At 70.7% G+C, this 57,671-nt stretch carries 39 protein-coding genes (2 of these 39 running past the window's edge); 22 read left to right on the top strand and 17 right to left on the bottom strand.

Annotation, left to right across the window (positions count from 1 at the left end; all coding sequences use genetic code 11):
- Window positions 1–3,020, top strand: partial view of a DUF4062 domain-containing protein gene (locus ACIHIX_RS26205; protein WP_399960139.1) — the 3' portion only. The gene continues 1,777 nt to the left of window position 1, outside the view; 3,020 of the gene's 4,797 nt are visible here — the last part of the coding sequence; its start codon lies beyond the left edge, outside the window; the stop codon is at window positions 3,018–3,020.
- 29 nt (window positions 3,021–3,049) lie between these two features.
- Here the strand turns inward: ACIHIX_RS26205 and ACIHIX_RS26200 are convergent, their stop codons facing one another.
- Window positions 3,050–4,693: an ADP-ribosylglycohydrolase family protein gene (locus ACIHIX_RS26200; RefSeq protein WP_399960220.1), complete on the bottom strand. Its 1,644-nt coding sequence runs from the start codon at window positions 4,691–4,693 to the stop codon at window positions 3,050–3,052.
- A 75-nt stretch (window positions 4,694–4,768) separates the two neighbouring features.
- Between ACIHIX_RS26200 and ACIHIX_RS26195 the strand changes: the two genes are divergently transcribed.
- Window positions 4,769–5,509, top strand: coding sequence for an SDR family oxidoreductase (locus tag ACIHIX_RS26195; protein ID WP_399960137.1), 741 nt, complete (start codon window positions 4,769–4,771; stop codon window positions 5,507–5,509).
- Window positions 5,510–5,556: 47 nt separating this feature from the next.
- Here the strand turns inward: ACIHIX_RS26195 and ACIHIX_RS26190 are convergent, their stop codons facing one another.
- Window positions 5,557–6,657, bottom strand: a complete 1,101-nt coding sequence (locus ACIHIX_RS26190; protein ID WP_399960135.1) for a bifunctional class I SAM-dependent methyltransferase/NUDIX hydrolase — start codon at window positions 6,655–6,657, stop codon at window positions 5,557–5,559.
- Window positions 6,658–6,734: 77 nt separating this feature from the next.
- Complete coding sequence (locus tag ACIHIX_RS26185; RefSeq protein ID WP_399960133.1) at window positions 6,735–7,586, bottom strand: LysR family transcriptional regulator; 852 nt, start codon at window positions 7,584–7,586, stop codon at window positions 6,735–6,737.
- A gap of 81 nt (window positions 7,587–7,667) precedes the next feature.
- Between ACIHIX_RS26185 and ACIHIX_RS26180 the strand changes: the two genes are divergently transcribed.
- Window positions 7,668–8,162 carry a cupin domain-containing protein gene (locus tag ACIHIX_RS26180; RefSeq protein WP_399960131.1) on the top strand — a complete coding sequence of 165 codons (495 nt, stop codon included), beginning with the start codon at window positions 7,668–7,670 and terminating at the stop codon, window positions 8,160–8,162.
- Between the two features lie 42 nt (window positions 8,163–8,204).
- On the top strand, window positions 8,205–8,564 hold the full coding sequence (locus tag ACIHIX_RS26175) for a DoxX family protein (protein ID WP_399960129.1): 360 nt from the start codon (window positions 8,205–8,207) through the stop codon (window positions 8,562–8,564).
- On the opposite strand, the gene ACIHIX_RS26170 is transcribed toward ACIHIX_RS26175, so the two are convergent.
- The gene (locus tag ACIHIX_RS26170; protein WP_399960127.1) at window positions 8,554–10,662 is read right to left on the bottom strand and encodes a hypothetical protein; all 2,109 of its coding nucleotides are present in this window, start codon (window positions 10,660–10,662) and stop codon (window positions 8,554–8,556) included. The two genes, ACIHIX_RS26175 and ACIHIX_RS26170, sit on opposite strands and share 11 nt — an antisense overlap.
- Before the next feature lie 163 nt (window positions 10,663–10,825).
- Window positions 10,826–11,485 (bottom strand): glyoxalase, encoded by a 660-nt coding sequence (locus tag ACIHIX_RS26165; protein ID WP_399960125.1) that lies wholly within the window; start codon window positions 11,483–11,485, stop codon window positions 10,826–10,828.
- A gap of 156 nt (window positions 11,486–11,641) precedes the next feature.
- Here ACIHIX_RS26165 and ACIHIX_RS26160 point away from each other — a divergent pair, with 156 nt between their 5' ends.
- Complete coding sequence (locus ACIHIX_RS26160) at window positions 11,642–12,220, top strand: DinB family protein (RefSeq protein ID WP_399960123.1); 579 nt, start codon at window positions 11,642–11,644, stop codon at window positions 12,218–12,220.
- Window positions 12,221–12,253: 33 nt separating this feature from the next.
- Here the strand turns inward: ACIHIX_RS26160 and ACIHIX_RS26155 are convergent, their stop codons facing one another.
- Together ACIHIX_RS26155 and ACIHIX_RS26150 are read right to left on the bottom strand one after the other, a co-directional pair.
- A complete protein-coding gene (locus tag ACIHIX_RS26155; RefSeq protein WP_399960121.1) occupies window positions 12,254–13,399 on the bottom strand; it encodes a fatty acid desaturase family protein in 1,146 nt (381 codons plus the stop codon).
- A gap of 7 nt (window positions 13,400–13,406) precedes the next feature.
- Window positions 13,407–14,462, bottom strand: coding sequence for a ferredoxin reductase (locus tag ACIHIX_RS26150; RefSeq protein ID WP_399960119.1), 1,056 nt, complete (start codon window positions 14,460–14,462; stop codon window positions 13,407–13,409).
- Between the two features lie 87 nt (window positions 14,463–14,549).
- Between ACIHIX_RS26150 and ACIHIX_RS26145 the strand changes: the two genes are divergently transcribed.
- Window positions 14,550–15,689, top strand: coding sequence for a helix-turn-helix domain-containing protein (locus ACIHIX_RS26145; RefSeq protein WP_399960117.1), 1,140 nt, complete (start codon window positions 14,550–14,552; stop codon window positions 15,687–15,689).
- 93 nt (window positions 15,690–15,782) lie between these two features.
- Window positions 15,783–16,121, top strand: coding sequence for a thioredoxin family protein (locus ACIHIX_RS26140; RefSeq protein WP_399960115.1), 339 nt, complete (start codon window positions 15,783–15,785; stop codon window positions 16,119–16,121).
- A 9-nt stretch (window positions 16,122–16,130) separates the two neighbouring features.
- On the opposite strand, the gene ACIHIX_RS26135 is transcribed toward ACIHIX_RS26140, so the two are convergent.
- Together ACIHIX_RS26135 and ACIHIX_RS26130 are read right to left on the bottom strand one after the other, a co-directional pair.
- On the bottom strand, window positions 16,131–20,087 hold the full coding sequence (locus ACIHIX_RS26135; RefSeq protein ID WP_399960114.1) for a helix-turn-helix domain-containing protein: 3,957 nt from the start codon (window positions 20,085–20,087) through the stop codon (window positions 16,131–16,133).
- 3 nt (window positions 20,088–20,090) lie between these two features.
- Window positions 20,091–21,173: a hypothetical protein gene (locus ACIHIX_RS26130; protein ID WP_399960112.1), complete on the bottom strand. Its 1,083-nt coding sequence runs from the start codon at window positions 21,171–21,173 to the stop codon at window positions 20,091–20,093.
- Window positions 21,174–21,543: 370 nt separating this feature from the next.
- On the opposite strand from ACIHIX_RS26130, the gene ACIHIX_RS26125 reads away from it, so the two are divergent.
- The 4 genes from ACIHIX_RS26125 (at window position 21,544) to ACIHIX_RS26110 (ending at window position 24,904) form a co-directional block, all read left to right on the top strand.
- Window positions 21,544–21,957 carry a hypothetical protein gene (locus tag ACIHIX_RS26125; RefSeq protein ID WP_399960110.1) on the top strand — a complete coding sequence of 138 codons (414 nt, stop codon included), beginning with the start codon at window positions 21,544–21,546 and terminating at the stop codon, window positions 21,955–21,957.
- Window positions 21,958–22,108: 151 nt separating this feature from the next.
- A complete protein-coding gene (locus ACIHIX_RS26120; protein WP_399960108.1) occupies window positions 22,109–22,660 on the top strand; it encodes a Pycsar system effector family protein in 552 nt (183 codons plus the stop codon).
- A 206-nt stretch (window positions 22,661–22,866) separates the two neighbouring features.
- On the top strand, window positions 22,867–23,250 hold the full coding sequence (locus ACIHIX_RS26115) for a CATRA system-associated protein (protein ID WP_399960106.1): 384 nt from the start codon (window positions 22,867–22,869) through the stop codon (window positions 23,248–23,250).
- Window positions 23,222–24,904: a CATRA conflict system CASPASE/TPR repeat-associated protein gene (locus ACIHIX_RS26110; protein ID WP_399960104.1), complete on the top strand. Its 1,683-nt coding sequence runs from the start codon at window positions 23,222–23,224 to the stop codon at window positions 24,902–24,904. Before ACIHIX_RS26115 ends, ACIHIX_RS26110 begins: the two co-directional genes overlap by 29 nt.
- Before the next feature lie 21 nt (window positions 24,905–24,925).
- Here ACIHIX_RS26110 and ACIHIX_RS26105 read toward each other — a convergent pair whose 3' ends face one another.
- The 6 genes from ACIHIX_RS26105 to ACIHIX_RS26080 form a co-directional block, all read right to left on the bottom strand.
- Window positions 24,926–28,054 carry a CHAT domain-containing protein gene (locus tag ACIHIX_RS26105; RefSeq protein ID WP_399960102.1) on the bottom strand — a complete coding sequence of 1,043 codons (3,129 nt, stop codon included), beginning with the start codon at window positions 28,052–28,054 and terminating at the stop codon, window positions 24,926–24,928.
- Window positions 28,055–28,084: 30 nt separating this feature from the next.
- Window positions 28,085–31,843 carry a CHAT domain-containing protein gene (locus ACIHIX_RS26100; RefSeq protein ID WP_399960100.1) on the bottom strand — a complete coding sequence of 1,253 codons (3,759 nt, stop codon included), beginning with the start codon at window positions 31,841–31,843 and terminating at the stop codon, window positions 28,085–28,087.
- 125 nt (window positions 31,844–31,968) lie between these two features.
- Window positions 31,969–32,529, bottom strand: coding sequence for a hypothetical protein (locus tag ACIHIX_RS26095; protein ID WP_399960218.1), 561 nt, complete (start codon window positions 32,527–32,529; stop codon window positions 31,969–31,971).
- 178 nt (window positions 32,530–32,707) lie between these two features.
- Window positions 32,708–33,748 (bottom strand): LacI family DNA-binding transcriptional regulator, encoded by a 1,041-nt coding sequence (locus tag ACIHIX_RS26090; RefSeq protein ID WP_399960098.1) that lies wholly within the window; start codon window positions 33,746–33,748, stop codon window positions 32,708–32,710.
- An 85-nt stretch (window positions 33,749–33,833) separates the two neighbouring features.
- Complete coding sequence (locus ACIHIX_RS26085) at window positions 33,834–35,594, bottom strand: discoidin domain-containing protein (protein WP_399960096.1); 1,761 nt, start codon at window positions 35,592–35,594, stop codon at window positions 33,834–33,836.
- 12 nt (window positions 35,595–35,606) lie between these two features.
- Entirely contained in the window at window positions 35,607–36,701 is a 1,095-nt protein-coding gene (locus tag ACIHIX_RS26080; protein ID WP_399960095.1) for a DUF1996 domain-containing protein, read from the bottom strand.
- Window positions 36,702–37,021: 320 nt separating this feature from the next.
- Here ACIHIX_RS26080 and ACIHIX_RS26075 point away from each other — a divergent pair, with 320 nt between their 5' ends.
- Window positions 37,022–39,559 (top strand): discoidin domain-containing protein, encoded by a 2,538-nt coding sequence (locus ACIHIX_RS26075; RefSeq protein WP_399960093.1) that lies wholly within the window; start codon window positions 37,022–37,024, stop codon window positions 39,557–39,559.
- A gap of 128 nt (window positions 39,560–39,687) precedes the next feature.
- Here the strand turns inward: ACIHIX_RS26075 and ACIHIX_RS26070 are convergent, their stop codons facing one another.
- Window positions 39,688–40,518: a toll/interleukin-1 receptor domain-containing protein gene (locus tag ACIHIX_RS26070; RefSeq protein ID WP_399960091.1), complete on the bottom strand. Its 831-nt coding sequence runs from the start codon at window positions 40,516–40,518 to the stop codon at window positions 39,688–39,690.
- Window positions 40,519–40,840: 322 nt separating this feature from the next.
- Between ACIHIX_RS26070 and ACIHIX_RS26065 the strand changes: the two genes are divergently transcribed.
- Window positions 40,841–41,590 carry a dienelactone hydrolase family protein gene (locus ACIHIX_RS26065; RefSeq protein ID WP_399960089.1) on the top strand — a complete coding sequence of 250 codons (750 nt, stop codon included), beginning with the start codon at window positions 40,841–40,843 and terminating at the stop codon, window positions 41,588–41,590.
- Window positions 41,591–41,758: 168 nt separating this feature from the next.
- Here ACIHIX_RS26065 and ACIHIX_RS26060 read toward each other — a convergent pair whose 3' ends face one another.
- Window positions 41,759–42,070, bottom strand: coding sequence for a hypothetical protein (locus ACIHIX_RS26060; RefSeq protein ID WP_399960087.1), 312 nt, complete (start codon window positions 42,068–42,070; stop codon window positions 41,759–41,761).
- A gap of 205 nt (window positions 42,071–42,275) precedes the next feature.
- On the opposite strand from ACIHIX_RS26060, the gene ACIHIX_RS26055 reads away from it, so the two are divergent.
- The 9 genes from ACIHIX_RS26055 to ACIHIX_RS26015 form a co-directional block, all read left to right on the top strand.
- Entirely contained in the window at window positions 42,276–43,127 is an 852-nt protein-coding gene (locus ACIHIX_RS26055) for a MarR family transcriptional regulator (protein WP_399960085.1), read from the top strand.
- Between the two features lie 398 nt (window positions 43,128–43,525).
- Complete coding sequence (locus ACIHIX_RS26050; protein WP_399960083.1) at window positions 43,526–44,938, top strand: ABC transporter substrate-binding protein; 1,413 nt, start codon at window positions 43,526–43,528, stop codon at window positions 44,936–44,938.
- Window positions 44,939–45,063: 125 nt separating this feature from the next.
- The gene (locus ACIHIX_RS26045) at window positions 45,064–46,023 is read left to right on the top strand and encodes a carbohydrate ABC transporter permease (RefSeq protein WP_399960081.1); all 960 of its coding nucleotides are present in this window, start codon (window positions 45,064–45,066) and stop codon (window positions 46,021–46,023) included.
- Between the two features lie 17 nt (window positions 46,024–46,040).
- On the top strand, window positions 46,041–46,916 hold the full coding sequence (locus ACIHIX_RS26040; protein ID WP_399960079.1) for a carbohydrate ABC transporter permease: 876 nt from the start codon (window positions 46,041–46,043) through the stop codon (window positions 46,914–46,916).
- A 111-nt stretch (window positions 46,917–47,027) separates the two neighbouring features.
- Window positions 47,028–48,644 (top strand): glycoside hydrolase family 13 protein, encoded by a 1,617-nt coding sequence (locus ACIHIX_RS26035; protein ID WP_399960077.1) that lies wholly within the window; start codon window positions 47,028–47,030, stop codon window positions 48,642–48,644.
- A gap of 196 nt (window positions 48,645–48,840) precedes the next feature.
- Window positions 48,841–50,874 (top strand): glycosyl hydrolase family 28-related protein, encoded by a 2,034-nt coding sequence (locus ACIHIX_RS26030; RefSeq protein WP_399960075.1) that lies wholly within the window; start codon window positions 48,841–48,843, stop codon window positions 50,872–50,874.
- Window positions 50,875–50,967: 93 nt separating this feature from the next.
- Entirely contained in the window at window positions 50,968–51,978 is a 1,011-nt protein-coding gene (locus ACIHIX_RS26025; RefSeq protein ID WP_399960073.1) for a LacI family DNA-binding transcriptional regulator, read from the top strand.
- 348 nt (window positions 51,979–52,326) lie between these two features.
- On the top strand, window positions 52,327–55,698 hold the full coding sequence (locus ACIHIX_RS26020; protein ID WP_399960071.1) for a CARDB domain-containing protein: 3,372 nt from the start codon (window positions 52,327–52,329) through the stop codon (window positions 55,696–55,698).
- A gap of 263 nt (window positions 55,699–55,961) precedes the next feature.
- Window positions 55,962–57,671, top strand: the beginning of a protein-coding gene (locus tag ACIHIX_RS26015; RefSeq protein ID WP_399960069.1) for a discoidin domain-containing protein. It continues 2,580 nt past the right edge of the window; the window shows 1,710 of its 4,290 coding nt (coding positions 1–1,710); its start codon is at window positions 55,962–55,964; its stop codon lies beyond the right edge, outside the window.

Raw genomic sequence — 57,671 nt, 5'->3', positions numbered from 1 at the left:
ACCTGCCCGAAGCAGGTGCGGCCGATGAGTTCGAGGAACTCTGCCGTCACCTGGGCTACTTGACCGAGAAGCTCAAGGTGCTCGGACCGGTCGCCGTCGAGGAGGATCTGGCCCGGGCGACTTCGCCCGAAGCACGAGCGCTGCACCGGGCGATCGGCCGCAGCGCGCACCTGCTGACCGGCACCCGACCCGAACACGCCCTCACCTCTGTCTTCCTCAGCCGCCTGGAGCGAACCTCGGATATCGAACCGAGCATCTCCGCCTTCGAGTCGGGCCTGACCGCGCCTCGGCTGCGTCCGGCGTGGCCGCCCGCCGACCTCCCGCACGCCGCCCTGCGGCGCACACTGACCGGCCACACGTCGGGGGTCTGGGCCTGCGCCGCGAGCCGGGACGGACAGCTGCTGGCCAGTACCGGCGGAGACGGCGTCGTACGGATCTGGGAGGTACGCACCGGCCACGTCCAGCATGTCTTCGCCGACGGGGCCGGAAAGGGCATGAACTGGGCCTGCCCCGTCGACCCGTTGGGCCGCTGGGTGGCCAGCGCCGGCGACGACGCCACCATCACCGTCCGGTCGCTGCGCGGGGAGGGAGACGTCACCAGGACGATGACCGGCCACACCGGGGCCGTGCGAGCCGCCGCGGTCAGTCCGCGCGGCGACTGGCTGGCCAGCGCCGGGGCAGACCGCCTCATCCGCCTGTGGGACGTCAAGTCGGGCACCGTACGCCTGACGCTGACCGGCCACACCGGGTGGATCAGGGCCTGTGCCGCGGGGCCGGACGGATCGTGGCTTGCGACCGGCGGCGACGACGGCACCGTCCGGCTGTGGCACGCCGGGGACGGTGTGCTGCTCAGGACGCTCCGCGGACACTCCGGCCCGGTGCGTGCCCTCGCCGTCGATCCGCGGGGGCGATGGCTGGCGAGCGGGGGCGCTGACGGCAGCGCCCGCGTGTGGGACGTCGAGACCGGGGAGATGCGCCTGCTCCTCAACGGCCACACCGGGTGGATCCGCGCCTGCGCCGCGGCCGCCGACGGAACCTGGCTCGCGACGGCCGGCGACGACCGGACTGTACGGGTGTGGGGCGTTGACGGCGAAGACACCGGGCTGCGGGCGGAGCTGCTCGGGCACCGGGGCGCGATCTGGGCGAGCGCGGCGGGCAGCGACGGCGAAGAAGCCTGGCTCGCCACCGCGGATGTCGACGGCACCATCCTGCTCTGGGATCCCGCCAGGTTCGACCAGCCGCCGCCCGAGTCGGGCGGGCCGAGCGGCGCCGTCAAGGCATGTGCGGTCGAACCCGGTGGCCAGTGGATGGCCGGGGCGGGCGAGGACCGGCGGACGCGGCTCTGGGACCTGGCCACCGGGGCCTTTCTCGGTGCGCTTCCCGCCGAGCGCGCAACCGTGCGCGCCTGCGCCGTGAGCCCGGATGGCCGACTCATCGCGACCGCGGACGACCGTCACCTCGTACAGATCTGGGACGCCACCCACCGCACGGCCCTCGCCACCCTGGCCGGCCACGCCGCGCCGGTGCGCACCTGCGCGTTCAGCCCCGACTCCACACGCCTTATCAGCGGCAGCGACGACCACACCGTCAAGATCTGGGACGTGCCGACCGGGGTACCGCTGATGACGCTCACCGGACACACCGGAGCCGTCCGGACCTGTGTCCACGGCCCCGACGGGCAGTGGATCGCGTCCGCGGGCGGCGATCGCACGGTACGGGTGTGGAACGCGGCCGACGGATCCGAGCGCGCCGTCCTGCGGGGGCACAGCGGGTACGTCCGCGCGCTGTGCCCCGGCCCGGGCGACCACACCCTGGTCAGCGTCGGTGACGACCGGTTGGTGCGGATCTGGGACCTACGGACGGGCACACAGTCCGCCGTACTCGAAGGGCACACGGGCGCGATCTGGGCCTGCGCCCTCGACCGCGACAGCGGCCTGATCTCGACGGCGGGGGATGACCCGGAGGTACGTCTGTGGGATCCCGCCGCAGGAGCACTGCCGACGGTGCTGGGCCGCCATCCGTCAGGGGTGCGCACGATGGCGACCGGTTCCGCCGGCCTGCTGGTGACCTCGGGGGGCGACGAGAGCGTACGCGTGTGGGACATCGGGCGGCGACGACTGCGCGCCGTCATCGAGACGGACGTGTCCCACTGGCGTGACTGCGCCGTCTCTGCCGACGGTCGGCGTATCGCCGCGGCGAGTTCCAACGGGTCGATTCGTCTGCAGTCCGCGGCCGGTGACACCGTACGCCTGATCGACGCCCATGACGGAGCGACCACGTCCGTCGTCGTCGACGCCTCCGGAAACTGGCTGTTGAGCAGCGGAGACGACGGCCGCATCCGACGCTGGGACGCGCACAGCGGCGCGCTCCTCGCCGACCTCCCCGGCCAGGCACGGCGCAGCGTTCTCTCGACAGCTCTTTCCCTCGACGGCTCATGGATCGCCGCCGCCTCCAGCGACGGGCGGGTCACCGTCCTCGACCTGGAAGGCCGACTCCTCCATGACGCCCACTGCCATGAGGGATGGGCCCGGACCTGCGCGTTCTCGCCCGACGGCCGTTGGGTCGTCAGCACCGGCGACGACGGGATGCTGTGCTTCACCGAACCGCACGGCGAATCGAGGAGGAAGGCGAGCGCGGAATCGAGGAGGTATCCGTCGCGGCACACCGGCTGGGTCACCGCCTGCGACGTGGCACGGACAGGCGGTCTCCTCGCCACCGGCGGGCAGGACAGGGTCATCCGTCTGTGGCGCGGTGAGCCGCCCACCGTCGTGGCCGACCTGACGGGACACACGGGAACGGTCCGATCAGTCGCCTTCGACGCCACCGGCAACCTGCTCGCGAGCGTCGACGAGGCCGGGGAACTACGCGTGTGGGACGTACACGAGGGCGTCTGCCTGACCATGATCCGCGTGGCGCACCCGCTCCGAGCCTGCGCCTGGTTCACGAACGAGCGGCGCGTCTGTGCCGCGGGCCATGGCGGCGTCTTCACCTTCGATCTCCTGCACGGCAAGGCGCGGTGAGGTGATCGACCGGGCCCGGCGCCCGGCCGTCAGGAACCAGCGTTGATCGTTTCGGTACGGACGGTATCCACCATCCGCGCCTCCACGGCCAGATTGCGGCCGGTCCTCGCCTCGATCCTGGACACCCACTTCGCGGGGACCTCGGCCGGTCGCACGGCCCCCGCGAGCGCCAGGTAGAGCGCGGCCGTCGAGTCGAGATCCCAGCTTCCGCGCCGACGCAGCAGCAGCCCCGTCGTGGCCGCCATGGGACAGTCGGCCACCGCGAGCGCGATGGCCGCGATCACCGACGACCTGGCCTCCACAGCCATTCCGAACTCGTCCTCGACGCGGTCCACCACGTCGGCGGGTTGCCGGTCACCCGGTACGACCGCCGCCGCACGCAGCGCCTCCAGTACGGCGTCGCCGCCCGGCACGAGGCGCCTGAGGGTCTGCGCCACGCGAAACGGCAACTCGACCGCGACATCAGGGGGTTCACCGCGAAGCAAGCCCGACAGGAGCAGGGTGAACACCAAAGCGGCCATCATCGAGTCCGGGGAAAGGTGAGTCACCGACACCAGCTTGTGGACCTCGAAGACCAGATCGCCGCAGGATTCCGGTCCGTACAGATACGCCAGCGGTACGCATCGCGAGATGCAGCCGTTGGTCACCCCGTCCTCGGCGACGCTGAACAGGTCCCGCCGTGCCCGGAGCTTGTAGATCTGCCGTCCGCCCAGCGGGTTGATCCGGCGCAGCACCGCCTCGAACGCGTCCCGGGACATGCGCCGTTGCGCGCGAAGGACGTCGAGCGATGCGAACAGCAGCGCCGTCTCGTCGGTGACCCGTCCGGTGAAACCCGCCGGCGGCTCCCGTCCCGAGGTCAGGTCGGCCAGAAGCTCCTCGGTCTCCCGATCGAGTCGCGGCGCCGGCCGCTTGTCGACGAGCTTGCCCACGCTGTCACCGAGGGCCAGTCCCGCCATACTTCCCCACAGCCGCTCGCGCTGCGGCGCGGTCGCCCCGCGCGGGCCCCTCTCGCTGTCGTGCAGCGAATCCAGAGCTGCCGGCAGACTCATGAACCGTGGCTGTACCAGCGCCACGCCGGGCACCGGCTCGACCAGGTACGACGAGAACTTGTTCGCGACCGCCAGGCACCGTGCCCCGTGCTCATGGAACAGCTCGATGAGCCAAGGGGATCCGCTGACCAAGGTGACCGGACTGGGCCGGCGGATGTCCGTGCCCTGTCGTCCCGGTGCCATCGCGAGCACCTCGTCCAAGTCGCTCGCCACGGCCAACTCGCCCCAACCGAGCCGGTGCAGGCTCTCCTCGACCAGGGCGGGGCAGGTGACGCTGAAGGCGACGCAGCGCATCCCGATCCGCGCGGCCTGGTGCAGCCACTCCCGTACGCCGTCCTGAGCCGTGCCCTGGCGGATCAGCGGTTCCCATGCCGTCGCCGCGACGGCGTCCAGCTCCTCCCTGTCGGGTAAGTCGCTGCCGCGGCACCCGCCGCGGGAACTCAGGAGGTCCCTTGTCACCCCACCCACCGACGACCCCGAGGACATCGACCGCGCCAGCACCCCAGCCCAGTCGTCACTGGTCAGCAGCTTGCCCCGGGCCGCGAACACCGACCGCCAGATCCGGTACCCCGCAGACACGGCGTCAACGACCGCCGTCTCCAGCTCCAACGCCAGCACGTCCATGGAGATCACCCCCCGGACATTGGAACATGGGACGACGGCACGACGACCGCGCACGACGACGGGACGGAACTGACCTTGCGTACACGCACGTTGAACGGAAGACGCGTTCTGGTCACGGGGGCGTCGGCCGGCATCGGACTGGCCATCGCGGAGGCGCTCTCGGCCGCCGGAGCCGTGCCGCTCCTGCTCGCTCGCCCCGGCGCGCGGCTGGCGGACGCCGTGGCCCGCACGGGCGGGCTGCCCGTGCCGGCGGATCTGCGTTCCGCGTCCGCGACCGCCGAGGCGATCAGCCGAATCGGCGCCCGGACAGGCGCCTTCGACGCTCTGGTCAACAACGCCGGCATCGTTCGTCTGGACACCGTCGCGGACGGTGAACGCGAACAATGGCAGGAACTCCTCGACGTCAACGTACTCGGGCTGCTCGACGTCACCAGAGCCGCGCTGCCGTTCCTCACCCGCGGTGAGGCCGGCCAGATCATCAACATCAGCTCGCTGGCGGGCCAACGGGTCCGGCACCCGGCACAGTCGGTCTACGCCGCCTCCAAGGCGGCGGTCGACAGAATCAGTGCCGGACTGCGCCTCGAACTGGCGGCGGCCGGCGTGCGCGTCACCACCGTCTCTCCCGGATTCACCCTCACCAACGAAGGCGCCGGCATCACCCGACCGGAACTCCGCAAGCGCATGGCCGACGGGCAGCGGCAGAAGGGGCTGTTGGCGGCGGATGTCGCGGACCAGGTGGTGCAGGTGCTGGTCGCACCGGCCCACGTCCACATCCTCGAAATCTCTCTCCAGTCGATCAACCAGGAGTACACCTGACGCCGGCCGCTGTCGGTAGCCGTCGTAGATCACCGTTCGGGCATCGCCTACTGCAACTCGTCGGCTCCTGCGGCCTGTTCGGTGGGCGCAGGGGCTGCGGCGGCGGTGATCGGATAGCGGTGGACGGGCGGCAGGTCGGGCAGCAGGCCGGGCCGGACGGTGTTGACGACGTGCGCGCTCGGTGTGAACAGCGGCTGGGCAAGGTGGGGCAGGTCGGCGGGCTCCATCCACTCCCACCGCCGGATCAAGTCCGGTTCGCGCACGGCCGGTTCGCCACTGAAGGCGGATACGTGGACGGCGGCCGTCAGCCGGGGGATGCCATGGACGGAGTCCATCAGCAGGGCCAGCAGCCGCGCATCCTCCGGGTCGGCGACCAGCCCGGTCTCTTCCTCCAGCTCCCGCACGGCCGCGGCGACGAAGTCCTCATCGGCGTCGTTCTTTCCCCCGGGAAGTTCCCACACCTCGCGACGGGCGGACCAGCCGAACAGGATCCGGCCCCGTGCGTCGGTGACGACGACGCCGGCCCCGGTCAGGGCATGCGGGGACGGCCGCCCCTTGGCGGCGCACCGGACCGGCTGTGTGATCGGCTCGCGCAGCACGAGGAACGCCAGGCCGTCGGCGTCGTGGCGGTCGGCGACCTTCCAGCCTGCGGACAGCAGACCGATCTCCTCCTCGTCGAGGGCGATTCCGCGCTTGTCGTCGGGGACGGCGGAGGCGACGGGCGTGATGACGCACAGGGTGCCGCCGGGGCGCAGGCGTTCGCGCAGCCGGTTCGTCACGCGGGTGCGGTCATGGATGAACGCCCAGCTCAGACGGCAGGTGATCAGGTCGTACGCGGGGTGGGGCAGTCCGCGGGTGTCGTCGTGTTCGATGTCGTGCAGCAGGTAGGTGACGGGTGTGTCGGGGGCGGTGTCGGCGTGGGCACGGGCGAGGGCGGTGCCGGAGTGGTCCACGGCATCGACGGTGTATCCGGCGGCGGCCAGATGACGGGCCAACTCCCCGAGCCCGCAGCCGACATCCAGGGCGAGGGCGCCGTCCGGTGCGGGGGCGTGCTGGGCGAGCAGGTGTCGTTCCGCGTCACCGAGCGGACGGAACGCGCCGCCGTCGGCGTAGTACGTGTTCCATGTGTCGGGTGTCGTGTGGGCCACCGGGAGGGCTCCTTGCCGGACGGACGAGTGGGGAGTCGTGCGAGGAACGTGTGGGTGCGCGGGCAGTGTGCCCGTGCTCAGTCGCGGTACGCGGCTGTCGCGATGTCGACGAAGGACCGGATCAACGGGTTGGTGTCATCCGCGTTCCACGCCGCCACCACCCGGCTCGGGGCCATGTCGATCAGCGGTACCACGGCCAGCTCCGGGGGCAGGTCGTGCCCGAGCGGGGCCAGGCCGACCGTGCCGTTCCACAGCACGGCCTGGAGGCATTCCTGGACGGCGCGCACGATCGGGCCCTCGCGCGGCTTGCCGCCGTTCCAGTACGCCTGCCAGGCGGGGTCGGTGCCTTGCGGGAACTGGAACCAGCGGCGGTCGGCCAGCTCGGCCAGCCGCAGGCGGTCGTGACGGGCCAGCGGATCGTCGGCGCGCAGGACCACGCCGACCGGATCGGCTCGCAGTGCACGCACCGTCAGGGCGGTCTCGTCGAACGGCGCCCGGGTCAGGGCGACGTCGACCAGCCCGGCGCGCAGTCCGCACGTCGGATCGGTCAGGTCGGTGTCGCGGACGACGACGTCGACGCCGGGGTGCTTGCGGCGGTAGGCCGCGGCCAGCCTGGACGCACCCGGGTCGGTGCCGTCGCCCAGGATGCCGACGGTGATGGTCGCGACGCCGGCCGCCGCGCTGACGCGTACACGAACGCGCTCGGCATGGTCGAGCAGGGCGCGCGCCTCGTCGAGCAGCACCGTGCCCACCGGCGTGAGCGTGACGCCGGTCGGCGAGCGGGCGAAGAGCAGGGCCCCGACGTCGGCCTCCAACTGCTTGATCGCCCGGCTCAGCGGCGGCTGGCTCATGTGCAGTCGGGTGGCGGCCCGGCCGAAGTGGAGTTCCTCGGCGACCGCCACGAAATAGCGCAAGGTCCGTAGCTCCACGCTGCCACGATACCCACGGGGTATCGGCGCCGCGGGATGGGTCTTGGACACGGGCGTGCTCCCGGCGGTGCACTCGTGAGCATGACCGAAGAAGCGAAGAGCAGTGAGCCGGTAGCGGGCCCCGGCCTGTCGGTGGTGGGTCCCGGTGACGGCGAGACGATCGTTCTGGGCACCACGCGCATGCGTGTTCTGGAGGACGGCAGCCACACCGGGCACCGGCTCGCGGTCGCCGAGTCCGTGCTCGCCCCCCGCACCCAGGGGCCGCCGCAGCACCGGCACGCCCGACACGACGAGGGGTTCTACGTCCTGTCCGGCACCGTGCGGTTCACCGTCGGAAACGATGACCACGACGCCACGGCAGGCACGCTCGTGATGGTGCCGCCAGGTACCCCGCACACCTTCGCCAACGTGACCGACCAGCCCGCCGTCCTGCTCAGCACCTTCACGCCCGACCTGTACGTGCAGTACTTCCGAGACCTCCAGGCAGCGTTCGCCGACGACCGGCCGCTGACACGACAGGCCACCATCGACGCGATGAGCCGCTACGCCACCGAACCCGCCGCCCACCTCGCCTGAACCCCACGCGACGGAACAGCGCCTCCACGGAGAACGGAAACGATGAACACCGCCTACTGGCTCCTCGCGGGCCTGCTCGCCCTCTTCTACTGCTACGCGGGCACGCTGAAGGTGGTCCGCAGCCGCGATCAGCTCCGTCCGATGATGGCCTGGGTCGACCGCATCCCGTTGCCCGCCCTCAGGACGCTGGGGACGGTCGAGATACTCGGCGCGCTCGGCCTGGTCCTGCCACCGCTGACCGGCATCGCGCCCGCGCTGGCGCCGGCCGCGGCCATCGGCTTCGTCCTCCTTCAGGCCGGTGCGATCGCCCTGCACCTGACCGATGGAGACCGCCGGATCGCGCTCAACATCGGACTCATCGCCACCGCTGCCGTGACCGTCTGGCCGGCCATCAGGCTGTGACCACACCCCCTCGCGAGGCCTTCCGTTCGTCCCTCGGCGGCGTCGGCGCCGCCCACCTGGACGCTACGGCGCGCTCCTGCTCCCGCGCCTGCAACCACAACAGCAGATGCCAGTCCTGGTCGTTGGCGAGTGGGTCGGCGGTGTGGGCCGCTCTGCCGTCGACCGTCGAGGGCATGACGAAGGCGCAGGTGGCAGAGCCGTCTTCGGAGTAGTTCGCCATGTTGGCGCGCAGGACGCCTTCGGCGACGCGGTCGGTCGCGGCGGTGCGCAGCGTGGCCGGCAGACGCAGCAGGGTCACGGCTGTCAGCGTGCTCCAGTAGTGGGGGAAGACGTCGCCCCACAGCCGGTTGGCGCCGAACCAGTAGCCGTCCCAGTGCCGGATGGCGATGCCGTGCAGCCGGGCGTGGGGCTGAGGACCGCCGAAGGCCAGGAGCCACGGCAGCCGTTCGGCGATCGCGTCATGGAAGAGCGGGTCGCCGGTCAGGGTGTGGGCATCGGTCAGGAGGTCGAGGAGCGGCGCCACGATGGACTGTTCGTACGCGACCTCGTGGGCGGGCAGTTGGCGGCCCGCCGCCACGAACGTCCGCGCGCTGCCGATGAGTCGGTCACGCAGATTGTCGGCGCGGTCGGGCTGGGCGTCCGTCTCCAGAGCGGCGCACACCGCGAGCGTCGTGGGGGAGAGGCCGATCGACAGATGGCCGGCGCCACCGAGTTCGAAGCTGCGCTCCAGGATCCGGGCGGCAAGGTCGAGGTCGTCCGATCGGCCGTGGAACCGGTGCCGGTCGTGGAAGAAGCGGGCCAGCCACGGGGTGTCGTAGAGCCGGGGCCCGGTGTGCCAGGTCTGGGAGCCGCGGCGCGGGGCGGCGGTGTCGTCGAGCAGATGGCGCCGGGCGAAGGCGGCCCAGCCCTCCAGCAAGGGGTCGATCTCCGCCACGTCCGCGAGCCCGCGGGCGACGGCGGCCTGGAGCAGCAGCGGCATCGCGATCCGTTCGGAACCGTCCGTCCAGTCCGCCCAGCCGTTGCTCGCCTGGGTCAGGCCGGTTCGGGTGTCCACCGGGACGAATCCGTGGCGCAGCAGCCCGGGCCGTTCGCGGGCCCGCTGGTGGCGCGTGATGTACGCGACCCGGCGCCGCACGACCTCGTCCAGCGGCAGATGGAACAGCACCTCCGTGCGGGCGCCGTCGGCGAGGTCCAGGCGGTAGCTGCCGTGCCGGGAGGCTCCCACGCGGTAACGGCCCTGCGCCGCGCGCTCCACGGTCACCTCCGGATCCGGGCTGCTCACCGAGGACGCCTCGACCAGGATCGGCTCCCCGAGCTCGGCGGCGTACGCGGACAGCACGGCCGGCGGGCGGGTCGCGGCGGTGAAGTCCTCGACGGAGTCGTACCAGCCCAGTTCCCACGCCAGGGTCGTCGACTCGCCGGGGCCGAGGCGGAGCACCGGCTGTCCGCCGAACGCCTCCGGGTTGCGCGCCTGGTCGGTGGCGAGCAGCACCAGATGACCGCGGACATTGGACAGAGAGTTCTGGTTGCGCGACTCCACCGAGTAGGCGTGCACGGCCCCCTCCCGCACGATCAGACCCAGGCACTGGCCTTCCCCGGACATCGGCTGCGCGAGCGCCCATGCCCACGTCCCGCCGGTGAACAGATGTGCGTGCACGGCCTGTTCAAGGGAGGCCTCGGCTCCGTCGTACAGATCGGCGAAGGGCGTCTGAACGCCCAGGCCGGTGATGGTGAGCGGTTCCTCGGCCGTGTTCACGACGGTGTACCGCTCGCACAGCACGCCCTCGCGCACGTGCCGGTGTATCTCCACGCGAAGCCCGGGCAGCGGTGTGTGCACCGCTTCGACCGCCCCGTCTTTGGTTGTACGCAGTTCGGCGGGCGTGTGCCAGCGAGCGCCGCCCCGGTCGGTGACCAGGTGCCCCGACCCCCACTGGTGCTCCACCGAATGCCAGGGGGTGGCAACGTCGTTGAGGAGGAACAGACGGGCGGGGGCCGCTTCGTCGACGAACTGGACGGGGGCGCCCGTCAGGGGATCGAGTATCGCGTGCCCGGAAGCGAAGGTGAGGATGCTCGGGGCGGTACCGCCGAGGTGCTGCACTGGAGTCGACCCTTCCGCCGGCCCGGTCACAAACGGCGCCATTGAACAGGGCCATTGCGGCGCCGCCAACCCCTCGTGTCCCTTTTGGGGTGAGTGTGGAACTGTCGAAATCTTTCGGCGTCGAGGGGAGGTCGGATGACCGGGCACATCCCTCAGGCACCGCTCACGGCTTGGCGGCGGTCGGCGCGGCCTCCCACACGAAGCCGTCCAGGTCGGTGAAGCCGTCGCCGGCGCCGCCGAGGACGACACGATGCGAGCCGGTGCCGTCGGCCGCGACGCCGAGATCCTTGGCCAGGGCGGTGCGCTTGTACAGCGCCAGCTTCACGAGGCTGTGTCGACCGGGGGTGAACTCGACGTACTTGCCGCCGAAGCTCTTGGCCACGCTCAGGCCCTGCCCGACGTAGCACTGCTTGGTGGCCTTCACGTCCTCGACGCCGAGGAGGAGGACCACCTCGTCGACCGTGCGGGTCGCGGGGCCGGTGTCCTTCTTCGCCGAGGTCGCGATCTTCCAGATCGTGCCGTCCGGCGCCTGGACGACGCCGGCGTAGCCCCAGAAGGACTTCGAGGGGGACTTGAGCACGGTGGCGCCGGCGTCCACGGCGGCGCTGACGAAGCCGTCGACGGTGCCCGGCTGGGAGACCGTGAGCGCGACCGTGAAGCCGCGGAACCCGGTGGAAGGAGCGTCGGACGCCTGGAGGTGCACGTATGCGTCCACGCCGAACGCGCGGTAGAAGGCGTCGGCGGCGTCGAGGTCGGTCACCTCCAGGGTGACGGAGGTGAGGGAGATGTCGGCCGCGGTGGAAGTCTTGGTTGCCATGACCATCACGCTAGGACAGGCACGGCCTCCGAGGCTTCTCCGATCCTGACCGGTCCTGACCGACGACGTCTCGGCGCAGGCACACGACGGGACGGGGCCCGGGCCAACAGGCACCGCATACGATCTTGAGACCACGATCAGCCCATGGCAGGCTCATGCCCCATGATCGATGAGTTCGCGAAAAGCAACCTGCACAACAGACTGCGCCGGGACCGCGAGGCGCTCCTCTGGAAACTCGACGGTCTGTCCGAGTACGACGCCCGCCGACCTCTGACGGCGACCGGGACCAACCTCCTCGGCCTGGTCAAGCACGTGGCCACCGTCGAGGCCAGGTACTTCGGCGAGGTCTTCGACCGCCCTTCACCGGAACCGCTGCCCCGGTGGCAGGACTACGACGGAGACGATCTGTGGGCGGCCGAGGACGAGACACGCGATCAGATCATAGGGTTCTACCGCCGCACGTGGGAACACTCGGACGCGACGATCAAAGAACTTCCCCTCGACGCTCCCGGCCATGTGCCGTGGTGGTCGGAGCCTCACCCCAACACGAACCTGTTCGCCGTCATGGTCCATGTCCTCGGCGAGTCCATCCGGCATGCCGGGCACGCCGACATCCTGCGCGAGAGCCTCGACGGCCGCACCGGGCTGCGCCCCGAGTACGAGCAGCGGATCGACGAGGAAGCCCGCGCGTCGTACCGCGCGAAAATCGAGCAGGCCGCCAGGGCGGCCGCACCGAGCTAGGGCTGGGGCCGGCCTGGCAGTCCTTGTCCTGAATCAGGCGACGACGAGCTCCTGCTCGCGTTCCGCCGTTTCGACCATGGGCTCGTTGTTCGCCTTGTTGGTCTTGTTCGTCTTGTTCGGCAGCGAGAGCCGGACGACCTTGCGCCACGCGGAGAAGACCTGCTTGGGCAGCGGGCCGGTCACGTACTCCAGCTCGTACTTCTCGAAGAGCGCGCGCACCTTCACCGCGACCTCGGCGTACCGGTTGCTCGGCAGGTCCGGGAAGAGGTGGTGCTCGATCTGGTGGGACAGGTTGCCGGTCATGAAGTGCATGGCCTTGCTGCCGCTGATGTTCGCCGAGCCCATCATCTGGCGCAGGTACCACTGGCCGCGCGTCTCGCCCTTGATGGACCGGCGTTCGAATACCTGTACGCCCTCGGGGAAGTGCCCGCACATGATCACCGAGTGGGACCAGAGGTTACGGACCAGGTTCGCGGTGAACGTGGCGCCGAGCGTGGGGAGGAACGACGGGCCCGACAGCAGCGGATGGATCACGTAGTCCTTGAGCACCTGCTTGCGGATCTTGCGGCCCACGGCCTTGGCCCGCGCGCGGAACTCCGGGTTCTTGCGGCGGCGCTTGTTCAGGTTCTTGCCGAGTTCCAGGTCGTACGCCGCGATGCCGTACTCGAAGAAGCAGGCGTTGATGAAGTTCCACAGCGGCTGGCCGAGGTGGAACGGATGCCACTTCTGGTCCTCGTCGACGCGCATGATGCCGTAGCCGAGGTCGTTGTCCTTGCCGATGACGTTGGTGTACGTGTGGTGCAGCTCGTTGTGCGAGTGCTTCCACTGGTCGGACGGCGAGACGTGGTCCCATTCCCAGGTGGTGGAGTGGATCTTCGGGTCGCGCATCCAGTCCCACTGGCCGTGCAGGACGTTGTGGCCGATCTCCATGTTGTCCATGATCTTCGCCACCGAGAGACCGGCGGTGCCGATCAGCCACGCGGGCGGGAACATCGAGAACAGCAGCACGCCCCTGCTGACCAGCTCCAGCTTGCGCTGCGCCGAGATGACCTTGCGGATGTACGCGGCGTCTTTCTCGCCGCGGCTCGCGATCACCTCGTCGCGGATCGCGTCCAGCTCGCGGCCCAGTTCCTCGATCTGCTCCGCGGTGAGGTGGGCGGTGGGGTCGATAGCGGTCAAGGTGTTCCTACCGTTCGATGTCGCAGGGGCCCGCCGCGGCGGACACACAGGTCTGGATGAGGACGCCCGGCTCGGCCTCGGTGATCTCGCCGGTGCGCAGGTCGCGGACGGCGCCCGCCTTGAGCGGTGTGATGCAGCCGAAGCAGATGCCCATGCGGCACCCGGAGGGCATGAGCACGCCGGCCTCCTCGCCGACGTCCAGCAACGGCGTGGCGCCGTCCGCGTCGACCCTCTTGCCGGTGGCGCTGAACGTGACCTCGCCGCCGTCGCCGGCGACGACGATGCTGGGGCGGAAGCGTTCGATGTGCAGACGCTCGGGGACGCCGTGCTCGCTCCAGTGCTTCTCGGCGGCGTCGAGCAGGCCCGCGGGTCCGCAGGCCCAGGTCTCGCGCTCGGTCCAGTCCGGTACGAGTTCGTCGAGCCGGGCGATGTCGAGCATGCCGTCGGTGTCGGTGTGCACCTCGGTGAGCCGGAGCTTCTTGTCCGCGACCAGGTCGTGGAGCTCGTTGCGGAAGATCACGTCGTGCGGCCGGGGCGCGCAGTGGACCATGACGGCGTCGTCGAACTCGGTGTCGCGCAGCATGCCCATCACGGGCGTGATGCCGCTGCCGGCCGTCAGATAGAGCACCTTGGCGGGCTTGGCCCGCGGCAGCACGAAGTCACCGGTCGCCTGGTCGAGCTGGATCAGCGTGCCCGGTTTCGCCCTGCGCACCAGGTGGTTGCTGACCTTGCCGTCCGGGATCGCCTTCACGGTGATCGTGACGCGGCCGTCCGCGCGGTGCGTCGGCGAGGTGAGGGAGTAGGCACGCCACAGGCGCACCCCGTCGACGTCGACCCCGACCCGCACGTACTGACCGGCCGTGTGGCGGCGCCAGCCGCGGCCCGGTCTGATCACGATGGTCGCCGCGTCACCCGTCTCGGGGTGTACGGCCTCGATACGCCCCCGCAGGTCCGCGCCCGCACGCAGCGGGCTGACCAGGTCGAGGTAGTCCGACGGCAGCAGCGGCGTCGTGACCATCTCCAGCAGTTTCCACGCCCTGCTGCGGAGGGCAGTACTCGTCATGGCTCCAGCTTGCTGCGTCTCAGGGCGTAAAGTCCTGACCGAAGGACGTGAATCTGGTCGGTGGAATTGTTCGCAGGGAATAAAAACGTGAGCCAAGTAAGCCGGAGGGCCAGCGAGCTGGCCCTGGATGAGACGACGGTCACCGCGCTTCGGGCCGCGCTGAAGACCACCGCCGACGAGGTCGTGCAGGCGATCATCGACGAGGTCCCCTCGTACGCCAACGCCCTGTCGGGCCACATGGGCGCCACCATCCGCCGAGCCGTCCGCACCGCCCTGGGCCACTACCTGGACCTCGCCAGCGGGAACGCCACCGCAGGCGACGGCGGCGACGCGGCCTACGAACTGGGCCGTGGCGAAGTCCGCGACGGCCGCTCGATGGACGCCCTGCTCAGCGCCTACCGCGTCGGCGCCCGAGTGGCCTGGCGAGGCCTCGCGGCAGGTGCCGTACCCGCGGGTCTGCCCGCCGCCGAGGTCGCCAAGTTCGCCGAGCTGACCTTCGCCTACATCGACGAGCTCTCCGCCGCGAGCGCCGCGGGCCACGCCGACGAGCTGGCCGCCCGGGGCAGGGACCACGAGCGCCACCTGGAGCACCTGGCCCGCGACCTCCTCGCCGGCGCGAGCCCGGACGTGCTGCTGGTCTCCGCCCAGCGGGCCGGGTGGCAGCCGCCCCTGTCGCTGACCGCCGTCCTGCTGCCCGCAGGCCAGGCCCGGCCCGCCTACCGCACCCTCGACCCGAGCACCCTCGTCCTCGACGATCTGCCGGACGCCACCGGTGTGCTGCTCGTCCCCGATGCCGACCGATCACACCTTCTGCGGCAGCTGACCGACCGCGCCGCCGTGGTCGGCCCGCCCCGGCCCTGGACGCGCGCCTCCGCCTCGTACGCACGAGCCGCCCGCGCACGCTCCCTCTCCTCCGACATCCACGACACCGAGGACCACCTGCCCGAGCTGGTGCTGAGCGCCGACGTGGACGCGTACGCGGACCTGCGCGCCCGAGCCCTCGCACCGCTGCGGACCCTGCCTGCCGCGACCGCCCGCCGCCTGGAGGAGACGCTGCGGGAGTGGCTGCTGCACCAGGGCAGACGGGACGAGGTGGCGGCGGCGCTGTTCGTGCATCCCCAGACCGTCCGGTACCGGATGTCGCAGCTGCGGGAGCTGTTCCCGGATCTCGCATCGCCGCAGCGGGTCCTCGAACTGACGCTGGCGGTCGGTCTTCGGCGCGGCTGACGGGCATGTCCGCCGCCCGCGGCCGTGGCACCGCGGCTGGTTCCGCAAGGGATGATGGGGGTGGAACGACCGAACATGAGACCAGGGGCTTGCATGGCGAAGCGGGTTCACCGACCCCGTGAGGACGCGGAGTTCGACTTCATCCTCCGGATGAGCGGAGTTCCGGTCCTCGCCTACTTCATCGGGACGTGGCCCAAGGCGATCGAGCCCTGCCGGGCGATGGACCTCGTCGTGGGTGCCATCGCCGACGACCACACCGACCGCCTGACGGTCGTCCGCACCGACATCTCGCGCTGTCCGGCGGCGACCGAGCGCTACGGGATCACCGGTGCCCCGTCCTGCGTCCTGCTGAAGGAGGGCGAGGCAGTGGCGCACGGCAACGGGCCCATGACCATCGCCGAGGTACGAAACCTCTTGGACGGCCACCTCTGAGCGGCCCGGTCAACCGCACGGGCTTTCCGTCCCGGCACGCGGCAACAGGCGGGCGTCCGTGGGATGTACGCCGGTCTCGCCCAGGATCTGGCACAGTGCCGTCGTCGCGGCGGCGTAGGAGGTGGGCCAGCGGCGGGCGGTGGCCGTGCCCGTGGTCCACAGGTGATCGCCGGTCGGGGCGAGGCGGGCCGAGGTGAGCGACTCGTCCTGGACGTCCAGCCGGTAGCGGACGCGCGGAACGCCGGTGGTGGTGTCCCACACGACGGCGGAGCCGTCCGTGGAGGAGCTGGCCGCGCGGGTGCCGTCACGGGTGGCCGTGAGCGCGGTGACGGCGCCGGTGTGCACGGCTGCCGCGTCGCCCACCGGGGACAGGGGCAGCGTCGCGGAGTCGTTCCAGCGCCAGAGCCTCACGGTGCCCTGCTGGTCGCCGGTGGCCAGGCGGGAACCTGACGTGCCGAGGAGGGCAACCGAGGTGACCCCGTCGGCGTGGGCCGACAGGACGTGCAGGGCGGGAGTGTTCGGCGGCTCACCGGACCTCGCCCTTTCGGCGGTGGTCGCCTGCCGGGTGGTCCACACGGCCAGTCCACCCCGCTCGGTGCCTCCCACCAGGCGGTCCCCGCCGGAGGAGAAGGCGAGCGACAGCACATGGCTTCGGTCGGCGGGAGCGAGTGTGAGACGGGCTACGGGAGCAGGCGGGCGCTCACCCGGCGCCAGAGGTACGTCGAACAGCTGGACGTCCTTCTCGTCGTTGCCGAAGGCGAGCCGGTCGCCGGTGGGGGAGAGGGCCACCGAGTACACCGGACGCAGCGTGGAGAGCGCTCCGGCCGTACCGAGGTAGCGGAGGCGGGCACGGCCGGAGACGGCGTAGAGCAGGACCACGTTGTCGCTCGTCGCCACGGCCAAGCGGGTGCCTTCGCGGTCGGTGGCCAGGGCCGTCACCTCCCCCGTGGCCGACAGATGGTCGGCGGGACGCAGTTCGGCGACGGGTCGCCTCTCGTGGCTGCTCGTGTCCCACAGCCCCACGGTGTGCCGGTCGGCGGTGGCCAGCCACGTTCCGGTCGCCGGCATGGCCGATGCCACGACCGGTGCGGTGTGCCCGAGCAGAGTGTCGAGGGGCAGTCTCCAGGCACTCATCTCGTCGCTGCGACCGGCACCTGCCAGCAGCAGGTCGCCGGTGGGGGAGAACGCGAGAGAGACGAGGCTGCCCGGATGGGGCAGGGTGAGCAGCGGACGCCCGGTGAGCCCGTCGCGCAGCCGGACCGGGCCGTTGTGGTCGGCCTCCGCCAGAAGCCTGCCGTCGGGGCTGTAGGCCATTCCCGCCGCGTACTCGCCCAGGCGCGGCGCGTCGACGGCGCCCTCGCAGACGAAGGGTTCTCGCAGTCCGGCCACGGGGCAGATGCGCAGGGAACCGTCGCCGACGGACACGGCCAGCCGCTCTCCGTCCGGTGAGAGGGTGGCCTCGGGGGCGCTGGTTCTCAGACGCAGCGTCCCCTGCGGGGCGAACTCGGCCCCTCCCACGTCCGCTGGGCGCCGCCACACGGCGGCGCCCCCCCGATCCCGTCCGGTGGCACTGCGGTGGGAGCCGGCCGCGGAGAGGAGCCGTCCGTTGGCGGAGAACGAGACAGCGTAGGGATTGCCGTACTTCTGCCAGTCCTTGGACGGAGTCCGGGCTTTCGGGTGGGGGTTCGGCAGCCTGAGGGTGCTGACCGGGCCGCCTCGTGGGCCATGGGCGTCGCAGTCCCACACCAGCACGTATCCACCCGCGGGGTGCGTCACTGCCGCCGCCAGGGCCGTGCCGTCGGGGGACAGCCGCAGATCGCTCACACTGCCCCGGTCCCGCTCGGGGGCCCGCCACAGCACCCTGCCGTCAGCGAGGTGCGGCTGGGGCCGGTGCCTCACCTGCCACAGCAGTACTCGATCGCCGGTCCCGGCGATCAGCGTGCTTCCGTCCTGGCTGAAGGCCAGCCCGTACACCGTGGTCGCGGTGTCGCGTCCGATCCGGTGGTGCCATGCGGGCCCGCCGGCCGGCAGGCCGTGGTCGGCGTACGCGCCGCGCAGGGTGAGCAGCCCGTCCTCGGTTCCGCTCGCCAGCAGCGCCGGCCTGCCCTGCGTCGGCCGGCTCACCGCGAGGGCGGAGAGCCGTCTGCCGCCGGCGCCCGTCAGACGACGGGCCACCGGTACGCCGGCCGCCGCCGCGACCGCCTCCTCGGCCGCACGGGAATCCGGTGCGTACCGGTGTGCGGCGACCGCCAGCGCTGCCGCCCGCCCCGGGTCGGTGGCCAGCAACCGGCCCGCGACCGCGGCCGCCTGCCCGGCCCGGGCTTTCGTGGTTTCCTCGCGGGCCCGGGCCAGGCCCAACCCGGCCAGCACACTCGCCAGGACCGCGAGTGCCGTCACGCCGGCCAAGGCCACCAGCAGCCGGCGCAGTCGGCGCACCCCACGTTGCGCCGCCTGCCCCGAAGCCTCCAGATAGGCCCGGTCCCGGGCCGGCAGCGCCTCAGGCCCGGGGTGGTCGGCGGCCCACTGGCAGGCCAGCGCCAGCGCGGCACCCTGCAACAGCAGTTCCTCCGCTCGCCCCGCCCGCTCCCAGGCCAGCGCCCCATCCGCGATGCGTTGCCGAAGCCGCAGTCCCGCACGGTCGGCGTCGATCCAGCCCGCGAGGCGGGGCCAGGCCCACAGCACGGCCTCGTGGCTCAGCTCGACCGTCGCGTCCTGACAGGTCAACAGCCGCGCCCGGGTGAACGCCTCGGCCACGTCCCGTTGCCCGGGCGCCAGCCGGTCCAGCCGGGACCTGCGGCGAGTGTCGGCTCCCTGCTCTCCCACCTGCACCAGTTCCAGCAGCAGGTGCCGTGCGCTCTCCCGCTCGGTCGCGGACAGCTCCTGGTAGACCGCCTCCGCGCTCTCGGCGATCGCGCGGCGCAGACCGCCGCCCTTCTCATAGCCCTGCACGGTCAGGTCAGGGCCCGTGCGGTGCTGCCACGTCGTCAACAGCGCATGGGACAGCAGAGGCAGACTGCTCGGTTCCCAGCCGCGGCCGGTGGGGTCGAGATCCTCCAGCAGCCGCCGGACCAGTTCCGGCTCCACGCGCAGTCGTGCGAGTTCGGCGGGTCGCTGCACGGCCCGCAGCAGTTGCGCGCGCGACATCGCGCCCAGCGGCACCGACCCTTCCGCCAGCGCCTCCGCGAGATCGGGATGGGCCAGGCACCGGTCGTAGAAGTCAGCGCGCACCGCCAGGACGGCGAACGGTGCCCGGCACACCGCCGTCACATACGCGGCGCGCTGCGCGGCGTCGGCGCACAGCGCGAACACCTCCTCCCACTGGTCCACGACGAGCAGCAGCCTCTCGCCGCCCTCGGGGAAACGACCCGCGGCCAGTACGTCGGCCAGGTCGGCGGCCGGGCGCCCCAGCGGTTCCGCGAGCGCGGCCGCCAGGTGCTCGACGGGCCGTGCGGTCGGCGTGACCACGACCGGGGTGAGGGCCGCTTCCTCGGTCGGCGCGCCGGCCGCCTGCTCCGCCAGGCGTGGCAGCAGGCCGGCCCTCACCAGCGACGACTTCCCCACTCCGGAAGCACCGAGCAGTACCACCGTGCCCCGGCCCGCACGGACCGCCTCCTGGACCTTCGCCAGCAGTGATCCGGTCGCGTCCTCCCGGCCGAAGAACCAGCGCTCCTCGCTCTGGGTGAAGGGAGCGAGCCCTCGGTAGGGACACGGCCCGGGAAGCTGACCGGGCCGTGCCGTGGACCGGGGGCACAGCCGGGTCAGCTCGCCCGTCGCGCCGAGCGCGGTGTCCAGCCGTTCGGCCAGGGCCCGGTGCGGGCGTTTCCGTCCGTTCTCCACGTTGGACAGGTGGCTCTTGCTGTAGTTGACGGCGACCGCGAGTTCGCTGAGCGACAGGCCGCGGGCTTCCCGCAGCGCCCTCATCCTCGCGCCGAAGTCCTGTGACGCCGGCTCCCCGCTGTGCTCCACGGGTCACCCCACTTCGGCGAACCGGAAGACACCGAGCATGTCCTGACGCCGGGGGTCAGTGTGGTCCGTCGTCTCATAGGGGTAGAACGACGCCTCAGCTCCCACGTAGCCACGGAACCGGTGGTCGTCGTCGATGATCTGGAGCAGCGGCTTGATGTGGGAGTTGCCCGCGTAGCAGGTGCCGTGGTCCCGCACCAGGCAGGAGCACCAGTGCCACTGGGTGTCCCGCCTGTCCCTGCTGCTGACCCGGGTGATGTAGTACTCGATCGAGGTCGCCGGACGGTCCTGGCCGCAGTCGCAGACCGTGCTGGTCTTCTGGAAGTGGGTCAGGCACCAGGTGGTGGTGGGGCAGCGCTGGTAGAGCGAGGGCTGGAACCCCGAGTGCACCTCCTTCTTGACCGTGTCCCGGGTCCAGCCGGTGCTCGTGTACGGCAGTGTTCCGTGCCCCCGCACCGTGTCCATGCCCCGCCGTTCGCTGATCGGGGCGTTGCTGCCGTACGCGTATCCCGCGGTGCTGTTGTTGGAGCTGACCCACTCCAGTCGCACCAGGGCGGACAGGGGATGCACCGACCAGGTCTCGGTGACGCCTCGGGGCCAGCGGATGTCGAGGTAGGTGGTGCCGTTCTGCGAGCGCAGAACGTATCCGCCGGTGCGCTGCACGGGGGGCTGGGGCGAGGACTGAGCCGAGTAGCCGGGGGCGGTCATGACCTGGCAGCGGGTCACCTGCCCGGCGCCTCCGCTGCACTCGGCGTCGGGCAGGGTCCCGGCCCGTTCGCGCCGGAGCCGGTCCGCGGGCGCGTTCTGCCGCCATACGAAGGTCTCCGCCCGGACCTGGCCGGTCGACGCGTCGAAGCGGTACCAGCCGAGCTGTGTCCAGTTGTCGTAGATCGTGCCGTTGTGAAGTTTCGCGGTGGCGACGACAAAGGTGGTCTTCCCGCCGGGCAGGGCTGACGGCGCGGCCCGGACCGGGGTGGTGGCAGCGGGGGTCGACGGGGGCAGCAGGGCCAGCACAGGGAGCAGGCACAGCAGGTAGAGCAGACGGACGGGGAGGGGGAACGCGCGGCGAGCGCCGGATTTCTGCTTCACGTCCAAGAGCATCGGCCGCCCCGAACGACCGCGGGTGCGGTGACGTGCCGGATTCACCCGGCGCATGAACGCAGAGCCCGGCGAGGGAGCGCGCCCATGGCGCCCGCATGCGTGCACCCGCGGCAACCGGCTGGGCGGCGTACTCCTCGCGGGTTTTCCCCACGACCGCTCCGTCGCAGGTCAGCCGTGTATTCCGGGCAACGACCGGGAGGAATACGGGGCGCCTCTGGCGGTGGCCCGGTGCCGGTCCGCAGGGTGGTGGCAAGCCCGAACCGTGGTCGTCCGCAGCAGGCGGCGGCCTTCTGGCGGTCCTGGCCTGAACCCCTCACCCATGCGTGACACATCGTCATGCCGGAAAGGAACACGAACCATGATCCGCAAGAACACGATCTCGCTTCTGGCCATGTCGGCCGTGTCGGCACTGGCCCTGGGCGCGACGGCCGCCGCACCGTCCTCCGCGCTCCCGGCCGTGGCGGCCCAGTCCTGCCCGGCGGTCGGCAGCTCCTCCAGCGGCGCCGACCACATCTCGGTCACCTTCCACAACCAGTCGGTGACCGTCACGGCCCGGGTCAACGACAGCGGCCCCGGGGCGACGGCCCTGTACGTCACCACGTTCGCCGGCACCAGGGACCTCGCCGTGGCGAGCAGCTCCCCGGTGGACCAGCGCAGCAGGACCGTGTCGTTCACCGTACCGGCCAACGTGCACGGCGGCGCCGACAGCGTCGGCTACCTCGTCAGGACCACCATGGGGGCGACCAGCGAGACCGCCTACTGCTACCGCTGATCCCTGATCCGGCACACCCGGGTTCCCGTGCGTGGACCGCGCCGGGAACCCGGTTCGGGTGCCCGGGCGCCAGTGGCGCGCCAAAGGTATGAATCCTCCCTTCGTTGGAAACGATTGGTGGTTCGGAGCCGATGCGGAAGGAAGCCAAGCGATGGCAGGAGAGCCCACGGCGGCGGACGTCGTCCCTCCGCAGGCGGGATCGGACAACGCCTGGCGGATCCTGGACACCATCCGGGACTGGACCAAACACGCGGAGGCGAAGGCCGCCACGACTCTCACGGCGGCCGGAGTGGTCGCCGGCGTCCTGTACAGCCTGGCCACCGGCGGCGGCGATCGCTCGGTCTGGTTCACCTCCGCGGCGGCGGTGTCCGCTGTGTGCACCGTGGCGGCAGGGCTCACCGCGGGGCTGGTGCTGTGGCCCAGACAACAGCTCACCGTCGGCACCATGCCCACCAGCCTGATCTTCTACGACCACATAGGCCGGGCCTACTCCGCGAGTCATTCCGACTACAGCGACCGGCTGACCGAGTTGCTGCGGGACGAGGACGCGTTGGTGGCCGCCGTCGTGGACCAGATCTGGGCCAACGCCCTCGTGGCCCGCCGCAAGTTCCGCTGGGTCGGCCGCAGCATCGGCCTGCTGCTCTTCGCGCTGCTGGGTCTGGCGCTGGCGGCGGTGCTCAGCGCGGCCGAGACGGCGGGGTGACCGAGGCGAGGCGTCGTCGCGAGAGACCTCGCGAACGGGGGAGTGCGGGTGACCGACCTGTCCCGACTCAGGGCCGGATCCCCGGAACTGGACAGGTCGGACATCAGCCGGGCCGTGCTGGTGCCCGCCGGGACCGAACGGACACAGCGTCACGCGGACGCTACATTGAGCCAGCATCTGCGCGGGCGGCGGACAGAGGGGCGTACATGGCCGGTGGGGTTCCGATCGACGACGAGGCGCGTGACGACGCGGTCAACGTTCTGCGGGATCTGGTCGAGTGGCAACTGGCGCCGCAGCGCTGGGAGCGGGTCGACTCGATCGTCGGCTCGCTCGCCGACGCCCTCGCCCGGGGAGACGGCGAGGCACTGCGTGAGGCCACCGCCGAGCTGGAGGTGACCGGGCCGGTGCGGGTGACCAGGATCGGCACCCAGTCGGTGATCCCGGTACCGGAGCGGACCCGCGACCGGGCCAACCACCTGGTGCACGCGCTCGGCGGGCAACAGGAGGGGTCACTACGGGAGGAGCGGGCCGACGCCTCCACGGACGGTCCGGGAGGTGGCGGTGACGGAAGCGGAACGCCCGCTCGCTGACCAGGAACTCGTGGTGCACGTCTTCGCACCGACCGACGGTCCGCGCGCCAAGTCCGCCTACCGGCAGATCCGCGATGTGTGGGACCGGTGCCGGGACGGCCTCGGCATGATCGACGAGGTTCCGAACACCGGCTTGGCCACCGTCCTGCCGCTGGACGCCGGCTCGCTCGCTCCGGGGCGAGCGGTGGCCGCGATCCAGGACCGTGCGGCCGACTTCCAGGCCGTGGTGCGCCGTGAACACGACGTCGTGAACCTGTCGATGGTGTTCGCCGCCCCGCTGGACACCCCCTCCCGCCGACTGCGTATCGGTTCCGCGTCGCCGCCCGGCTGGGTCGAGTTCGACCGATGGTGGGACGAACTGGCGGCGGGCGGTACCGACGCTCAGCTCGGCGTCGTACGCGTGTATCAGGCGAAGGTCGGCGGGCCCTCTGTCCCCCCGCTCGACGTGATCGCACACGAGGTGCGTGCGGTGCTGCCCGGCGGGGACCACGCCCCGTACTGGTGGCAGCGGGGCTGGAGCACCGGGGACGCGATGGCCGTGTGGGAGGTGTCACGGGACGAGGACCAGGCGGGACGGCGTGTCGTCGTCCTCGCACCCGAGGCGCGGGATGCCGAGCTGAGCGCCTGGACGTTCAGCCAGGGCGATCCGGCCATGCCGCCACTGGCCCGCTATCTGATGCACGCGGCGAAACTCCGCTACCAGGCCCGCGTTCGGGGTGACGGAGGGCAGCTCAAGGATCTCATCGACAGGGTGGAAGGCCATGTCGCACAAGTGCGTGCCGCGCTGGAAGGGGACTCGACCGATGCCAACGCCCAGGCCCGGCTGCGGAGGGACGAGGCCGACCTGACGTCGGCCCTGAGGGACGTACGCGCGATGAGGCGCACCGTGGAGATAGCCGTCGGGAACATGACCGCCGCGCTCGCGCAGCCGTTCCCCGGCGACCGGCGGCTCGCCGAGTGGCTCGGCAGCCAACTGGGCGACGATGCGGAGTACTTGGAGACAACGCGCGAGGTGGCTCGAGAGTTCGGCCGACTCGCCCGGCAGGACGTCACTGTCGTGGAGCCGTCGCGCCCGGAGCCGGTCCCCCGACCGGATCGCATCAGCGTGCGCATGGGCTTCGCCGTGGACATCGAGCGCTACAGCAGCCGTACTTCTCCCGACAAGGCGCGGGTGCAGGAGCGGCTCGCCGCCCTGGTGCGGGAGGTGCTCGGCGACATGGGCTATCGGATGGAGGAGACCGACCACCAGGACACCGGGGACGGAATGAACGTCTTCCTCCCGGCGGACGCCGAACTGCACCGCGCGCTGCCGCAGTTGCTACTGTCCTGGCAGACACGTCTGGTGGCCGACAACGACCGCTACCGCGACCGTATGCGGCTGCGCATGTCCACGGCCTTCGGGCCGGTAGGGATCGCCGCGCTCGGCTTCGCCGGGTCCACGATCGTGGACGTCAGCCGACTGCTGAACAGCGCGGTACTGCGCGGTGCCCTGACCGAGCATCCCCACATCGACCTCGCCGTCCTGGTCTCCGAGCAGTTGTACGCGTATGTCGTCGGCGAGGGGTATCCGGGCCTGGACGCGCGACGCTTCGAACGGCGCCTTGTCGAGGTGAAGGAGTTCCGTCAGCATGCCTGGCTGTGGATTCCCGCATGAGATGCGGGGCGCCACCGTGGGTCAGGCGCCGACATGGATGTGTGCCGCCCAGACGCTGGGGTGTCCGGGCATGCGCCGCCGGGCGGCGTGTACGGCTGAGTGCAGTGCGGGCGCGGCCGACTCGGCGGAGAGCCCTTCGGCGGTGCCGGCCCCGCGGTAGAAGTCGAGGGTGATGCGGCCGGCCGGATGGTCGTCGACGGGCCACAGGGTGCCGACCACGTGCCGGTAGCCCGCCAGATGGAACGCCGAGGTGATGTGGATGCCCTCGTCGGGGAGGAGCGCCGCACCCTGCGCGGTCGAACAGGCCGACAGATAGGCGACCTTGGCGTCGGGGGGCCGGGCCGTGACGATGTCCGACACCCGCAGCGGCGCGCTGTCGTGGTCGTGCAGGACCAAGGCGCTGCGTGAGGGGTAGGCGGTGTCGGTCGTGGCGTGGCAGGCGAAGTGCGCCCAGCTGTGGTCCGCCAGCGCGGTGAGGACCCGGTCGCGGGTGGCGGTGTTATGGGCCAGGAGTGTCTTGGCCACCGGGAGCGCCTTGAGGCGTGTGGTCTCCCGGCGGGTGGCGGGCAGGGCGGCATGCCCGGGCGCTGCCGCGGCGGAGACGATGAGCAGCCGGTCGTGTCCCGGTGGTTGCGGGCGACGGGAGAACGACAGGCTGCGCAGGGTGGGGCTGTAGGAGGACACCACACGGTCGAGTGCACCTCCCTCGCCCGGGTTCCCGTGCGTGTCGCGCCGTTGCGCGGCGTGCAGCGGCAGGAAGGACAGCAGGCCGGTGGGGATCCACCACACCCGGGGGCGCAGGCCGGGATCGGGCGTCGCGGGTGTGCCGAGGTGGCGCAGGACCGGCCCGGTGACCGCGTGCCACAGCCAGTCGAGCACACCGTGGATGCGCTCCTCCTGCCGTGTGCGGGCGTCACGGTCGGGGGTGTCCTCGCCCTGGATGGCTTCCAGCGAAGTGAGCAGGACGGATACCCGGGCGCGGACCGCTTCGGGTGTCGCGAGCGGCAGCGGGACGCGGGACGGGTGGTCACCGTGGACGATCAGGGCGTCGGAGCCCAGTTCGCTGAGATTGACCAGGACCGCGGGCCCGGTGCCCGGCGGCGGCACCAACTCGCTGAAGGAGGGCGGCCCGAGGAACGTCTCGAAACCCGGCAGTGCGCGGATCGCCCCGAGGACCGCGTCGAACTCGCGGGCCAGGGCCCTGCGTTCCTGAAGGGCGGTGCCGTCGACGTCGGCATGGCCCGGGTCGGGCACCGGGCTGTCCAGGCGGTGGCACACCTCGCGGAAACGGTCGGCCAGGGCGGCGTCGCGGCGGCCCAGGTCGGTGAGGTCGGTGCGGGCGTCCAGCGCCTGCCCGAGCAGGATGCCGCGACCCTGCTCCAGCAGCGTCACCGCCTGCGGAAGGTCACCGAGGCGGATCGCGCAGGCCGCGGCGTCCGAGGCGAGCGCGGTGTGCTCGGCGAGCTCCCGTTCCTGATCCTCCCTGTCCAGTTCCCTCGGAGCGCGCAGGCCGAGCAGTCCGACGGTCAGGCGCAGGCCCGCGACCGCGGTGTCCCAGTCGCCGAGTTCGGCCGCGAGGCGCCCCCAGGCGGCACCCGCGGCCACCCGCACCCGGGTCTGCGCGGTCGGCATCTCGGCTGCCTCGCGGAAGACGCGGACCGCGAGGGCCGCGTGGTGGGTCGGCGCCGCCCTATCGTCGGGCATCGCTGGACTGTCGGGCGTCGCTGGACTGTCGAGTGCCGCCGGACCGTCGTGTGCTGCCGTCTCGTCGGGCGTCGCCGGACCGTCGTGTGCTGCCGTCTCGTCGGGCGTCGCCGGACCGTCGTGTGCTGCCGTCTCGCCGAGTGCCGCCGTCTCGCCGAGCGCGGCCCGCTCGTAGAGGACCCCGCCGAGGTTGGACAGAAAGGCCGCACGCCGCGGGTGGTCGGCGGGACTCAGGTCCAGGGCCTGACGGAAGGCCGCCGCGGACTCCTCGGCGTCGGCAGCATCCCGGCTCGACCGAAAGCGCGCCCGCAGTGCCGCGCCGAGGTTGGACAGGTGCCCGGTCAGGCCCTGGTGCCCGGAACGGCACTCCCCAACGGCCCGCCGTGCGGCGGCGACGGACAGGTCGAGATCGGCTGCGCCGCCGCACGCGTCGAAACGCAGCCGGGCCGCCACACTCAGATTGGCGAGCCGACCCGGCAGGGCCGGATCATCGGCCTCGGTGGCCTCGATCGCCCTCTCCAGCAGCCGGACCGCGTCGTCGAGATCCTGGGGATCACCGCTGAGGCCGAACCGGGTCACGTGCGCGGTACCGAGGTTGGCGAGCCTGGCCGGCAGCGCCGGATCGCGTGGGTGCGTGGCCCGCACGGCCGCGCCGCCCGTCTCGATGGCCGCACGCAGATCGGCGCTGTCACCGGTGGCCTCGCAGCGGATCTGCAACGCCGTTCCGAGGTTCGACAGGATGCTCGCCCGGGACGGATGCCCGTCGGGCGCTGCCTTCGCCGCTCGACGGCCCAACTCCACGGCCCGGTCCAGGGCGGAGCGCTCGTGGCTGCGCTCGAACCACGTCTGATGGGTGCCGGCGAGGTTCGACAGGACGGACGCAGCATCGGCGTACCCGTCCGGCATCGCGTCCACCGCCCGCTGCCCGACGTCGGCGGCACGCCGGACGTCCGTCAGGTCGCCGCCGGCCTCGAACCGCACCCGCAGACACAACCCGAGGTTGTTGAGCGTCACGACGCGCAGCAACGGATGGGTGTGCCCCTGCGCGTCCACGGCCTCACCCAGGCGTATCGCCTCGTCCAACGCGTCGCCGTCCCCGGTCCGTTCGGCCAGTACACGCAACGAGTCGGCGAGGTTCACCATGGCCGCCGCCCGGTCCGGATGGCTCCCGCCACGGGCGTCGAGCGCCGCCCGTCCGGCCTGTGTCGCGCCGTGCAAATCGGTGAGGTCCCCGGTCCAGGAGTAGCGGGTCTTCAACGCCACGTCCAGCGCCGACAGCGCGGCGACACGCGTGTCCGCGGCGTCCGCGCAGCGCCGCAGCAGTCCTACGGCGCGCGACAGCAGAGCCTCGTCCCGCAGCCGGCGGGCCTCCTCCAGAACGGCGACGCCTTCCGCGTACCGCACGCGGGCCGTGTCCTGCGAGCCCTCACCCCTGTCAGACGGCATCCGACGCCTCTGTGGACGTCCGCACCGCGCTCAGCATCCCGTGTGCATGTAGGGCGCCCAGACGGCGGGGGACTTGGCGTAACGGGTGCGCAGGCCGTGCACGATGACGTGCAGGGCGCGGCCGGCCTGGCGTACGTCGATGCCGGACCCGTAACCGCGGACGGCGCGATAGAACTGCTCCGTCAGCTTGCCCGATGCCAGGTCGGCGGCTTCCCACAGGGCGCCGATCACCTGGGGGAAGCCGGCCACCTGGAAGGCCGACGCCAGGTGGATCGCTTCGTCGGGCAGCCGGTTGGTCCGGGCGGTGTGACAGGCGAGGAGGAGTGCGAGCTGTGCGTGGGGCAGTCGCTGCCGGGAGATCTCGGCGACGCTCAGCGGCCCGCCCGCCAGGGACAGTCGGCTCGCGGCCGGATTCTCCGCGTCGCTCACGCCATGGCAGGCGAAGTGCACCACGGCTGCCGCGGGCAGTTCGGCGAGCACCCGGGCCGGAGTGGCATCGGGGCCGTCCAGGATGCGCAGTGACGCCAACACCCGCGCGACCGAGGCCACTTCCCTGGCGGACGCCCCTGGGGAACCGCCGGCCCCGGTCGGCTGAGCCACGGCCAGGTACGAGCCCCTCGCACCGGTTAGTGTGGCCGCCTGACGGGCGTGGCGCAGCGCCCTGACGCCGGGGGTGTAGGAGGAGGCGACCCGGTCCAGGACCGATCGCCGCTGGGCGAGGTGGCCCTTGCGCTGGTAACCGGCGGCGTGCAGCGGCAGGTGGGCCAGGGGGCCGGAGGCGGACCACCACAGTCGGGGGATCGTCTGCCGGGGCGTGTCGTGGGGGAGGGGCGCGGTGAGCCCCGCGGCGTCGAGGACCGGTTCGGCCACGGTGTCCCACAGCCACTCCAGCGTGCGGAAGACGACCTCGCGCGCCTGCTCCTGCTCGCGTGGTGAGTCACTGTCCAGGGCGACCGCGGCCAGGAACTCCTGCGCCCTGTCGGCCACATCGCCCTCGGTCACATCGAGCGGCACGTGCCTGACGCCTCCCGTGGTCACCACGAGCGCGTCGCAGCGCAGCGGGTCGACATTGATCATGACGATCGGCCCTTGAGCCGCCTCGTCCCGCAGCTGCCGGACGGTCGGCGGCAGCAGGAACCGCTCGAACCCGGGCTGTGCCCGGACGTCCGTCAACAGCAGCCGCCACTCCTCTGCCACGGTGTGCTGTTCGCGCACCCGCGCCGACTCCTCACCCGCGCCGGCCCGTTCGGCGCGCAGCATCCGGTCACTGAGGGCCGTGAATCGGGCGGCCAGTTCGGGACAGGCCTCGGCCAGGTCCGAGACGTCGGTACGGGCTTCCAGGTCCTGAGCCATCAGTACGGCCCGGCCCTGTTCCAGCAACGTCAGCGCCTGCTCGGGCCGGCCCGCCGCGATGGCCACGGCACATCCGGTACGGCCGAGACTGGTCCCCGCGATCTGGTCAGGCAGACCCGCGTCACCCCCGCGGACGGTGGCCATGAGGTAGGGGCGGCCCTGCATCGCGGCGCGCAGGGCGTTCTGACGATCGTCCCGGCCCAGGGCGCGCGACGTGAGCAGGGGCAGTACGTCCAGTGCGACGGCGGCGGCGTCGGCGGCCTGGTCCCACGCGCGGCTCTCGATGGCGCGCAGGAGTGCCGAGCGGGCGTTCTCGAACCTCGCGGTCGGCGGCAGCAGTTGTTCCGCTGCCGGATCCCACCGCGCCTGGGCCGAGTCGAAGGCGTCGTTGTCCGCCCGCACGTAGGCATCGGTGGCGAGTACGGCACGGTGGATCTGGTCGAACGCCGGGCGCAGGCGGCCCTGGAACGACTCCGTGCCGAGGACGGCCGCCTGCTCCGGCAGTGCCTCCAGCCGTCGCAACGCGTCCTGCGTGATGCGTACCGCCTCCGCCGACCTGACCGGGTCGCGCAACAGCCCTGACAGGTCGGAGAGCGCATGCGCATAGGTGATCGAGCCACCCAGCCAGGCGATCGAGCCCACGGGCAACTGCTCCCTGGCCCAGAGCAGGGCGCTCGCGGCGCGTTCGACGGTCGCGCTGTGCCGGCACATCACGCCGTACATGTGCCGGTAGTTCTCCACCGTGCACAACAGGTCGATGTAGTGGGGGCCGGCCTGAGGCAGGTCCGCCAGCACCTCGTCACCGCACCTGACGGCCCGCTCCATCTGCGCCGGGTCATTGCTGAGGGTGGAGCCGATGGCTATGACATGGACCAGGACGGACGCCATCCAGCCGCGTCCGTCGTCCCGGCCCGGTCGCGCGAGCCGGTCGCGCAACTCCTTCTCGGCGAGTGCGAGAAGCCGTGGATCCAGTGGCGTGCCGTCGTCCGCCACCATGCTGCGCCAGACGGCCGCCGCGTCCGGCGGCAGATCGGCGAGCGGTGGCGGCGAGGTCCCGAACAGTGAGGTGACCGGTTCGGAAGCCGGCTGCGGACCCGGGGCGGGCACCGTGTCCGGACCGGGAGGCCAAACGGGCTCGGCGACCGGCGCCGTCATCGCGGAGAAGGGGACACCCTGACTGTCGGAGTCCCACTCCGTCCCAGGCTGTCCCCCCGACCCGGGGGACACATAGCCGGGCGGCGTCAGCGGAGCGTCCAGCTGCAACGGAGGCAGTTCTGTCAGCACGCTGCCGAACAAGGGCTTCAGATCGCCGATCAACCCGCTCACGTTGAACGGGAAGGTGCGCATCAGCCGAACCACCTTGGCCGCGCCTTCCCGCTTGAGCGCGATGTGCGGAAGCAGCGGATGACCGGCCGGCAAGTCACGCTCCAGCGCGGCCCACAGCTCATCCGACCGTGTCACATCCTCCGGCGACCACGCCAGAAAGCCCCGGGCGCTCAGCATGGACGCCATGTTGACGCCGTACATGCCGCGGTCGTCCGGAGGCCCGTCGGTCCGGAACGCCTCAAGGTGGGCGATCGCCTCGTCGACGGTCGCCAGGTCCGGATGGTCGGTCGCCGCCGACATGAGGGCGATCGCCAGGACGAAGTGCGCGGTGGCGGCCTCGTACCGGTCGTAGGGGGCTCCGTGGCCCCGAGCGCGGTGTACGGCGTCCACGGCGAGGCGTCCCGCGCGGACCGCGGTCTCGACCGCCGAACGGTCCTGCAGGTGCAGGCGGAACCAGGCGACGCCGGCGTAGGCGGCCATACGCCCGACCGCCGCCGCCTCGATGTGGTCCGGTGTCACGGCGGAGAGCGCGGCACGCGCCCGTTCCCAGGCGTCCGTGAGCTGCGCGGTGTTCCCGGACTCGTAGCGCTGGTAGGCGGCCCGGGCGAGCCGGACCAGCAGCGTGGCCAGAGCGAGGTCGTCCCGCGGCAGCCCGGCGACGAGGCGTTCGGCGTCACGTTCGATGGGTGCGGGCGCCTCGAAGTGGCGGGGCAACGGCAGATCCGGGTACGTGGCCGCGACCGCCACCGGATCGCTCGCCGCGCGGTTCTGGGTCTGCGCGGCGAGACGGTGACGTACTTCCTGGGACAGCCGGTAGTCCCCGTACAGCGTGGAGAGGGTGTGTTCCGCCAGCCACAGATGCAGCGCCCACCGGGCGCGCTCGGGATGGTCATGCGGGGCCGTGTCCAACGCCAGCCCCATCAGGGCGGCCGTGGCAGCCGCCGCACCCGGGCCGTCCCCGTTCCACGAAGCGCGCAGCAGGCCTGCGGCCGGCGCCAGCCAACTGCGCGGGTCCTCAGTCGCGGACGCCAGCGCTCGGTTCACCTCCGACGAGCGGCTCACATCGAAACGGGCCAGCATCCGATTCACGACCACATCCACGTCCGCCACCCACCCAGTCTGCTGGTTCCGCCCACCCGAAGCGCGCAGTTGACAGGATGTGACACCGGTTGACTACGGCAGGCGATCCATCGGCGCGGACGGATCGCCCGGTGGTCCGGTCCTCGGGCGACGGGTCAACAGGCGAACGCTTCCGTCAGGCTCACCCGGTAGCCGTCCTCTTCCATCAGTACGACGGTGACGCCGAACGGCGAGGGGTGGTCGATCTCGATCGGGATGAAGGAGAAGTCCACCGCGGCCTGGATCGGCGGCACCAGTTCGCCGCCCGGTTGCGGCGCGGGGGCCGGCATCCAGTCCGGGGCGATCGACGCCCAGCCCTCGGAACTGCGGGACAGGAGCTCCTCGTTGTAGGGGTACTGGTGCAGGACGTGCCCGTCCCGAGTGGCGAGCGCCAGGTTCAGGCAGGGCGCCGGGCCGGCCACGGGCAGCTCGCAGGCGGTGGCGACGTCGTGGGTCTCCCAGACCAGGACCACCTCGTCCGCGCCGGCCGCCGCGGCGATGTTCGCGAGTTCGGCGATCCCGGTGAGCGCGTCCTGACCGGCCTTCAGCGGACGGGCCCAGATCATCCCGACCAACTCGCCGCGCACCAGCGGCATGATGAGCGGGCGCGGAACCGTGCCCTCGCCCAGCGAGGCGGTGTACGTCTCCTTCGCCACGCTGACCAGCGCGTCCCACATCCCTGCTTCCACGGAAGCCCCTTCCCTCTGCCGAGTCGATACCCGCCGACCCTGCCACGGGGGTGGAGGCCGTGTCAGCGGGATGATCGGTCGGCACCCGAAGGCGTTCCTGGAATGCCGACGGCAAGGCGGTTCGGTCCGTCGTGGATGCTCTGGACGTGCGGTGGATCTTCCTCACTCACGCCGACTCGCGCACCACGAGTTCCGGCTCGAAGACGACCGATGTCGCCTCGGTCCGTACACCGTGTACGTGGTCGTCGAGCAGACGGGCCATCTGAGCCGCCATCTCCTCGACCGGCTGGCGGACGGTGGTCAGTTGGGGCCGGCAGGTGAGGGCGACGCTGGAGTCGTCGAAGCCGACGACGGCCACGTCCTGCGGAACCCGGCGCCCACGTTCGCGCAGCACCTGGCACGCGCCCTGCGCCATGAGGTCGTTGGCCGCGAACACACCGTCCGTGTCGGGGTGGCGGGCCAGCAGGTCGGACATGGCCGCGATGCCGCTGTCGAGGGTGAAGCCGCCCTCGGCGACGGGGACGTAGGGGCGGCCGTGCCGGGCGAGGGTGTCGCGGAAGCCGGCCAGTCGCTCCTGGCTCGCGGCGACGTCCAAGGGGCCGCTGATCGTGGCGAGGTGGCGGCAGCCGCGGGCGAGGAGGTGCTCGGCGGCCAGGCGTGCTCCGTCCCGGTGCGCCAGGTCGACGTAGCTGAGCGGAACCGGACGTGAGGGCCGGGCGAAGAGCACCGCGGGGAGCCGGGCGTCGGCGAGGAGGGCGGGCAACGGGTCGTCGGCGTGGGTGGAGACCACCAGGGCGCCGTCGGCACGCCCCTGCCGCAGGTACGTCAGCACTTCCTGACGGGCCTCGGCGGACTCGGCGAACATCAGCACGGGGTGCAGGGAGCGGGGGCGTAGATGGCCGACGACGCCCGCGACCACCCGTCCGAAGAAGGGGTCGGCGAACACGCGGGCGGCGAAGGCGTTCTGGGCGGCGTCCGTGGTGTCTCCCGCGCCGGACACCACCAGGGCCACGGTCTCGGTCCGCCGGGTCACCAGGGAACGGGCGGCCCGGTTGGGGGCGTATCCCGTTCGGTCGATGGCGCGGCGGACCAGGTCCTGTATCTCCGGATCGACGTTGCGGGTGCCGTTGACGACCCGGGACACGGTGGCCCGGGAGACACCGGCCTCCCGGGCGACGTCCTCCAACGTCGGGGCCCGTCTGCGCATGCAGGCACCCTAACGGACCGGCCGATCAAGCAATAGAGCGCTCTCCGGCGCCGATCCGACGGGGTACGGCCCGACAGGGCGACCGTCAGGCGTAGACGCCGAACTCGTACAGCGAATAGCCCCAGCCAGTGCCCCGCGCCGTGCCGTTGACCCGGACGTACCGGCCCGTCGCGGTGACGTCGAAGTCGTCGATGCCGCCGTTGCCGTCGGACACGGTGTGCACGGTCCGCCAGTTCTGGCCGTCGTCGGAGGTCTGGATGGTGTACGCCTTCGCGTACGACGCCTCCCAGTACAGCTGGACGTGCCGGAACGTGGTGCGGGTGCCGAGGTCGACCTGGAGCCACTGGGGGTCGCTCCAGTCGGCGGCCCAGCGGGTGGCGGGGTTCGCGTCGACCGCGTTGGCGGCGGGGCAGGGGCAGTCGCCGTAACTCGCCTGGAACGACGAGGCGGTGGCCGGTCTGCCCTGGGCCAGGTTGGTGCCCTGGGGTACAGGTGGGACGACGCGGATCGAGCGGGTCTCCACGCCGACGTTGCCGCGCCCGTCGGTCACCTTGACGTACATCTTCCACACGCCCGGGCGGTCGGGTGCGGTCACCTTCAGTCGGCCGCCGCCGAGGTCGGTGAAGGGCAGCGAGGCCAGGTTCTTGCTTTGATCGACGTACATGCTGTTGTCGAGGACCTCGTAGGAGAGCGGGTCGCCGTCGGGGTCGGTGGCCTTCACCGACAACACGAGGTCGTGCCCGGCCGCCACCTTGCCCGCGTTGCCCTCCACGGCCAGGTCGGAGATGACGGGCGGTGTGTTGTCGTGCGTGGTGTCGCCGCCGTAGGCCCTCTTCACCGCGTAGTACGACAGACGTTTCTGGCCCGCGGGCAGCAGGTTGAACCAGATGCCGCCGAAGTCGTACTCGGTGCCGTAGTGGAACATCGTGGCGCCGAGCGCGACGCCCTGGTGTCCCGTGACGCAGCCCCAGGCCCGGGTGTAGCCGTCGGCCTTGGCCCGGTCGGAGGGTTCGAGCGGGACGCCGTTGGTGTCGTCCGGCACCTCCCACTCGCCGGCCGGACCGGTCTCGGTGACGATGTAGGGCTTGGTGTAACCCCCCTGCTCCCAGGCGGACTTGATGTCACAGACCGCGTTGTAGGAGTTCACGGCGTACAGGTCGAGATCCGGCGCGTTCTTCTTGTAGTACGGCCACGCCCCCACCCAGGCGTCGGTGGAGGTGACGGGGTGGTCCGGGTCCACGGCGTGGATCTTCTTGGTGATGTCGTTGACGAGGGTGGTGTAGGCGTCGCGCTGCCTTTCCAGCTCGGCACCGCTGTAGCAGTTCTGGAGGCCGAGGACGGACTCGTTGCCGACGTCCCACATGAGCACGCCGGGGTTGTCCTTGTACGTCTGGACCCACCGGGGGAACTCGTCGAGCATGTGGTTCTTGTACGTGGTGTCGGTCACGTAGTTGACGCAGCCGCCGCTGCCGGGGCCGCCGCCGGGCTGGAGCCAGAAACCGGCGACGACCTTGATGCCGTGGGCGGCCGCGGAGTCGAACAGGGCTTTGCTGGAGGCGTCGGTGCCCCAGGTACGGATCGTGTTGACGCCCATGGACCGCAGGTCCGGCATGTACTTCTCGGCGTCCGCGACGCTCGGGCCCCAGGTCAGTCCCTTCATCAGGTACGGCCGTCCGTCCACCGTCAACTGCCAGGCGCCCTGGTGGCCGGTGACCTTGACGACGCTGCCGGCGGCGTGGGCCTGGGTGGTGGGCAGTGCGATGAGGAAGCCGGCGGCCAGGGCACCGGCGGTGAGGGGCGCCGCGGTGCGGCGGGTTCTGGAGCGTGTGCGGGGTCGTGGGGTCATCGCTGCTGCTCCTCAGGGGAGTTGGTAGTGCTCGTCGAGTGCCGCGCCCGCTTCCGGGTGGGTCTGGTCGTAGCCGCGTGCGTCGCACTGGAGCCCGCCGACGACGCAGTGGTCGACCAGCGCCTTGAGCGTGGGGGAGTCCCAGGCGTTGAAGAAGTCGTAGTGGAAGGTGTGGCCCGCTCCGCTGGCCAGACGCACCTTGGACATGTCGCCGTTGACCGGGAAGGCCATCTTGAACTCGATCATCGGCAGGGCGACCGGGTGGTCGGCCGGGCAGATGTTGTCGTTCGTGCCGGGCTTGACCACGGGGTAGGCCATGTGGCTCTTGTGATCGGGGGTGTCGAGGTACCTGCCGTCCCAGCAACTGGGGGCCTGGAAGCGGATGTTGAGCTGGACGTCGGCGCGGTCGGGACATGTCGCCGGGAACTCGGTGTTGAAGAAGCTGTCGCCGCACTCCCAGCCTTCGACGAAGCCGGGGTGGTGGCGGAACTCGTCGGCGCTCTGCATCGGGCTGCCGACGACGAACCGCAGACCCTTGGGGAAGGGGCGCACGCTGGTGTAGTCGGTGACGCCCGCCTTGTAGTAGATGACCTGCGGTCCCACCGGGAGGATCTGCCGGTCGCCGTTGTAGAGGGTGGGCATCCAGTAGCCGGACCGGTCACCCGGTGCCTTGCAGGTGGTGGCGCCGGTCTCCAGTGAGGCCGTGGTGCTGTAGGCGTCGGTCGTGGTGTTGCCCATGAACGTGTGGTCGTGGGAGGTGCCGGGCTGCTGCGGGTAGACGATGGGGTCGTCGGGCCGGGTGTGGGTGACCGAGCAGTTGGCCTGGAACTCGTGGAAGTAGCGGTGGGGCGGGTTCTGTGTGGACGGTGTCACGCCGGTGACCGGCGGGTTCGCGGGAATGTAGCCGTCGCCGTCCGGGTCCTCGGGTGAGTTGGCGGTGGACGCGGCCATCGCGTGCCCGGAGTGCGTGGCCGCGAACGTCCGGGCGGCCGAGCTGTGCGGTGCGGGCGGGCCGGAGCTGACGGCGACGCCGCCCAGTCCGAGCGAGGTCAGCAGGAGCGCGCCGGTGATCAGCGTGGCTGACAGGCCTTTCGATCTCGGTGACATGGAGATCTCCTCCTGTGCTGTGGGGGTCTGGAGCGAGTGCTCGGCGCGATGGCGCGGCTCGGCGTCAGGGAGCGCCGGATCGGATGTGGGAGAGCGCTCTCCCGCCGAGGAGTGTTGAGGGCATGTCATCAAGATGTCAAGGGATCCGGCAGAAGCCGACCCGGAAAGATTTCAACTTCCGAAGGCTTGCCGGGAGTTGCGACTCATCAGTTAAATCAAGACGTGAACTAAGCGTCGGGGTGCAGCCCTTGGCGTGTCGATCCGCCTGCACGTCGGCAACTCCCCGTGTTCCCTTCCCCACCACACCCGCAGGGACCTCCATGAGACTGAGATCCATGGGCGCCGTGCTCGCCGCCCTGGCAGCGCTGCTCGCCCTCCCCGCCGCCCACTCGGCCGGCGCGGCCGAACTCCCGCTGTCACAAGGCAAGACGGCGACATCCTCCTCCGACGAGAACGCCGGCACCCCGGCAGCCGCCGCCTTCGACGGCAACACCGCCACCCGCTGGTCGTCGGCCGCCACCGACACCCAGTGGCTCCAGGTCGACCTGGGCGCCACCGCCACGCTCTCGAAGGTCGTCCTCACCTGGGAGGCGGCCTACGGCAAGGACTACAAGATCCAGGCATCCGCCGACGGCAGCACCTGGACCGACCTGACCTCCGTCACCGGCGGCGACGGAGGCACCGACACCCTCGACGTCTCCGGACAGGGCCGCTACGTCAGGATGTACGGCATCCACCGCGCCACCCCATGGGGCTACTCCCTCTGGGAGTTCCAGGTCTTCGGCACCTCGGGCACCGGCACGTCCTCCTGCGACACGGCGAACGCCGCGAAGGGCAGGCCCGCCTCGGCCTCCTCCACGGAGAACGCCGGCACCCCCGCCTCCGCCGCTTTCGACGGCGACACCGGCACCCGCTGGTCCAGCCAGGCCTCCGACCCGCAGTGGGTGCGGGTCGACCTCGGCTCGGTCAAGGACCTCTGCAAGATCGACCTGAGCTGGGAGGCCGCCTACGCCAAGGAGTTCCAGATCCAGGCCTCCTCCGACGGCCAGAACTGGAGCACCCTCAAGAGCGTCACCGGCGCGAGCGGCGGCACGGCCTCCTACGACGTCACCGGCTCCGGCCGCTACCTCCGGGTCAACGGCACCGTCCGCGCCACGGGCTACGGCTACTCCCTGTGGGAGGTCGCCGTCCACACCACCACCGGCGGCGTTCCCCCGGTCCAGGGCGGCGGCGACCTCGGACCGAACGTCATCGTCGTCGACCCCAACACCCCGGGCCTCCAGCAGAAGTTCGACGACGTCTTCGCCCAGCAGGAGTCCAGCCAGTTCGGCAACGGCCGCTACCAGTTCCTGCTCAAGCCCGGCACCTACAACGGCATCAACGCCCAACTCGGCTTCTACACCTCGATCTCGGGACTCGGCCTCAACCCCGACGACACCCAGATCAACGGCGACATCACCGTCGACGCCGGCTGGTTCAACGGCAACGCCACCCAGAACTTCTGGCGCTCGGCGGAGAACCTCGCCATCACACCGTCCAACGGCACCGACCGCTGGGCCGTCGCCCAGGCCGCCCCCTTCCGCCGTATCCACGTCAAGGGTGGCCTCAACCTGGCCCCGAACGGCTACGGTTGGGCCTCCGGCGGCTACATCGCCGACTCCAAGATCGACGGCACCGTCGGCCCCTACTCCCAGCAGCAGTGGTACACCCGCGACAGCTCCGTCGGCGGCTGGACCAACGGCGTGTGGAACATGACCTTCACCGGTGTGCAGGGCGCCCCGGCGACCAACTTCGACTCGGGCCCGTACACCACCCTCGACACCACGCCCGTCTCCCGCGAGAAGCCCTTCCTCTACCTCGACGGCAGCACCTACAAGGTGTTCGTGCCCGCCAAGCGCACCAACGCCCGCGGCGTGTCCTGGCCGGCGAACGCCGGCACCTCCCTGCCGCTCGACCAGTTCTACGTCGTCAAGCCCGGCGCCACCGCCGCCACCATCAACCAGGCGCTCGCCCAGGGCCTCAACCTCCTGTTCACGCCCGGCGTCTACCACCTCGACCAGACCGTCAACGTCACCCGCGCCGACACCGTCGTCCTCGGACTGGGCCTGGCCACGCTCGTACCGGACAACGGCATCGACGCCATGCACGTGGCCGACGTCGACGGCGTGCGCCTCGCCGGCTTCCTCATCGACGCGGGCCCCGTCAACTCCGACACCCTCCTCCAGATCGGGCAGCCCGGCGCCGGCGCCGACCACTCCGCCGACCCGACCACCGTCCAGGACGTGTTCGTCCGCATCGGCGGAGCCGGAGCCGGCCTCGCCACCAACTCCGTCGTCGTCAACAGCGACGACGTCGTCATCGACCACACCTGGCTGTGGCGCGCCGACCACGGCACCGGCGTCGGCTGGGACACCAACCGCGCCGACTACGGCCTGCGCGTCAACGGCGACGACGTCCTGGCCACGGGCCTGTTCGTGGAGCACTTCAACAAGTACGACGTCCTGTGGAACGGCGAACGCGGCCGCACGATCTTCTTCCAGAACGAGAAGGCCTACGACGCCCCGAACGCCGCCGCCATCACCCACGACGGCATCGTCGGCTACGCCGCCTACAAGGTCGCCGACTCGGTGACCCAGCACGAGGCGTGGGGACTCGGCAGCTACTGCAACTACACCTCCGATCCGACGATCGTCCAGACACACGGCTTCCAGGTCCCGGTCACCGCCGGAGTGAAGCTGCACGACGTGCTGGTGATCTCGCTCGGCGGCAAGGGCCAGTACGCCCACGTCGTCAACAACACCGGCGCACCGACCTCGGGGACGGACACCGTGCCCTCGAAGCTGACGTCGTTCCCGTGACCGACGCGACGGGTGACGCCGCGCGCCGCCCCTGACCGCCCGCCGGGACCCGCGAGCCGCGGGTCCCGGCGGACGGTGTCTCGCGGTACGGCCTGATGGCAACCATCAAGGGGGACGGTCGACGGGCCTCAGCGTGGCCGGTCGCGGAAGGCCTGGGCCGCCCAGGCCGCGACAGCGAACCAGCACAGCAGAACCGCGGCGGGTGTCGGAGCGAGAACCCACGGATCGCTTTCCCCACCCATCAGGTCGACGGCGCTGCCGGACAGATAGAAGGTGACGGCGGCGAGTATCACCGTCATGGTCACGTCCGCCACCCATGCGCCCGCCTTGGTGAACCGACGCCTGCGGGCCCAGCAAAGAGGCGGATAGACCAACCCGAACACCATGAGGAACGGGGTGTCGGGACGTTCGCTGAGGAAGGCAGGTAAGCCCAGGAGCGCCGTCGCGATCAACGGAGTCCGGCAGCTCCAGAGCTGGGTAGGCGTGCGGTCGACCGGCCCGATGAAACGGCGGGGCCCGCGGCGGCGCGCAGGCGTGGAGGCGGTGTAGGGGGCAGGTCGGGTCCCGGTGTCTCCTGGCACAGCGCTCACCAGTCCGTGCACCCGCCCGAAGAAGCCGGGAGACGGCATCCGGCCGTCTGTCACATCCTCGAACTGCAGGTTCGCCAGGCGCAGCGAGGTCACTTTACGGCGCAGCAACGGGAGTACGGGGACGCCGAGTTCCTGAGCGTAGCTCAGCTCCCGGTCGACCCATTCCGAGGCCAGAGCGGCCGGCGTGACGATCACGACCAGCACAGCTGCCTGGTCTATCTGCCGTTGGACGGTGGAGGCCCATCTGTCGCCGTATTCGAGGTCGTCGTCGACCCAGAAGGAAATGCCCTCCTGGCGGAGACGGGACTTGAGATCGGCGACGTAGGACCTGTCTTTCCGGCTGTAGCTGATGAACGCGTGCCCCGTCATGCCAGTTCCCTCAGACGTGCGTCCGGTCCGACCCCGGTGTTCCTACCCCGCGCAGCGCACGAACGCACCCCACCTGTCGGGTCGGCGCAGTCGTGAGCCTTGGCTGTGACGACGAGGGTCTTTCGTTCGCTGGGCTACGCTGCGCAGTATGAATACCGGGACGGCGTCGCGCCACACACGGATTGGCGACCCGGTGCTCCTCTGAGCGCCGTACGGGCCGACGTCGGCCCGCAGTTGGGTCGGGGGTCTGGCGCTGCCGCGCGCGCTCCGCCTCCTGTCGTGACGATCACAGCACGCCACGTCAGTCACGACAGGAGAATTGATGCCCACCAAGACGCTGCACATCGCCACTGCGGACGGCCAGGCCGACGCTTTGGTCGCCTTCCCCGACGACGGGGCGCGGCACCCAGGGGTCCTGATGTACGCGGACGGCTTCGGGATCCGGCCCGTACTGCGGGAGATGGCCCGCGAACTGGCCCGGCACGGGTACTACGTGCTGGTCCCCAACTACTTCTACCGGCACGGCCCCGCACCGGTGATCGAACTTCCCGAGCGCATCGGAGAAGACGCCCGGCCCGCGATCTTCGCCCAGCTGATGCCCTTGATCGAGGCGCACCTGGCCGACGAGCGTGTCCTGGGTGACGCAGACGCCTACCTCAGGTTCCTCACCGCACAGCCCGAGGTCGGCGCCGGTCCGGTCGCGGTGACCGGCTACTGCATCGGCGGCCTCCTGGCGCTGCGTACGGCCGCGGCCCACCCCGGCCAGGTGGCCGCCGTCGCCGGATTCCACTGCCCCGTGGTGGCGGACGGGCCCGACGGCCTGCACGGCCTCCTCGCCAAGATCACCGGCCAGGTCCATCTCGGCCACGCGGAAGGCGACTTGACGCCCGAGGCTCTCGGCGAGCTGAACCATGCCCTGCAAGCCGCGGGGGTCGACTACACCTCCGAGATTTACCCCGGCACCGTCCACGGCTTCACCATGTCCGACACCGACGCCTTCGACCCCGCCGGACTGCAGCGCCACTGGGACCGTCTGCTGGCCCTCCTCGATCGCACCCTGGCCAACGGCTGAGGCTCCGGGAACGGGCCGCCGACTCCCGGAACGCTGTGGCAGCATTCCGGGCATACGTGGGGTCGGACCTTCGCGAACACCCGTCGGCGGCCCACGGCGATCAGCGCCGCGTTCCGGGAGGCCGCGAACCAAGCAGTCGTGCGGTGTTCCGGCCCTGGAGACGCGTCATCACGGCGTACAACCCACCCCGCCGGCGTACTTCGAGCTGCTGATGAACCAGGTGGGGCCCAAGGTGTACGTCGAGTGGGCGGCCACGCACTGGAAGCTCTGGCTGGCACCCAGAGCCCATGTCTCGATCAGGTGGCTGTAGTTGCCGCAGTTGATCCACTGAGCCCAGCCGTCGATGTTGTCGTTGTAGCCGCATATGGCGGCGGGGGCCGCGGCGGTCTGGTCCGCGGCCTGTGCCTGGCTCGTGAGTGTCAGGGGGCCGACGATCGCGAGCCCCAGTGCCGCCGCGGTGAGCGATATCTTCCTGAACATCGTTTTCCTTCCATGTGTCGATCCACCGGGACGGGTCCACTTATGGAGCCGTTCCGGTGAGCAACGTACTTTTCGCGGCAGAGTGGCCGCGATGTATTCGAACTGGGTCGAACCGTGTTTGCGCGGGAGGAGGGCTCTCGGTTGCCGATGAGTTCGGGCGTGCGGGACGGTCCAAGTCGGCACACCTAGCGAAGGGGAGAGCCTGATGGGTAGGACGCGCGTGGATTCGACGACCCGCATCGCCCGCCGTATGCATGAGCTCCTGGAGCCGATCTGCCTCGTCACCTACCTCGCTGACGAGTGCAATGAGGAAATGGCCGCGCTCGGCCATCGCACCTACTGGGACGGCTATTTCGCCAGCCGCGCGGCGCCGCTGGGGCGGGTGCCGGCTGAGGTCGTGCACGCCGCCTTCTACAACTTCGCCGAGGGGGAAGCGGCACGGCACATCCCCGGCGCCTGGGAGACGATCCCGCCCGAGGCGTCGCTCGCCGCACGGGAGCGGGGCAGCGTGGCCTCACTACGGCGGATCCTCGGTGCTGAACTGGCCGATTCCCCAGGGCTCGTGCGCGCCGCCGACCTGACCACCAAGGCGGCGACGGGCGCGCCCACGGAGGGCAGGGTGATGTACGCCGGGATGCGCGCCCTTGCGGTGCCGAGCGACCCCGTCGCCCGGCTGTGGCACTCTGCGACGATGTTGCGCGAGCACCGCGGTGACGGGCACATCGCCGCTCTGGTCGGGGCACGCATCGGCGGTACGCAGGCCCATGTGCTGTCGGCGCTGGACATGGGCATCCACCCCGCGGAGTCGTTCGGACGGATCCATCACCTGCCGAGAAAGCGTCTGGCCGCCGTCATGGACCGTTTGCGCGAACGCGGACTCATCGACGCCGACGGCCACTTCACCGACGCGGGCCGCGAGACCAAACAACGCATCGAAACCCTGACCGACGAACTGGCCGCCCCGCCCTACGACGCGTTGACCCCCGCCGAACTCGACGAACTGATGACCGAGCTCGAACCCATCACCGCGAGGCTGGTGGCGACAGGCTCACAGTGACACGCCGCAAGAACCGCGGCTCCGCATGAACAGAGTCCGCCAACACTCCAAGTCGGCATGAGGACGGCCAGGCGCGGCAACCGCAGCGCCTGGCCGTCGCGCTTATCAAGCCTTTGCGTCCCAAGCGTCGGAGTTTGCGGGCGCGGGTGGGTTCGACCGCCGCTCGGCGGCACCGATTCCGGTTTGCCGTCGCTACCGGCGGTTCCTCGGTTACGCACCCGGGTGTCGGCCCCTCTTGCATCGTTGCCGACCAGACGACGCTCGATTGTCGAGCAATTACGAGTTTGACGCGCAATCTTGCGTTCACTTGTCGGTGGTGGTTGAGTGTGGCCCGCCCCACAACGCACCCGTACCGAAGGTGGGGCCTCCTCCACGTCATGCCCGAAGGGGACCCACCCATGAGAGTTGCCCGGTTCCGTCGTACGCGCCGCGCCAGCGCGGTCGCTCTCGTCTCCGCACTGACACTGACCGCCCTGGCCGCCTGCGGCACCAGCAGCAGTGACAACGGGGACAACGCCGAGGGGAGCGGATCGAGCGACCCGTCCGCCCCGCTGGACCCCAAGACGAAGGTGACCCTCACCATCGACTGCATGCCCCCGACGGCGAAGGCGGCCGAGCTCAAGGAGTGGAAGGAGGACGTCGCCGAGTTCAACAAGACGTACCCGAACGTCACCATCGAGGGGCGCTCCACCCCTGGCCAGTGCCTGGAACCGGCGCGGTTCACGGCCATGCTCAAGGCCAAGTCGCAACCGGACGTCTTCTACACCTACTTCACCGACCTGGACCAGGTCCTCTCCGAGGGCGGCGCCGCCGACATCAGCGCGTACGTCAACGACAAGACGGTGCCGCTGCTCAAGGACATCGACCCCAACGTGCTCGGGCAGCTCAAGCAGGACGGCAAGCTCTACGGCCTGCCCACGAGCAACTACACGATGGGCCTGCTGATCAACCGCAAGCTCTTCAAGCAGGCCGGCCTCGACCCCGACACCCCGCCGCGCACCTGGGACGAGGTCCGCGCCGCGGCCAAGAAGATCGCCGACCTCGGCGACGGCATCGCCGGCTTCGGTGAGTACAGCGCCGGCAACACCGGCGGCTGGCACTTCACCGCGCAGACGTACAGCCGCGGCGGCGAGATCGTCGACGCGAGTGGCAAGAAGGCCGCCTTCAACAACGACATCGGCAAGCAGGTCGCCGAGAACCTCCACGCCATGCGCTGGGAGGACGACAGCATGGGCAAGACCCAGCTGCTGAAGTGGGGAGACCTGCAGAAGCAGATCGCCACCGACAAGCTCGGCATGTTCCTCGCCGCGCCCGACGACATCGCGTACATGGTCCAGCAACTGGGCGCCCAGTACGAGAACTTCGGCATGGGGCCGATCCCCGGCGGCCAGAGCACCCTCGCCGGCGGCAACAACTACATGATCAAGAAGGGCATCTCCGGCGACAAGGTCAAGGCCGCGATCGCCTGGCTCAACTTCAAGAACCTCACCGTCGGCAAGGGCCAGTTCAACTGGGAGCGCACCAAGGCCGACAAGCTCCCCGTCGGGGTACCGCAGCCCAACTTCTGGCTGAACGAGTCCAAGACCAAGGACGACGCGGCCCGCCAGGCCAACGCCACCATGCCGGTCGCCAACTTCAAGGCGTTCATGGACAACCCGGTCCCGGGCAAGGCGGAGCCGCCGAAGGCCCAGGAGATCTACAAGGTCCTCGACAACGTGATGTCCGGCATCCTCACCAACAAGAACGCCGACATCGACAAGCTCCTGTCCACCGCCGAGTCGCAGGTCAACCAGGTCCTGGCCAACCAGTGACCGGCCGGGGCGGGGCAGCCCTACCGCGGCGGCCCCGCCCGGCAGCAGATACGGCGGCAGACACCACTGCTGCAACGGCAGCGGATTCGGCCGCAGCAACGGCAGTTGAGTACCGAGGAGCGACGATGTCGGCCCCGAGCCTGACCCCGAGCAAGGCGGGACCACCCCGCCCTCCCGAGCCGCGCACCGCAGGCCCCACGGCCCCCGGCGGTTCCTTCGCCAGAAGCCTCAGACGCAACCTGACGGCCCACGGCTTCCTCATCGGAGCCGTCCTGTGTTTCCTGGTGTTCTCCTGGTATCCGATGATCCGGGAGTTCTTCCTCGCGTTCCAGAAGACCGAGAGCGGACAGACGACCTGGGTCGGCTTCGACAACCTCGAAACCGTCTTCAACGACCCGGCCTTCTGGCAGGCCTGGCGCAACACCCTGCTGTTCACCCTCCTGGCGCTGGTCCTCGGCTTCGCCGTGCCGTTCGTAGTCGCGGTGGTCATCAACGAGTTCCGGCACGGGCAGGGCTATCTGCGGCTGCTCGTCTATCTGCCCGTGATGCTGCCTCCCGTCGCCTCGGTCCTGCTCTTCAAGTACCTGTACGACCCCGGATACGGGCTCCTCAACGAGCTGTTCGGCTTCCTGCACCTGCCCGAACAGCAGTGGCTCCAGGACCCCGACCTGTCCATGCTGTCCGTCGTCATCGCCGCGACCTGGATGAACATGGGCGGCGCCACCCTGATCTACCTCGCCGCACTCCAGTCGGTGCCCGGCGAACTGTACGAGGCGGCGGAACTCGACGGCGCGGGCCTGTTCCGCAAGATCTGGCACGTGACCATCCCGCAGACCCGGCTCATCCTGTCGCTGATGCTGCTCATGCAGATCATCGCGACGATGCAGGTCTTCGTCGAACCCTTCCTCCTGACCGGCGGCGCCGGCCCCGAGGGGTCCACGACCACCGTCGTCTACCTCATCTACCAGTACGCCTTCAACTTCAACAACTACGGTGCCGCGGCGGCGCTGGGTCTGATGCTCCTCGTACTGCTCGCCGGATTCTCGGCGCTGTACGTCAAGATCAGCCGCGCCGAGGACAAGTAGGCCAGGGGGAGTCCACCATGTCCACACGCACACTCATCGCGCCGGCCGTGCTCGCCAAACGCAAGGGCAAGGCGGTGTACTGGTCCGTCTTCGCGCTGGTCGTCGGCGGATTCAGCCTGGTGTTCCTCGGGCCGCTCTACTGGCTGGTCTCCAGCGGCTTCAAGGACACCCAGGAGGTGATCCAGACCCCGCCCACCCTGGCACCGCACAGCTTCACACCGGAGAACTACAGCCGGGCCTGGGACGTCATGGACCTGTCCTCGCTGCTGTTCAACACCCTCTACTACGCGTTCGGCGCCCTCGCCTTCCAGCTCGTTCTGGACGTGGCGGCCGCGTACTCGCTGTCCAAGCTCCGTCCCGTGCTGGGCAAGGCCATCCTGGGCATGATGCTCGCCACGCTGATGATCCCGGCGACCGTCCTCGTCGTACCGCAGTACCTGACCGTTCTGGACGTGCCGATCGTGGAGCGCAACCTGCTCAACTCGCCCTGGGCGATCTGGCTGCCGTCGGTCACCAACGCGTTCAACATCTTCCTGCTCAAGCGCTTCTTCGACTCCATCCCGCAGGAACTCCTGGACGCCGCCTCCATGGACGGGGCAGGCCCGATGCGGACCCTGCGCTCCATCGTGCTGCCGATCTCCCGGCCCATCCTCGGCGTGGTGTCGATCTTCGCGGTCGTCGGAGTCTGGAAGGACTTCCTGTGGCCGATGCTCACGCTGCCCGACCCCGCCAAACAGACGCTCAACGTCGGCATCTACTCGCTGTCCAACGGCGTGCCCGTCAACGTGCTGATCGCGGCACTGACCATCGCCTCGATACCGACGCTGCTCATCTTCCTGATCTTCCAGCGCAACATCATGAGCGGCCTGACCGCGGGAGGCCTCAAGGGCTGACGCCCACCGCACGGAACACACCCCAATGAGCTTCGCCGCCGCCCTGTCCATCCGCCCCGCAGCAACCGGGGCGGCGGCGAGGACCTTCTTCCTGCCCGAAAGGAACGCTCTGTGGCAGCCCCTCACGCGCCCCGCACCGCCGACTGGTGGCGCGACGCCGTCATCTACCAGGTGTACCCCCGCAGCTTCGCCGACGGCGACGGCGACGGCACCGGTGACCTCGCGGGCGTCCGGGCGAGACTGCCCTACCTCGCCGAACTCGGAGTCGACGCCGTCTGGTTCACCCCGTGGTACGCCTCACCGCTGGTCGACGGCGGCTACGACGTCGCGGACTACCGCACCATCGACCCCGCCTTCGGCACCCTCGCCGAAGCCGAGAAACTGATCGCCGAGGCCGCCGCGCTCGACATCCGCGTCATCGTCGACATCGTCCCCAACCATGTCTCCGACCAGCACGTCTGGTTCCAACAGGCGCTGGCCGCAGGGCCCGGCAGCGCGGAGCGGGAGCGGTTCCACTTCCGTCCCGGACGGGGCGAGAACGGTGAACTGCCCCCGAACAACTGGCCCTCCCAGTTCTCCGGACCGACCTGGACCCGGGTCCCGGACGGCGAGTGGTACCTCCACCTGTTCACCCCCGAACAGCCCGACCTCAACTGGGCCCACCCGGAGGTCCGCCAGGAGCACGAGGACGTGCTGCGCTTCTGGTTCGAGCGCGGCGTCGCCGGCGTCCGCATCGACTCCGCCGCACTGCTCGCCAAGGACCCCGCGCTCGCCGACTTCGAGGAGGGCGTCGACCCCCACCCGTACATCGACCAGGACGAACTGCACGACGTGTACCGGTCCTGGCGTGCCATCGCCGACGAGTACGGCGGGGTGTTCGTCGGCGAGGTGTGGCTGCCCGACGCCGAACGCTTCGCGCGCTACCTGCGCCCCGACGAACTGCACACCGCGTTCAACTTCAACTTCCTGTCCTGCCCCTGGGAGCCCGGCCGGTTGCGCCGCACGATCGACGACACCCTCGCCGAGCACGCCCCGGTCGGCGCGCCCGCCACCTGGGTGCTGTGCAACCACGACGTCACCCGCACCGTGACCCGCTACGGCCGTGACGACACCGGCTTCGACTTCGCCACCAAGCGTTTCGACACCCCCACCGATCTCGTCCTGGGCGCGCGCCGAGCCCGGGCCGCCGCGCTGCTGACCCTGGCGCTGCCCGGGTCGGTCTACCTCTATCAGGGCGAGGAACTGGGCCTGCCGGAGGCGGACGTCCCGCTCGACCGGATCCAGGACCCCATGCACTTCCGTTCCGGCGGCATCGACCCCGGCCGCGACGGCTGCCGGGTGCCGCTGCCCTGGGAGGCCGATACCCCGGCCTACGGGTTCGGCGCGGGAGCGGCCCCCTGGCTGCCGCAGCCCGAGGACTGGGAGCGCTACGCCGTGGACCGCCAGAGCGTCGACGCCACCTCGATGCTCGCGCTCTACCGGCAGGCACTGCGCATCCGCCGCGCCGAGCCGGGTTTCGGCGACGGGCCCATGCGGTGGCTGCCCGCCGAGGAAGGAGTGCTGGCCTTCGCCCGGCCGGGGGGAGTGATCTGCGTCGTCAATCTGTCCGCCGAGCCGGCCGGGCTTCCCCCGCACCGTGAACTCCTGTTGGCCAGCGCGCCGCTCGGCACCGACGGGACCCTGGCACCGGACACGGCGGTGTGGCTGAGGGTCGCCGACGACGCCTGACACCGACCCTCGGCTTCCCGCGCGCACCGCCCGTCGTTCTCTGCGCGCCCCGCCGTCCGGAGCAGGTCGGCCGGGCGCGCAGGTTCCACCCGCCCGCGCGGCCCCGCGCAGGCCCATGTCCGCGATCACCGCACCTTCCCCACCCGCTCACCGCTCGACGTGCCGCGTCCTTCCCTCCGACAGAAGCGAGTCCCCGATGTCTTCCAGACGTGTACGCGCACGCGCCGGCGCGAGAACCACCACCTTGTTCTGTGCGCTGCTCTCTCTCGGACTGGCGGCCGACGGCATCGCCGCCGCGGCGCCCGCTCGTGGCCCCGACGCGTCCGGCAGCCGTCCGGTCGTCACCCGCGCCGGACTGGATCCCGCGCTGGTCGCCGGGCGCGGCGCGGACGTGGACTTCGACGAGCAGGAAGCCGAGAACGTCACCACGGACGGCACGGTCATCGGTCCTGACCGCGCCCCGTACACGCTGGCTTCGGAGGCGTCCGGCCGGAAGGCAGTCCGGCTGACGCCCGGGCAGTACGTCGAGTTCGTCCTGCCGCGCGCCGCCAATGCCCTGAGCGTGCGTTACAGCATTCCCGACGCGCCGGAAGGCGGCGGCATCACCGCGCCCCTCGACGTGCGTGTCGCGGGCCGGCACCGCGCGACCATGACGCTCACGTCGCAGTACTCCTGGCTCTACAACCAGTACCCGTTCACCAACGACCCCCGCGCCGACCTGCTGCACCCCGACTGGTGGATCACCGAGTGCTCGTGCGTGCCCTCGGCCACCACGCCGGCCCCGGAGATCGACAAGCCGTTCCGGCCCACGCACTTCTACGACGAGCAGCGCCTGCTCCTGGACCGCACCTACCGGGCGGGCGACCGCGTGCGGTTGACGGTGCCCGCGGGCAGCCGCGCGCCCTGGACCGTGGTGGATCTGCTCGATTCCCAGCTGGTGGCGCCGCCGAAGGCCGTACGTGGGGGAGTGGACGTCCGCGGCTTCGGCGCGGACCCCACCGGCCGGCGGGATGCGGCGCCCGCGATCGAGCGGGCCATCGCCTTCGCCCGCCGCGTCGACCGGCCCGTCTACCTTCCACCGGGCACCTTCCAGGTCGACCGGCACATCGAGGTCGACGACGTCACGATCATCGGGGCGGGCAGCTGGCACACGATCCTGAAAGGCCGCCAGGTCACCCTGGACGCTCCCGCGCCCGACGGTTCCCGGCACACCGGCGTCGGGCTGTACGGCAGGAGTGCCGCGGACGGCGGCAGCCGTGACGTGCACCTGTCCGGCTTCGCCGTCGAGGGCGATGTCCGTGACCGCGTCGACACCGATCAGGTCAACGCGATCGGCGGCGCCATGAGCGACTCCACCATCAGCGGTCTGTATCTGCACCACACGAAGGCCGGGTTGTGGTTCGACGGCCCGATGCGGAACCTGCGCGTGCGCGACAACGTCATCGTCGACCAGGTCGCCGACGGCCTCAACTTCCATACGGGTGTGACCGGTTCGCTCGTGCACGACAACTTCGTCCGCAATACCGGTGACGACGGTCTGGCGATGTGGTCGGAGAAGACGGCCGACTCCGGCAACACCTTCTCCCGCAACACGGTGCAGTCCCCTACGCTCGCCAACGGCATCGCCCTCTACGGCGGACGTGACAACACGGTCAGCGGCAACCTGGTCGCGGACCCGGTGCGCGAAGGCAGCGCGCTGCACGCGGGCGCGCGCTTCGGCGCCATCCCGTTCGGCGGGTTCCTGCACTTCACCGACAACACCACGGTCCGCGCGGGCACTCTCGACCTCAACTGGCGCATCGGGCTGGGCGCCCTGTGGCTCTACGCCCTGGACGGTTCCATCGACGCCGACATCCGGGTCACGGGCGATCACTACCTCGACAGCACCCACAACGCGATCATGCTCGTGAGCGAGTACGGAGTGAAGGACCTCTACGACATCCCGTCCGTCCACTTCAAGGACATCCGCGTCGACGGCACCGGCAACTCGGTGCTCAGTGCCCGTACGAAGGGCTCCGCCACCTTCGAGAACGTGGACGCCCGCAATGTCGGCGCGGTCGGGGTGAACAACTGCGGCTCCTTCAACTTCCCGTCCGGCGGCTCGGAGTTCGCGCTGACCGACCTCGGCGGCAATGACGGCGGCTGGCTCGCCGGGTGGATGCTGCCGAACACCATCACCTGTGACGACCGGCCTCCGGTGGTGGAGCCTCCGGCGCCCTCACCCTGGTGACGCCCGGCCGGGGGCGAGTGGAGCGTCGCGCGGGCGACGGAAAATCGGAATTCTCTGCAATTGGCTTGCGTATTTTGCGCTAGGCTTGCGTTCATGACACGACGACTTGCTCAGGTGGCGAAGAAGGTTGGGGTCAGCGAGGCGACGGTCAGTCGTGTCCTCAACGGAAAGCCCGGGGTGTCCGAGGCGACCCGTCAGTCGGTCCTGACCGCTCTGGACGTGCTCGGCTACGAGCGGCCGACCCAGCTGCGCGGTGAGCGGGCCCGGCTCGTCGGCCTGGTGCTCCCCGAACTGCAGAACCCGATCTTTCCGGCGTTCGCCGAGGTCATCGGTGGTGCACTGGCCCAGCAGGGGTTGACGCCCGTGCTGTGCACGCAGACCCGGGGCGGCGTGTCCGAGGCGGACTACGTGGAACTGCTGTTGCAGCAGCAGGTCTCCGGCGTCATCTTCGCCGGCGGCCTGTTCGCGCAGGCCGACGCCCCGCACGAGCACTACCACCAGCTCGCGGAGCGGAAGATCCCCGTGGTGCTGGTCAACGCCTCCATCGACGGGCTGGACTTCCCGTGCGTGGCGTGCGACGACGCGGTCGCGGTCGAGCAGGCCTGGCGGCATCTGGCGTCCTTGGGGCACGAGAGGATCGGCCTGGTCCTGGGGCCCGAGGACCACATGCCCTCGCGCCGCAAGCTGGCGGCCGCCCGACTGGCCGCCGACGCGGTGGGCACGGTGTGGGACGACGCCCTGGTCCAGCGGTCGATCTTTTCCCTGGAGGGCGGTCAGGCGGCGACGGCCCGGCTGCTGGAGGCGGGGGTGACCGGCATCGTCTGCGCCAGCGACCCGCTCGCCCTGGGCGCCATCCGGGCCGCGCGCCGGCGAGGTCTGGCCGTGCCCGGGGAGGTGTCGGTCGTCGGGTTTGACGACTCCGCCTTCATGACCTGCACGGAACCGCCGCTGACCACCGTGCGCCAGCCCATCGAGGCCATGGGGCGTGCGGCGGTGGACCTGCTGTGCGCCCAGATCCAGGGCAGCGCGGCGCACCCGGGCGAGCTGCTCTTCGAGCCGGAGCTGGTGGTGCGCGGTTCCACCGCGCAGCCGCCCACTGCGTGACCGTCTGATCCCGCGTCGCCGCACGGCACCGGTGTCACCGCTTTCCCGGCGGTCGTGACACCGGTGCCGTTGTCGTTTCTCCAGCAGTTCCCTGTCGTGAACCTGACGGAGACGTTGACACGGACTTCATTTTGGAGAAACCTGTCACCTCAGCGTTGCAAGTGAGTCACATAACTACTCAATAAATCGACTCAACGGCGCCATCCCTCAATGAAGTCGTGCTGGGATCTCGGCGCGCGACCCCGCCACCCCCCACTCCCCGGCCCCGCCGCGCTCCGCGCCCGCGGGCCCGGTCCGGGCGGTGGCGGCGGGGCCGCCGCACCGTGCCCGGATTGCGGAGAGGCCACCATGAGACGCATCAACCTGAGCAGACGGCTGGGGGTCGGCCTGCTGCTCGCGGGTCTGACAGCCACCGGACTGCTCCCCGCCCCGGCACACGCCGCGGCCGAGACCAATCTGGCCCTGGGCAGAACGGCCACGGCCGGCGGAGCCCTCGGCGGCTACCCCGCCGCCCACGTCACCGACGGAAGCCAGCAGACGTACTGGGAAGGGCCCACCGGCTCGTTCCCGCAGTGGGTCCAGGTCGACCTCGGCGCGCCGGTTCCCCTGGACCGAGTCGCGCTGAAGCTGCCCACCGGCTGGGAAGCGCGGACCCAGTCGCTGTCCGTCCTCGGCAGCACCGACGGCGGCTCCTTCAGCACCCTCGCCGCCGGACAGGGCCGCGCCTTCAACCCGTCCGCCGCCAACACCGTGAACATCGACCTGCCGGCTACCACCGCCCGTTACGTACGGGTGCAGGTGACCTCCAACTCCGGCTGGAACGCGGCCCAGTTGTCGGAACTGGAGGTCTTCGGCGACGCCGGGCAGGAACCCGAGGAGCCGCCCACCGAGGCGGGCGACCTCGCCCGGGGCAAGCCCGTCGAGGCCTCCTCCACCACCCAGAACTACGTCGCCGCCAACGCCAATGACGGCAACGTCTCCACCTACTGGGAGTCGGCGGGTTTCCCGGCGAACCTCACCGTCAAGCTCGGCTCCGACGCGGATGTCGAGGCGGTGCGCGTCAAGCTCAACCCGGACGCGGCCTGGGGGCAGCGGACCCAGTCCCTCGAAGTCCTCGGCCGCGCCACGGGCGTGTCCGGGTTCAGCACGCTGAAGGCCCGCGCCGACTACTCCTTCAGTCCGTCCTCCGGCGGCAACAGCGTCCTCATCCCGGTCACCGGCCGGATCGCCGACGTCCGCCTCGCCTTCTCCTCCAACACCGGCGCGCCCGGCGCACAGGTCGCCGAGGTCGAGGTGCTCGGCACCGCCACCCCGCAGCCCGACCTCGTCGTCACCGACCTGACCTGGTCCCCGGCCGCACCCTCCGAGGCGGACCCGGTGACGGTCAAGGCCACCGTCCGGAACGCCGGGACCGCCACCGCGCCCGCGAGCGCACTCGACGTCAGCGTCGAGGGCACCGTCGCCGGTTCCGCCTCCGTCACAGGCCTGTCCGCGGGGCAGTCCACCACGGTCGACGTACCCGTCGGCAAGCGTCCGACGGGCTCCTACACCGTCTCGGCCGCCGTGGACCCGAGCGACACCGTCACCGAGTCCGACAACAGCAACAACAGCCGTACCGCGACCGGGAAGTTGACCGTCTCCCAGAGCCCGGGCCCCGACCTGACGGTCACCGGCATCACCACCAACCCCACCTCACCCGCGGTCGGCGCCGACGTCTCGTTCACCGTCGCCGTCCGCAACCGGGGCACCACCGCCGTCCCGGCGGGCAGCGTCACGCAGTTGACCGTGGGGGAGCAGACCCTCAAGGGCACGGCCGGCACGATCGCCGCGGGGGCCACGGCCGACGTCGCGATCAGCGGTACCTGGAAGGCCGCCAGCGGCGGCGCGACCCTGACGGCCACCGCCGACGCCACCGGCACGGTCACCGAGACCAACGAGGACAACAACGTCTTCGCCCGCTCCATCGTCGTCGGACGCGGAGCCGCCCTGCCGTACACCGAGTACGAGGCGGAGACCGACCGCTACCGGGGCACCCTGCTGACCGCCGACAGCAAGCGGACGTTCGGGCACACCAACTTCGCCACCGAGTCCTCGGGCCGCGAGTCGGTACGCCTGGACACCACGGGCGACTATGTGGAGTTCACCTCCACCAACGCGGCCAACTCCGTCGTCGTACGCAACTCCATCCCCGACGCGGCGGCCGGCGGCGGCCGGGAGGCGACCCTCAGCCTCTACGCCGACGGCACGTTCGTGCGCAAGCTGACCCTGTCGTCCAAGCACAGCTGGCTGTACGGCAGCACGGACGAACCCGAGGGGCTGACCAACCGTCCCGGCGGCGACGCCCGCCGCCTGTTCGACGAGGCGCAGGCGCTGCTGACCACGACCTACCCCGCGGGCACCACCTTCCGCCTCCAACGCGACGCGGGTGACACCGCCGCCTACTACGTCCTGGACCTGATCGACCTGGAGCAGGTGGCGCCGCCCGCCACCAAACCCGCCGAGTGCACCTCCATCACCGCCTACGGCGCGGTGCCCAACGACGGCATCGACGACACCGACGCCCTCCAACGCGCCGTCACGGCCGACCAGAACGGAGACATCGCCTGCGTCTGGATCCCCGCCGGACAGTGGCGCCAGGAGCAGAAGATCCTCACCGACGACCCTCTCAACCGCGGGCAGTACAACCAGGTCGGCATCCGTGACGTGACCATCCGCGGCGCCGGCATGTGGCACTCGCAGCTCTACACACTGACCGCGCCCCAGGACGCGGGCGGCATCAACCACCCGCACGAGGGCAACTTCGGCTTCGACATCGACGACAACACCAAGATCTCCGACCTCGCGATCTTCGGCTCCGGCACCATCCGGGGCGGCGACGGCAACGCCGAGGGCGGCGTCGGTCTCAACGGCCGCTTCGGCAAGAACACGAAGATCAGCAACGTGTGGATCGAGCACGCCAACGTCGGTGTGTGGGTCGGCCGCGACTACTCCAACATCCCCGAGCTGTGGAACCCCGGCGACGGCCTGGAGTTCACCGGCATGCGGGTGCGCGACACCTACGCCGACGGCATCAACTTCGCCAACGGCACCCGCAACTCGACCGTGTACAACTCCTCCTTCCGCAACACCGGGGACGACGCGCTCGCGGTGTGGGCGAGCAAGTACGTCAAGGACACCTCGGTCGACGTCGGCCACGACAACCACTTCCGCAACAACACCGTCCAGCTGCCCTGGCGCGCCAACGGCATCGCGGTGTACGGCGGTTACGGCAACACGATCGAGAACAACGTCGTCGCCGACACCATGAACTACCCGGGCATCATGCTGGCCACCGACCACGACCCGATCCCGTTCTCCGGCCAGACCCTCATCGCCAACAACGCGCTCCACCGCACCGGCGGGGCGTTCTGGAACGAGGACCAGGAGTTCGGCGCCATCACGCTGTTCGCACAGGGGCCGGACATCCCCGGGGTGACCATCCGCGACACCGACATCCACGACTCGACCTACGACGGCATCCAGTTCAAGACGGGCGGCGGTGCGATGCCGGGTGTGAAGGTGAGCAACGTCCGCATCGACAAGTCGCTCAACGGCTGCGGTGTCCTCGCCATGGGCGGCGCCCGCGGCAGCGCCACCCTGACCGGTGTGACCATCACGGGCTCGGCGGAGGGCGACGTCTGTGTCGAGCCGGGCTCCCAGTTCGTGATCAACCGCAGCTGACCTGTGCGGCGAACGGTTCGGCGGCCCGCCGCGCGCGGGTCGCCGAACCGGCATGTCCGCGCTCACGCGCCGTGGATGTCCGCCCATCGGGCCTGTTCGGCCGACCGACAACTCACCGTGCCGGATCTGTAGACGCTGCGACAATCCTCTGCAACTCTCTGACCGTTCAACGCAAAGTCTGAATTCCAGGGCGTCATAAGTGGATGCCCTCACCGGAGACGCGACCCGCACCCCCGACGTGCGATCCCGAAATGCGAGGAACGATGAGAACCCCCACCTGGAGATCACGGTGGCTGAGCGCCGCGATCGTCACGAGCCTGCTGGCTCTGGGCGGCCCCCTGATGACCGCCCACGCCGCCGGCGGACCCAACATCGCGCTCGGCGACACCGCATCGGCCAGCAACACCAACAACGGTTACACCGCCGCCAACATCACCGACGGCAACCAGGGCACGTACTGGGAGAGCGCGGGCAGCAGCCTGCCCCAGTGGGTCCAGGCCGACCTCGGCAGCAGCCAACGCATCGACGAAGTCGTCCTGAAGCTGCCCGCCGGCTGGGAGAGCCGCACCCAGACCCTCGCCGTCCAGGGCAGCGCCGACGGCACCAGCTTCACCACCCTCAAGAGTTCCGCCGCCTACACCTTCGCCCCCGGCTCCGCCAACACCGTCACCATCGGCTTCCCCGCCGCGCAGGCCCGCTACGTCCGTATCGCCGTCAGCGCCAACACCGGCTGGCAGGCCGCCCAGCTCTCCGAACTCGAAGTCCACGCCGCGGGCGAGTCCTCGACCAATCTCGCCTCCGGCAAGACCCTCAAGGCCAGCAGCCACACCGACGTGTACGCCGCGCCCAACGCCAACGACGGCAACCGCGCCAGCTACTGGGAGAGCACCAACAACGCACTCCCGCAGTGGCTGGAGGCCGACCTCGGCGCCTCTCTCGCCGTCAACCGCGTGGTCCTCAAGCTCCCCGCGGGCTGGGAGACCCGCAGCCAGACCCTCAAGATCCAGGGCAGCACCAACGGCAGTACCTACACCGACCTCTCGGCGTCGCAGGCCTACACGTTCAACACGGCGAACGACAACACCGCGACCATCACCCTCGACTCGACCACCACGCGGTTCGTCCGCGTCCTGGTGACCGCCAACTCGGTACAGCCCGCCGCCCAGATATCCGAGCTGGAGATCTACGGCCCCAGCGGCGGCGACACCCAGGCGCCCACCGCTCCCGCGAACCTGGCCTACACCGAGCCCGGCAGCGGACAGATCAAGCTCACCTGGACGGCCTCGACCGACAACACCGGCGTCACCGGCTACGACATCTACGCCAACGGCTCCCTGCTCACCTCCGTCGCAGGCGACGCCACCACCTTCACCGACAACCGCCCGGCCAACCAGACCGTCTCCTACCGCGTCCGGGCCCGTGACGCCGCCGGCAACCAGTCCGCCGACAGCAACACCGTCACCCGTGTCGGCGACGCCGGCGACACCCAGGCGCCCACCGCTCCCGCGAACCTGGCCTACACGGAGCCCGGCAGCGGCCAGATCAAGCTCACCTGGACGGCGTCGACCGACAACACCGGCGTCAGCGGCTATGACATCTACGCCAACAACGTCCTCAGGGACAGCGTCGCGGGCAACGTCACCACCTTCACCGACACCCAGCCCGCGACCAGCACCGTCACCTACTACGTCCGCGCCAAGGACGCCGCCGGCAACCAGTCGGGCAACAGCAACAGCGTCACCCGCAACGGCAGCGGCGGCAACGGCTCCAACCTCGCCGTCGGCAAGCCGATCGACGCCTCCTCCACCGTCCACACGTATGTCGCCGCCAACGCCAACGACAACAGCACCGCCACCTACTGGGAAGGCGCCGGCGGCAGCTACCCCAACACCCTCACCGTCAAGCTCGGCGCCAACGCCGACCTCGAACGCCTCGCCCTCAAACTGAACCCCGACAGCGCCTGGTCCGCCCGC

This window comes from Streptomyces sp. NPDC051913 (assembly GCF_044593635.1).
Taxonomy (GTDB): Bacteria; Actinomycetota; Actinomycetes; order Streptomycetales; family Streptomycetaceae; genus Streptomyces.
This window is presented reverse-complemented; position numbering and strand designations above follow the sequence as displayed.

What these genes read in the sequence shown, in the direction of transcription:
- ACIHIX_RS26200 (WP_399960220.1), bottom strand. Translation starts at nt 4,693, where the DNA reads ATGGACGTGCTGGCGTTGGAGCTGGAGACGGCGGTCGTTGACGCCGTG.
- ACIHIX_RS26180 (WP_399960131.1), top strand. Translation starts at nt 7,668, where the DNA reads ATGACCGAAGAAGCGAAGAGCAGTGAGCCGGTAGCGGGCCCCGGCCTG.
- ACIHIX_RS26175 (WP_399960129.1), top strand. Translation starts at nt 8,205, where the DNA reads ATGAACACCGCCTACTGGCTCCTCGCGGGCCTGCTCGCCCTCTTCTAC.
- ACIHIX_RS26165 (WP_399960125.1), bottom strand. Translation starts at nt 11,485, where the DNA reads ATGGTCATGGCAACCAAGACTTCCACCGCGGCCGACATCTCCCTCACC.
- ACIHIX_RS26160 (WP_399960123.1), top strand. Translation starts at nt 11,642, where the DNA reads ATGATCGATGAGTTCGCGAAAAGCAACCTGCACAACAGACTGCGCCGG.
- ACIHIX_RS26150 (WP_399960119.1), bottom strand. Translation starts at nt 14,462, where the DNA reads ATGACGAGTACTGCCCTCCGCAGCAGGGCGTGGAAACTGCTGGAGATG.
- ACIHIX_RS26140 (WP_399960115.1), top strand. Translation starts at nt 15,783, where the DNA reads ATGGCGAAGCGGGTTCACCGACCCCGTGAGGACGCGGAGTTCGACTTC.
- ACIHIX_RS26125 (WP_399960110.1), top strand. Translation starts at nt 21,544, where the DNA reads ATGATCCGCAAGAACACGATCTCGCTTCTGGCCATGTCGGCCGTGTCG.
- ACIHIX_RS26120 (WP_399960108.1), top strand. Translation starts at nt 22,109, where the DNA reads ATGGCAGGAGAGCCCACGGCGGCGGACGTCGTCCCTCCGCAGGCGGGA.
- ACIHIX_RS26115 (WP_399960106.1), top strand. Translation starts at nt 22,867, where the DNA reads ATGGCCGGTGGGGTTCCGATCGACGACGAGGCGCGTGACGACGCGGTC.
- ACIHIX_RS26105 (WP_399960102.1), bottom strand. Translation starts at nt 28,054, where the DNA reads ATGCCGTCTGACAGGGGTGAGGGCTCGCAGGACACGGCCCGCGTGCGG.
- ACIHIX_RS26095 (WP_399960218.1), bottom strand. Translation starts at nt 32,529, where the DNA reads ATGTGGGACGCGCTGGTCAGCGTGGCGAAGGAGACGTACACCGCCTCG.
- ACIHIX_RS26090 (WP_399960098.1), bottom strand. Translation starts at nt 33,748, where the DNA reads ATGCGCAGACGGGCCCCGACGTTGGAGGACGTCGCCCGGGAGGCCGGT.
- ACIHIX_RS26085 (WP_399960096.1), bottom strand. Translation starts at nt 35,594, where the DNA reads ATGACCCCACGACCCCGCACACGCTCCAGAACCCGCCGCACCGCGGCG.
- ACIHIX_RS26080 (WP_399960095.1), bottom strand. Translation starts at nt 36,701, where the DNA reads ATGTCACCGAGATCGAAAGGCCTGTCAGCCACGCTGATCACCGGCGCG.
- ACIHIX_RS26075 (WP_399960093.1), top strand. Translation starts at nt 37,022, where the DNA reads ATGAGACTGAGATCCATGGGCGCCGTGCTCGCCGCCCTGGCAGCGCTG.
- ACIHIX_RS26070 (WP_399960091.1), bottom strand. Translation starts at nt 40,518, where the DNA reads ATGACGGGGCACGCGTTCATCAGCTACAGCCGGAAAGACAGGTCCTAC.
- ACIHIX_RS26065 (WP_399960089.1), top strand. Translation starts at nt 40,841, where the DNA reads ATGCCCACCAAGACGCTGCACATCGCCACTGCGGACGGCCAGGCCGAC.
- ACIHIX_RS26060 (WP_399960087.1), bottom strand. Translation starts at nt 42,070, where the DNA reads ATGTTCAGGAAGATATCGCTCACCGCGGCGGCACTGGGGCTCGCGATC.
- ACIHIX_RS26055 (WP_399960085.1), top strand. Translation starts at nt 42,276, where the DNA reads ATGGGTAGGACGCGCGTGGATTCGACGACCCGCATCGCCCGCCGTATG.
- ACIHIX_RS26050 (WP_399960083.1), top strand. Translation starts at nt 43,526, where the DNA reads ATGAGAGTTGCCCGGTTCCGTCGTACGCGCCGCGCCAGCGCGGTCGCT.
- ACIHIX_RS26045 (WP_399960081.1), top strand. Translation starts at nt 45,064, where the DNA reads ATGTCGGCCCCGAGCCTGACCCCGAGCAAGGCGGGACCACCCCGCCCT.
- ACIHIX_RS26040 (WP_399960079.1), top strand. Translation starts at nt 46,041, where the DNA reads ATGTCCACACGCACACTCATCGCGCCGGCCGTGCTCGCCAAACGCAAG.
- ACIHIX_RS26030 (WP_399960075.1), top strand. Translation starts at nt 48,841, where the DNA reads ATGTCTTCCAGACGTGTACGCGCACGCGCCGGCGCGAGAACCACCACC.
- ACIHIX_RS26025 (WP_399960073.1), top strand. Translation starts at nt 50,968, where the DNA reads ATGACACGACGACTTGCTCAGGTGGCGAAGAAGGTTGGGGTCAGCGAG.
- ACIHIX_RS26020 (WP_399960071.1), top strand. Translation starts at nt 52,327, where the DNA reads ATGAGACGCATCAACCTGAGCAGACGGCTGGGGGTCGGCCTGCTGCTC.